This window comes from Microbacterium telephonicum, assembly GCF_003651225.1.
Classification (GTDB): Bacteria; Actinomycetota; Actinomycetes; order Actinomycetales; family Microbacteriaceae; genus Microbacterium; species Microbacterium telephonicum.
The window spans coordinates 341,558-397,728 of the sequence record NZ_RCDB01000001.1; the positions used below are offsets into that span (position 1 = coordinate 341,558).

Below are 56,171 nucleotides of genomic sequence, written 5' to 3' on the forward strand. Positions count from 1 at the left end.
TCGCGTACTCGGCGACGAAGGCCGACCAGGCCCACCAGGTGCGGCTGCTCGCGGTCGAGCTCGGTGAGCACGGCGTCCGCGTCAACGGCATCAACCCCGACGGCGTGGTGCGCGGCTCGGGCATCTTCGCCGCCGGCTGGGGTGCCAACCGCGCCGCGACCTACGGCGTCAAGGAAGAGGACCTCGGCCAGTACTACGCCAACCGCACGATCCTCAAGCGCGAGGTCGTGCCCGAGAACGTCGCCGACGCCGTGTACGTGCTCACCGGACCCGAGCTGAGCCGCACGACGGGTCTGCACATCCCGGTCGACTCCGGCGTCGCGGCGGCGTTCCTGCGATGAGCCACGGCAGTTCGCGAGGGGTCGCGACACGCCGAGGGCCGGCGGGGCGAGACCGCGTGTCGCGACCCCTCGCGGGATGCGGGAGCAGCCGGTGAGCGGCGGCACCGTCGCGGCCGTCGACCTCGGGGCGACGAGCGGGCGCGTCATCGTCGGACGCGTCGGCGCCGACGTGCTCGAGACGACGCCGGTGGCGCGGTTCGCGAACGACCCGGTGCGCGTCGGCGACGGTCTGCACTGGGACATCCTGTCGCTGTACCGCGCCGCCCTCGGCGGCTTGCGCGAGGCCGTCCTGGCCCACCCCGACATCGCGAGCATCGGCATCGACTCGTGGGCCGTCGACTACGCGCTGCTGCGCGGCGGGCGGATGCTGGGCGACCCGTTCCACTACCGCGACGAGCGCACGGCGCACGGCGTCGCCGCCGTGCACGCGCGGATGCGGCACGCGGAGCTGTTCGAGCGCAACGGGCTGCAGTTCCTCCCGTTCAACACGCTGTACCAGCTCGCCGCCGAAGACCGGGCACTGCTCGATGTCGCCGACACGGCGCTGCTCGTACCCGACCTCATCGCGTCGTGGCTCACCGGGCAGAACCGCGCCGAGCTGACCAACGCGTCCACAACGGGGCTGCTGCGGGTGCTCGACGGCACCTGGGACGACGCCCTCATCGCGGCGCTCGGCCTGCCGCGAGGGCTCTTCCCCGAGCTCATCGCCCCCGGCGACCGGCTCGGGGCGCTGCGCCCCGACGTCGCCGCCGCGCTCGGCGCCCGCAGCGACCTCGGCGTCACCGCCGTCGGCTCGCACGACACCGCCTCGGCCGTCGTCGCCGTGCCGATGCGCGCGGATGCCGCCGCCTACATATCGTGCGGCACGTGGGGGCTCGTGGGCGTCGAAGTCGACCGACTCGTGCTCACATCGGAGGCACTGCACGCGAACTTCACGAACGAGGGCGGCGTCGACGGGCGCGTGCGGCTGCTCCACAACGTCATGGGGCTGTGGGTGCTGAGCGAGGCCGTGCGCGGGTGGGAGCGCGGCGGCCACGCCGTCGACCTCCCGACGCTGCTCGATTCCGCCGCGGAGGTGCCGGCATCCGCGGTGCCCGTGTTCGACGTCAACGACCCCCGCTTCCTGCCGCCCGGCGACATGCCGGCCCGCATCGACGCCTGGTGCGCCGAGCACGACCTCGCCCCGCCCCGCACCCGCGCCGAGTACACGCGCTCGATCGTCGAGTCGCTCGCGCAGGCCTTCGCGGATGCCGTCCGTGAGGCGGCCCGCATCGGCCGCGTCGACGTGCGCACGATCCACATCGTCGGGGGAGGGGCGCTCAACGAGCTGCTCTGCCAGCGCACCGCCGACCGCGCCGGGATGCCGGTGCTCGCCGGCCCGGTCGAGGCGACGGCGCTCGGCAACGTGCTCGTCCAGGGCCGCGCCGCCGGGTTCGTGTCCGGCTCGCTCGAGGCGCTGCGCGACCTCGTCGCCCGCACCCATCCGCCGCGCCGGTACGAGCCGACGGCGGGCTGACCGGGCGCCCCGGGCACGGCTCGGGGCGTTTCGACTCGCTTCGCTCGCTCAACGACCGGGGGCGCTTGCTCGACGCCGGAGGGCGCCGGGGAAAAGCAAAACCCCCGCCATGTAGAAGCTAGGCGAGGGTTTCTGGGACCGTTGTAACGACGGTCCGTGTGGCTCCGACGGGCGTCGATCCCGTGACCTCACGATTTTCAGTCGTGCGCTCTACCAACTGAGCTACAGAGCCGCATGGCGCGAAGGCCATGCCCTAAACGAAGAGCCCTCTGAAAACAAAGGGCTCGTCGCTCGGAGCGACCCTGACGGGACTTGAACCCGCGACCTCCGCCGTGACAGGGCGGCACGCTAACCAACTGCGCTACAGGGCCATGCTTGTTTAGTTGTATCTGGTGCGAGTGACCCCAACGGGATTCGAACCCGTGCTACCGCCGTGAAAGGGCGGCGTCCTAGGCCGCTAAACGATGGGGCCGAGCGAACCCGGGGGCTCACGCTTACCGAGGGTCAAGCATACGTGGTTCTGCACCGAATGCGAAATCGAGGGCGCGCCGCCGGGCCGAACGCCCGCCGCGGGAGGAGGATGGCCGCCGGGCGGTGTCGGAATCGGCCCCTGGGAAAACGCTGATCATGTTGTTAGTGTGAAAGAAGTGAAGTCCGCGAACGGAAGGCCCCCCGCGTGCGCAAGGACCTGCTCACCCCGGTAGACGACTGCGGCTGCGCCCCCACACCAGCCGAGATGCAGGAGTTCTCCCGGGGCCGGCTGCTCTCCCGCCGAGGCGCGATCGCCCTCGGCGCGTTCGGCGTGGCCGCCGGCGGCTTCCTGATCGCGCAGCCCGCCTGGGCCGCCCTCCCCGGCTACCCGTCGTGGGACGACGTGCAGCGCGCCAAGAACAACGAGTCGGCCAAGAACGCCGAGATCGGCCGCATCCAGAACCTCATCCAGCAGATGCAGGCCGATGTCGCGGCCAAGCAGGCGCTCGCCGAGCAGCTCGCCGGCGAATACGCGCAGGCCCAGCTCGACTTCGAGGCCGCCGCCGAGCGCGCCGAGCAGCTGCAGCAGCAGGCCGACGCCGAATCGGCGAAGGCGGATGCCGCTTCGCAGAAGCTCGGCAAGCTCGCCGCGCAGCAGTACCGCAACGGCGGCGACGACGCGGCCCTCGACCTGTTCTTCTCCGGGTCGGCGGCCTCCGCCGACGACCTGCTGGCGCGACTGGGCACGATGGACCAGCTCGTCGTCGCCAACCGCAGCGTCTACACCGAGGCCGTCGCCGCCCGCGACAACGCGAAGAACCTCAGCAACCAGGCGCAGGTGGCGCGCGACGAGCGCGACCGGCTGCAGCGCGAGGCCGAGGCGAAGATGGTCAAGGCGCAGGATGCCGCGACCGCCGCCCAGGCCGCGCTCGACAACCAGACCGCGAACCTCGCGACCCTCCAGGCGCAGCTCGCCGCCCTCCAGGACACGACCGCCAAGACGGTCGCCGCCTATCAGGCGGGCGTCGAGGAGGAGCGTCGCCGCGAGGAGGAGCGCAAGCGCCGGGAACGCGAAGAGGCCGCGCGACGCGCCGCCGAGGCGGCGGCAGCGGCTGCGGCGGCCGCAGCGGCCGCCGGCAACGGTGGCGGAGGCAGCAGCAGCGGCGGCGACGCCGGGCAGGTGAAGCCCTCCGGCTGGGTGCGGCCCGGCTACGGCGGCATCTCGTCGTGGTTCGGCACGCGCGGCACGATCTGCGGCAACGGCTACTGCACCACCTCGGGTCACCGCGGCATCGACTTCGCCGGCGGATGCGGATCGCCCATCTTCGCGGCCAACTCCGGGCGCGTGATCTGGGCGGGCTACCTCGACTCGTGGGGAAACTACATCAAGATCGACCACGGCGGCGGGCTCGTCACCGCCTACGCCCACATCCGCAGCGGCGGCTACGCGGTCGGCTACGGCGCGAACGTCGGCGCCGGGCAGACGATCGCCTACGTCGGCTCGACGGGTGCGTCCACCGGCTGCCACCTGCACTTCGAGGTGTGGCAGAACGGCGTGCGCATCGACCCGGCGCCGTTCCTGCGCGCCCGCGGCATCTCGGTCTGAGCCGCGACCCCTGCAACGACGAAGGTCCGGATGCCGTGGCATCCGGACCTTCTCAGTCTCGGGGGAGCGACGCTCAGAGCGTGTTGGGCGCTTCGCCCTCACCCTGCGTGGCGGTCTCGCCGTCGTGCTCCTGGAAGCGCACGAACGCCTCGGACACCAGGCGCTCGGCCTCGGCGGCATCCGCCCACTCGTCGACCTTGACCCACTTGCCGGGCTCGAGGTCCTTGTAGTGCTCGAAGAAGTGGTTGATCTCGTTCTTGGTCCACTCGTCGACGTCGCCGACGTCCTGGATGTGGCCCCAGCGCGGGTCCTTGGCGAGCACCGCGACGACCTTGTCGTCGCCGCCGGCCTCGTCGGTCATCTTCAGCACGCCGACCGGGCGCACCTTGGCGAGGATGCCGGGGGCGAGGTCGTGGTCGAGCAGCACGAGCACGTCGAGCGGGTCGCCGTCCTCGCCGAGCGTGTTCTCGAAGAAGCCGTAGTTCGCGGGGTAGCCCATCGGCGTGTAGAGGATCCGGTCGAGGAACACGCGGCCGGTGCCGTGGTCGACCTCGTACTTGATCTTGCTGTTGCGCGGGATCTCGATGACGGCGTCGTACGCGCCCATGCTGGTGCTCCTTCTGAAAGCTGCGGGAATTCCGCCGACCAGCCTAGTCGCGGGCGGCCGTCCACAACTCCGGAGATTCCGCGCCATCACCCCGAGGTGCCCGCACCACGCCGCGGGGCGGCCCGCCCGGCCGCCCGGATCTCCGGAGTTGCGGACGCGGCGACGTCGGTACCGTGGGCGTATGCCGCACCGCCCGAGCCTGGACCCCGCCGTCGCCGAGATCCGCCGCGCCGTGCGCGCCGCGCTCGAGGACGTCGACGGCCCCGTGCTCGTCGGGCTCTCCGGGGGTGCCGACTCCCTCGCCCTCGCCGCCGCCGTCGCCTTCGAGGCGCCGAAGGCCGGGGTCCCGGCCACCGCGGTCGTCGTCGACCACGGCCTGCAGGAGGGGTCGGATGCCGTCGCCTCCCGAGCCGCCGAGGTGGCGCAGCGGCTGGGGCTCCTCGCCCGCGTCGTGCGCGTCGAGGTCGGCACCGAGGGAGGCCCGGAGGCCGCGGCCCGCGACGCCCGCCGCGCCGCGCTCAGCGCCGCCGCCCGTGAGGCCGGCGCCACCGCCGTGCTGCTGGCCCACACCCTCGACGACCAGGCCGAGACGGTGCTGGCGGGCCTCGCCCGCGGCTCTGGTGCGCTGAGCCTGGCGGGCATGGCGCCCGACCGCGAGGACGGCGGGCTCCGGTGGCTGCGTCCCCTGCTCGGGGTGCGCCGTGCCGCGACGCGCGCCGCCTGCACCGCGCAGGACCTGCCGCCGTGGGACGACCCGCACAACCTCGACCGCCGGTTCCTGCGGGTGCGCGTGCGGCAGGACGTCATGCCGCTGCTGGAGACCGAGATCGGCCCGGGCGTCGCCGAGGCGCTCGCCCGCACCGCCGAGCAGCTGCGGGAGGATGCCGAGGCTTTCGCCGAGATGATCGAGGAGACGATCGAAGACATCGTCGAGCACGCCGAGGCCGGCATCTCGGTGTCGGCGCCGGCGCTCGCCGCGAACCCCGCGGCCCTGCGCCACCGCATCATCCGACACGTGGTCGCGAGCGAGTTCGGTGTCTCACTGACCCGGCCGCAGACCCTCGAGGTCGCCCGCCTCGCCGTCGACTGGCGCGGTCAGGGGCCGATCGACCTGCCGGGATGCAGCGCCCGCCGCACCGGCACGCGCATCGTCTTCACCGCCGGCTGAGTTCTCCCGGCATCCACCCGGGACGCGCGCCGCGCTCCCGCCTAGACTCGTCCCATGCGCGCGGCCGACATCTCCGACCAGCTCACCAGCGTCCTCGTCACCGAGGAGCAGATCCACGACAAGCTCGCCGAGCTCGCCGCCCGGGTCGACAGCGACTACGAGGGCAAGGAACTCATCCTCATCGGCGTGCTCAAGGGTGCGGTCATGGTGATGGCCGACTTCGCCCGCCAGCTGCAGCGCGACATCACGATGGACTGGATGGCGGTCTCGTCGTACGGCGCCGGCACCAAGTCCAGCGGCGTCGTGCAGATCCGCAAGGACCTCGACACCGACCTGCACGGCAAGCACGTGCTCATCGTCGAGGACATCATCGACTCCGGTCTCACCCTCAGCTGGCTGCTCGAGAACTTCGCCTCCCGCGGTGCGGAGTCGATCGAGGTGCTCGCGCTGCTGCGCAAGCCGGAGGCCGCGAAGGTCGAGATCGACTGCCGCTACGTCGGCTTCGACATCCCGAACGACTTCGTCGTCGGATACGGACTCGACTACGCCGAGCGCTACCGCAACCTGCGCGACGTCGCCGTGCTCGCGCCCCACGTCTACAGCTGACGGCATCCGCGTACCGGGGCCGACCGGCGGCGGTACGCCTGCAACGAACGCACAGTCGGGGCACAGTCCGCGCGCGATAGCCTGTGCGGACCATGGATTTCAAGAAGCTCGCGCGCAACCCGTTCGTGTACGTGGTGCTCATCGGGGTGCTGCTGCTGCTCGGCATGACGCTGATCAACAGCCTGGGCGGCGCCAAGCAGGTCTCCACGCAGGAGGGTCTCGAGCTGCTGGGGGGCGACACCGTCACCGAGGTCGTCAACACCGACGGTGACCAGCGCGTCGACCTGACCCTGTCGAGCCCGTACGAGGGTGCCGACCAGGTGCAGTTCTACTACGTCGACGCCCGCTCGAGCGAGGTCGTCGACGCCATCAACGCCGCCGCTCCGTCCGACGGCTTCAACGACGTCGTCCCGCGACCGGGCTGGTTCGAGGGTCTGCTGTCGATCCTGTTCCCGCTGCTGCTGCTGGGTCTGCTCTTCTGGTTCTTCTTCTCCGCCGCGCAGGGCGGCAACAGCCGCGTGATGCAGTTCGGCAAGTCGCGGGCCAAACTCGTCACGAAGGAGACCCCCACGGTCACCTTCGCGGATGTCGCCGGCTCCGACGAGGCCATCGAGGAGATGCAGGAGATCAAGGACTTCCTCAAGGACCCGACGAAGTTCCAGGCCGTCGGCGCCCGCATCCCGAAGGGTGTGCTGCTGTACGGCCCTCCCGGAACCGGAAAGACGCTGCTGGCCCGCGCCGTCGCGGGTGAGGCGGGCGTGCCGTTCTACTCGATCTCCGGCTCGGACTTCGTGGAGATGTTCGTCGGCGTCGGCGCGAGCCGCGTGCGCGACCTGTTCAACCAGGCCAAGGAGAACGCCCCCGCGATCATCTTCATCGACGAGATCGACGCCGTCGGCCGTCACCGCGGCGCCGGTATGGGCGGCGGTCACGACGAGCGCGAGCAGACGCTCAACCAGATGCTCGTCGAGATGGACGGCTTCGACCCGAAGGAGTCGGTGATCGTCATCGCGGCGACCAACCGTCCCGACATCCTCGACCCGGCGCTGCTGCGCCCGGGCCGTTTCGACCGTCAGATCGGCGTCGACGCCCCCGACCTGAAGGGCCGCCAGCGCATCCTCGAAGTGCACGGCCGCGGCAAGCCGCTCTCGCCCTCGGTCGACCTGTCGGTCATCGCCCGCAAGACACCCGGGTTCACGGGTGCCGACCTCGCGAACGTCCTCAACGAGGCCGCCCTGCTCACCGCCCGCTCGAACGCGCAGCTCATCGACATGCGCGCGCTCGACGAGGCCATCGACCGCGTCATCGCCGGTCCGCAGCGTCGCACCCGTGTCATGAAGGACAAGGAGAAGCTCATCACCGCGTACCACGAGGGCGGTCACGCCCTCGCCGCCGCGGCGATGAACCACACCGACCCGGTGACGAAGATCACGATCCTCCCGCGCGGCAAAGCGCTCGGCTACACGATGGTGCTGCCGCTGGAGGACAAGTACTCCGTCACCCGCAACGAGCTGCAGGACCAGCTGGCCTACGCGATGGGCGGGCGCGTCGCCGAGGAGATCGTCTTCCACGACCCCACCACCGGCGCGAGCAACGACATCGAGAAGGCCACCGGCATCGCCCGCAAGATGGTCACCGAGTACGGCATGACGACGGATGTCGGTCCGGTCAAGCTCGGCTCGTCTTCGGGTGAGGTCTTCATGGGCCGCGACATGGGTCACGGCCGCGATTTCTCCGAGCGGGTCGCCGAGCGCGTCGACGTGCAGGTGCGCGCCCTCATCGAGCAGGCGCACGACGAGGCCTACCGGGTGCTCAACGACAACCGCGACGTGCTCGACCGCCTCGCGCTCGCCCTCCTCGAGAAGGAGACACTCGACCACCTCGAGCTCGCCGAGATCTTCAAGGACGTCCGCAGGCTCCCGCCGCGCCCGCAGTGGCTCTCCAGCGAGCAGCGCCCCGTCTCGACGCTGCCGCCGGTCGACGTGCCGGTGCGCGCCGAGGTCGGTGTCGCCGCGAGCACCGAGGCCGAGGACGCGCCCGCCGCGAAGACGGCTCCCGCCCGCCGTCCGTCGACCGGGCAGGCGCGGCCGGCGACCGCGTAGGCTCGGGACGTGGCCATCGATCGTGACCGCGTCGCCGCCGCCGTACGCGAGCTGCTCGAGGCGATCGGGGAGGATCCCGACCGTCCGGGGCTGAAGACCACGCCGACGCGGGTGGCCGACCTGTACGCCGAGTTCTTCGCCGGCGTCGGGCAGGATGCCGCCGCACCGCTCGCGCACACCATCTCGGTGACGCGGGGGCCTGCGCCCGAGACGCTGCCCTCCGGGGCGGTCATGCTGCGCGACATCCGCTTCCGGTCGGTGTGCGAGCACCACCTGCTGCCGTTCGCGGGACGCGCGCACATCGCGTATCTGCCGGGCGAGGAGGTCGTGGGCCTGGGCGCCCTGCCGCGCGTCGTCGACGTGCTCGCCGCACGCCCGCAGGTGCAGGAGCGACTCGGCGAGCAGATCGCCGACATGATCGCGGGCTCCCTCGACACCCGGGGCGTGCTCGTCGTGCTCGACGCCGCGCACCAGTGCGTCACGATGCGCGGCGGCCGTCAGCCCGACACCTCGACGGTGACCATCGCCGCCCGCGGCGCGCTCGCCGAGCCCGCCGGCCGCGCCGAGATCATCGCCCTCCTCACGAGCGCCCACGGCGGTGCCGCATGACCCTGATCATGGGGATCGTCAACGTCACCCCCGACTCGTTCAGCGACGGCGGGCGCTTCCTCGACGCGGATGCCGGGGCCGCGCACGGGCGGGCGCTGCGCGCGTCCGGCGCGCAGCTGCTCGACGTCGGCGGCGAGTCCACGCGTCCCGGCGCCGCGCGCGTCGACCCCGCCCTCGAGCGCGACCGCGTGCTGCCCGTGATCGCCGCGCTCGCCGGGGACGGCGCCGTGGTCAGCGTCGACACCATGAACGCGGACACCGCGGTCGCTGCCGTCGCCGCGGGAGCGCGCGTCGTCAACGACGTCTCCGGGGGCCTCGCCGACCCCGAGATGCTCGTCGCCGTCGCCCAGACCGACGCCGATGTCGTGCTGCAGCACTGGCGCGGGCACTCCGCCGACATGTACGCGCACGCGTCATACGGCGACCTGCGCGACGAGCTGGTCCGCGAGCTCGACGGGCGGATCGCCGCGGCCGTCGCCGCCGGCATCGCCCCGGAGCGCATCGTCGTGGACCCGGGCATCGGCTTCGGCAAGCGCGGCGCCCAGAACTGGCAGGCGCTGCGCGCGCTCGACGCCGTCGCCGCGCTCGGCCACCGGATGCTGGTCGGCACGAGCCGCAAGCGGTTCCTGGCCGAGACCCTCGCCACCGCGGACGCGGCCGTCGGTTCCGCACTGCCCTCCGGCGTCGCCGCCGCGGACGCGGCCGTCGTGTCCGAACAGCGCCGTGACCTCGCGACGGCCGTGACGAGTGTGCTGGCCGCGCAGGCCGGCGCCTGGGCCGTGCGCGTGCACGACGTCGCCGCGACGCGCGACGCGCTCCGCATTCTCGCGGCGTGGGACGGCGCGGACCGGCCCGCCCCGGAAGGAGCGACCACGCGATGACCGACCTCATCACGATCACCGGCATCCGCGCGGTCGGATATCACGGCGTCTACGACCACGAACGGCGCGACGGGCAGGAGTTCGTCGCCGACCTCGTGCTCGAGCTCGACCTCTCCCGCGCGGCCGACACCGACGACGTCGCCGACACCGTGCACTACGGCGAGGTCGCCGAGAGGGTGGCCGCGATCCTCAGTGGCGAGCCCGTGAACCTGCTCGAGCGCCTCGCCGCCCGCATCGCCGACGCGGTGCTGACCGAGTGCCCCCTCGTGCGGGCCGTGACCGTGACGGTGCACAAGCCGCAGGCGCCGATCCCGGTGCCGTTCGGCGACGTGAGCGTCGCCGTGCGCCGCGAACGGAGCCGCGCATGAACCGGCGGCTCGCGCAGGGGATCGACGAGGTCGCGCGCGCCCCCGAGCGCGAGAGCGCATCCGTCGTCGTCGCCCTCGGCGCGAATCTCGGCGACCGCGCCGAGGCGATCCGCGCCGCCCTCGCCGAGCTCGACCGGCTGCCGCTGACCCGCGTCACCGCGGCGGCGGAGCCGATCGAGACGGTCGCCGTCACCCTCGCCGGGCCGGATGCCGACGCGCCGGCGTACCTGAACACCGTCGCGCTGCTGCAGACGCGGCTCGCGCCGTCGGTGCTGCTGGACTACCTGCACGCCGTCGAGGCCCGCCACGGCCGGGTGCGCCGCGAGCGCTGGGGCGACCGCACGCTCGACCTCGACCTCATCGCGTACGGCGACGTGCGCTCCGACGATCCCGCGCTGCTGCTCCCGCATCCGCGTGCCGCGGAGCGCGTTTTCGTGCTCGACCCGTGGGTGCGGATCGACCCGGATGCGGTGCTGCCGGGCGTCGGACGCGTCGCCGACCTGCGCGCCGCCCTCGAGGACGCCCCCGGAGGGACCCCGTGAAGCGCACCGGTGCCGGCGTGATCGTCGGCTCGGCGATCGCCGGGCTGCTGATCGGCTTCGTCGTCGACCAGCTGCTCACCTCCAACGCCCGGCCCACCTTCACTCCCTCGCTCGCCCTGCCGGTGCTGCTGGTCATCCTCGCCGTCGGGATCGTGCTGCTCGCCCTGCCCATCCGCCGCGCCACCCGGGGCGGCTCCCGCCCCGTCGACCCGTTCCGGGCCGTGCGCGTGGTCATGCTCGCCAAGGCCGCCAGCATCGTCGGCGCCGTCGTCGCCGGGATCGGCGGCGGACTTCTGTCGTTCCTCCTCACCCGACCGGTCGCCCCCTCGTTAGGCTCGACGGGAGCGGTGATCGCCGCGCTCGTCGCCGGCGCGGTGCTGACCGCCGCGAGCCTCTACGCCGAGCACCTGTGCACCATTCGGAAGGACGACGATGACGACCAGCCCGGACCCGAAGAGCCCGGACTCGGCTACTCCCACGACTGAGCCGGCTGTGGCCGAGGAGGTCGCGGCCGCGGATGTCCCCGCTCGGGCCGCCACCGATGTCCCCGTATCCGCGGCGGAACCCGCACCCGCCGATCGGAGTCCGGCTCCCGACGCGGTGCTCGACGACGGCACATTCCCGCGCCTCGTCGAACCACGCAGCGAGAACCGGCTCGCGCTCGACGGCGCGTGGCACCAGGTGGCCCCGCAGTACGTCACCGTGCAGTTCATCTCCACCGGCGCGGTGCTGCTGATCGCGGTCGCCGCCGCCCTCGTCGCCGCGCTCGTCTGGCACCTGCTCTGGGTGTGGATCCCGGCGGGCATCCTCGCCGTGATCCTCGTCTGGACCCTCGCGATCCTGCCGCGGCAGGCCCGCTCCATCGGCTACCGCCTGCGCCGCGACGACCTCGTCTTCCGGCGCGGCATCCTGTGGCAGCGGGTCGTCGCCGTGCCGTACGGACGGATGCAGCTCGTCGACATCACGCACGGCCCCCTCGACCGCGGCTTCGGCATCGCCCAGCTCAAGCTCGTCACCGCGGCCGCCGCGACCGGTGTCACGATCCCGGGTCTGAAGCAGGCCGCCGCCGAGCAGCTGCGCGACACCCTCATCGACGTCGCGGAGTCGCGGCGCACCGGACTGTGACGGCCGGCCGATGAGTCTCCCGCCCCCGAACCCGGACGAGCGCGTGTCCGCGCCGGCGCCCGAGCCGGCCGCCGCCGATCCCGCCGCGCCGGCCCCCGTACCGCCCGCGCTCGTGCGCTCTCCGCTGAGCGACGGCGAATGGCACCGCCTGCATCCGCTCACCCCGCTGCTGCGCGGCGGGCTGTTCCTCATCGTCGTGATCGGCATCGTCGTCGCCAACTTCCGCGACCGGCTCATCGAGGGACTGTTCCCCTGGATGCTGCCGAGCGACTGGGACGAGTACGCGGCCGAGAGCGACCCCGTCGACTACGTGCTCTCGCACGACCTGCTGCTGATCGCGCTGCTCGCCGTGGCGGGCGTGCTCATCGTGCTGCTCGTGCTGTTCTGGCTGTCGTGGCGCGTGCACACGTTCCGCATCACGGGTGACGACGTCGAGGTGCGCAGCGGCGTGCTGTTCCGCACCCACCGTCGCGCGCCGCTGGACCGTGTGCAGGGCGTCAACCTCACCCGCCCGATGGTCGCGCGCCTGCTCGGCGCCGCGAAGCTCGAGGTCGTCGGCGCCGGACTCGACGCGAACGTCAAGCTCGAGTACCTCTCGACCGCCAACGCCGAGGCGGTGCGCGCCGACATCCTGCGCCTCGCCTCCGGTCGGCAGCTGGGCGAGGCGGCGGCTGCGCGTGCGGCGCCCGGATCGCGCACGCAGGCGGCCGTCGCCACCCTCGGCGCGGGTCTTCACGGGCTCATCGACGGGGCCGAGGCCCCCGTCGCCGAGCCGGACTCCGTCGTCCACATCCCCACCGGGCGCGTCATCGCCGCGCAGCTGCTGTCGGGGTCGACGCTCTGGCTGCTGTTGCTCGTCGGCTTCCTCGTCGCGGGGTCCATCTACGGAACGCCGTGGGTGCTGTTCTCGATCGTCCCGACGATCATCGGTTTCGGCACCTACTGGTTCCGGCAGATCACGAAGGCGCTGCGCTACGCGATCGCGCCGACGCCCGCCGGCATCCGCGTCACGTTCGGCCTGTTCACGACGATCACCGAGACGCTGCCACCGGGCCGCATCCACGCCGTCGAGGTGTCGCAACCGCTGCTGTGGCGCGGGCTCGGATGGTGGCGCATCCGCGTGAACCGTCTCTCCGGACGATCGGCGACGGATGCCGCGACCGAGCAGTTCTCCGACGTGCTCCCTGTCGGCACCCAGGCCGACGCCGAGCGCGTGCTGCGCCTCGTGCTGCCCGGACTCCCGGCCGCCGAGCTCGACGCCCTATTCCCGCAGGGCGTGCTCGGCCCCACCGGCTCGGACGGCTACGAGACGACTCCGCGGCGCGGGCGCTGGCTGCGTCCGCTGTCGTGGCGGCGCAACGGCTTCCGCGTGACATCCGACGCGCTGCTGCTGCGCTCGGGCGTGCTGCGCCGCGCCCTCGTCCTGCTGCCGCTGGCGAGGCTGCAGTCCGTGCGGATCAGCCAGGGACCGATCGACCGCGCGCTCGACGTCGCGAACCTCACCGGCCACACCGTGCTCGGGCAGGTGTCGGGCACGCTCGGCATCCTCGACCGCACCGCCGCGCAGCAGGCGTGGGCGCAGGTCGCCGCCGGGGCCGTCGCCGCCGCCGCGACCGACCGATCGCACCGTTGGGACGCGGCGGAGGAGCCGTCATGATCCGCAGTGGGCGCCTGGGCGTCGGCGTCATCGGCGCCGGGCGCGTCGGGCCGGTGATCGCGGCCGCGCTCGGCGGTGCGGGCCACGCCCTCACCGGCGTCACCGCCGGCAGCGACCCCGACCGCGTCGAGGCCGTGCTGCCGGGTGTGCCGGTGCTCGACGCCGACGAGGTCGTCCGTCGCAGCGAGCTCGTCATCCTCGCCGTCCCCCACGGAGAGCTGCCGGGGCTGGTGGCCGGGCTCGCCGACCTCGGTGCGTGGCAGGCCGGTCAGCTCGTGCTGCACACCGACCCCGCCCACGGCATCGGTGTGCTCGCCCCGGCCGCGCGACAGGGTGCCATCCCGCTCGCCGTGCACCCGGCGATCACGTTCACCGGCACCTCGATCGATCTGCGGCAGCTCGCCGGCGCGTACGCGGCCGTCACCGCCCCCGGCGCGGTGCTGCCCATCGCCCAGGCGCTCGCCGTCGAGCTCGGCTGCGAGCCGATCGTCGTCGCCGAGGACGACCGCGCCGCGTACGGGGAGGCGGTCGCGACGGCGACGGAGTTCTCCGCCTCGATCGTGCGGCAGGCCGCGCGGCTGCTCGAGGATGCCGGCGTTCCGGCGCCGGGCCGCTTCCTCGCGCCGCTCGTGCACTCGACCCTCGAGCGGGCCCTCGTCGAGGCGGGGCAGGGCGCGCCCGACGACGACGATCTGCCGTGACCGACGTCGAACTCGCCGCGCTGCCCGCCGGCAGCGTCGTGCTGCACGACGCCCGCCGCCGCATGCGCCGCACCGTTCACCTCGAGCCGTTCGAGCTCGGGGTCTACCCGGTCACCGAAGAGCTGCTCGCCGAACTGCTCGGCGTCGCCGCGTCGCATCCCCGGCGCCCCGCCGTCGACGTGTCGTGGCAGCGCGCGGTGCGGCTGTGCAACGCGCTGTCGGAGTGGGAGGGACTCGACCCCGCCTACCGCGTCGACGGCGAGGAGGTGACCTGGCACGTGGACGCCGACGGCTACCGGCTCCCGACCGAAGCGGAGTGGGAGTACGCGTGCCGCGCCGGGTCGACCGGCGCCCACTACGGCCCGCTCGCGGAGGTCGCCTGGACCGCGGCCGACGGCGTGCGCACGCCGCAGGACGTCGGCGGACGGCATCCGAACCTCTTCGGCCTCTTCGACACCCTCGGCAACGTCTGGGAGTGGTGCTGGGACCTGCTCGACCCGCTGCGGTACGGCGACTACCGCGTCTTCCGCGGCGGCGGCTTCGCCGACGACGCGTGGAGCGTGCGGGCCGGCACGCGCCGCGGCGGCGGTCCGCGCATGCACCACGACGACGTCGGGCTGCGGGTCGCGCGCGGCGGGTTCGACGCCCGCGACGCCGCCCAGGGTTGGTCGCTCGCCGCCGACCGCGCCCGCGCCCTCGACGACGCCCCGCTCCCACCCGGCTGGACCCCCCTGCGCTGAGCCGCGCGTCGGGTCGTTCCTGTCGCGAATGGTCGGCATCCGCGGCGGAAACCCGCCGTTCGTGACGGGAACGCCGGGGTCTGCGCCGCCCGGCGGGCGTGCAGGCGCGGCTCGGTAGAATCGGGGGTCGACCCCGAGGAGCCTCCCACCATGACCGACGCGCCCGTCACCGCGCCCGCCTCCGAGGCATCCGCCTCCGAGCTCGAGGACGTCTTCGAGCAGAAGGCCGTCCGGCTCGCCAAGCGCGAGCGCCTGCTCGCCGAGCGCGTCGACGCCGCCGGCGGCGCCTACCCCGTGCGCGTGCCCGTCACCGACACGATCCCCGCCCTGCGTGCGCGGTACGCCGACCTCGAAGCCGGCGCCGAGACCGGGGTGACGGCATCCGTCGCGGGTCGGATCGTGTTCAGCCGCAACACCGGCAAGCTCTGCTTCGCCGCGCTGCAGGCCGGCGACGGCAGCCGCATCCAGGCGATGGTGTCGCTCGCCGAGGTGGGCGAGGAGTCGCTGCAGGCGTGGAAGGAGCTCGTCGACCTCGGCGACCACGTCTCGGTGACCGGTCAGGTCATCTCCAGCCGCCGGGGCGAGCTGTCGATCATGGTCACCGACTGGGCGATCGCCGCGAAGGCGCTGCTGCCCCTGCCGAACCTGCACTCCGAGCTGAGCGAGGAGTCGCGGGTGCGCTCGCGCTTCCTCGACCTCATCGTGCGCGACACGGCGCGCGAGACGGTCGTGGCGCGCGCGAAGGTCAACGCCTCGCTGCGCGCGACGTTCGCGGCGCACGACTTCCTCGAGGTCGAGACGCCCATGCTGCAGGTGCAGCACGGCGGCGCCGCCGCCCGTCCGTTCGTGACGAACTCCAACGCGTTCGACACCGACCTCTACCTGCGCATCGCGCCCGAGCTGTTCCTCAAGCGCGCCGTCGTCGGCGGCATCGACCGGGTGTTCGAGATCAACCGCAACTTCCGCAACGAGGGCGCCGACTCCACGCACAGCCCCGAGTTCGCGATGCTCGAGGCCTACCAGGCCTACTCCGACTACCACGGCATCGCCGACCTCACCCAGGAACTCATCCAGCAGGCGGCGGTCGCCGTCGCCGGATCGACGACTGTGACATGGGCCGACGGCACCGTGTACGAGCTGGGCGGCGACTGGGATCGCATCTCGATGTACGACTCCCTCTCGGATGCGGCCGGCCGGGAGATCACGCCGGCCACCGGTCTGGAGGAGCTGAAGGCGCTCGCCGCCGAGGCCGGGGTCGAGGTGCCCGAGAAGATCGCGACGCACGGCAAGCTCGTCGAAGAGCTGTGGGAGCACTTCGTCAAGGGCGGCCTCGAGCGTCCGACGTTCGTCATGGACTTCCCGCTCGACACGTCGCCGCTCGTCCGCGAGCACCGCACGATCCCGGGGGTCGTGGAGAAGTGGGACCTGTATGTGCGCGGCTTCGAGCTGGCCACCGGCTACTCCGAGCTCGTCGATCCCGTCATCCAGCGCGAGCGCTTCGTCGAGCAGGCGGCCCTGGCCGCGCGCGGTGACGACGAGGCCATGCGCGTCGACGAGGAGTTCCTCCGCGCGCTCGAGCACGGCATGCCCCCGACGGGCGGCATGGGCATGGGCATCGACCGGCTCATGATGGCCATCACGGGCCTCGGCATCCGCGAGACGATCCTCTTCCCGCTGGTCAAGTAGTCTTCCTCCCCATGTGCGGCTTCGGGTGACCGCACCCGCGCTGGGGAGATCGGCCGTCCCACGCGGATGCCGGAGCCGCCACGGTCGGGGCATGACCACCATCGTGAAGGCCGCCGGCGCGGCCGACTTCCTCGCCCTCGTCCCGCATCTGCTCGGCTACACCGCGGTCCGCAGCGTCGTGCTCGTGCCGATGCAGGCGGGACGCAGCCTCGGCGCGATGCGCCTCGATCTGCCCGCGGACGACACCCCCACGGTGGACGCGTTCGCCTCGACGGCGCTGGGGCTGCTCTGCCGCATCCCCGGCGCCGACGCGTTCCTCGCCGTCGTCTACACCGACGCGTCGTTCGGGTCGGCGCCGCCCGGCCGCGAGGTCGCGTCCGCCCTCAGGCGGCAGGCGTCGTCGACCGGGCTGGCGCTGGTCGACACGCTCGTCGTCGCCGCCGACGGGTGGGGGTCGCTGGACGATGCCGCACTCCCGCCCGGCGGCCGGCCGCTCTCCGAGATCGTCACCCGACACACCGACGCCCTCCCCGAGACCGCGCGCGACTGCGCGGGCGACCAGGGCAGCGGCGCCGTCCTGCCGACGCATTCGGCGGCGGATCGCCGTCGGGTCGGCGCCGCGCTGCGGTCGCTGCGCACGTCGCTCGAGCTGCTGTGCGGCATCCCGGGCGGGCCGCGCGCCGAGCGCGTCGACCCCGCCGCGCTCGAGGCGGCGTGCGAGCTCGACGACCTGCCGCGCCTGTTCGAGCGCGCGCTCGCGTGGGACCCCGAAGACCTCGCGCCCATGGACGTCGCCCTGCTGGGCTGGTGCCTGTCACGCCCGTCGCTGCGGGACATCGCCCTGGTGCAGTGGGCCGGCGACATCGTCGACGGTGAGGACGCGATGACCGCGCAGCACCGGTGGGAGGAGGGCGAGGACTACCCGCCCGACCTCGCCGCCGTGATGTGGGGCGAGGGCGACCGGCCGGATGCGGCAAGGCTCGAGCGCGCGCTCGCCCTCGGCCGTCAGGTCGCCGCCCTCGTCTCCCGACGCCAACGGCCCGGTCCGCTGGCCGTGTGCGCCTGGCTGTCGTGGGCGCTGGGGCGCTCGACCCACGCCGAACGGTACGCGCAGCTCGGCCAGGAGATCGATCCCGAGCACGGGCTGTGCGACATCGTCCGCTCGTTCGTCGCCGCGGGGCATCTCCCCGACTGGGTCTTCCGGCGCCGGCCCGGCATCCCGGTGCGCACCTGAGCGATGTCACCGGTCGGCGGCCCTCCGCGGCCACGTACGATGGAGGCATGGACTCGTACTGGACCGCCGTCGTCTGGTCGCTCCTGCCCACCGTCGTCGTGCTCGGGCTGTTCGTCTACGTGCTGCGCTCGATCCTGCGCATGGACCGCAGCGAGCGCCGCGTCTACGCGAAGATCGAGGCCGAGGAGCGCGCCAAGCGCGGTCTGCCGCCGGTCTCGGGTGACGCTGCCGGGCGCTGACCCCCTCGCCCGCTACGCTGGGGCGGAACTGACGGGGGTAGGCGTGGACGCGACGGTGGAGGAGCCGGGCTGGCTGCTGGAGATCGTCGCGTGGTGGCCCGTCGCGGTGCTCGTCACCGACATCATCATCCGCATCCTCGCGATCATCTTCGTGCCGCGCAACCGCCGCCCCACGGCGGCGATGGCGTGGCTGCTGGCGATCTACTTCATCCCGTTCATCGGGGTGCTGCTGTTCCTGCTCATCGGCAACCCGCGCCTGCCGCGCAAGCGCCGCAAGAAGCAGAACCAGATCAACGACTACATCCGCACCACCAGCCACGGCCTCGACTTCGGCACCCTGCGCCCCAACGCGCCGGCCTGGTTCACCTCGATCGTGCGCCTGAACCGCAACCTCGGTGCCATGCCGATCGCCGGCGACAACGGTGCGACGCTGATCTCCGACTACGAGCAGAGCATCGCCGCGATGGCCGCCGAGATCCGCAAGGCCGAGCAGTACGTCCACGTCGAGTTCTACATCCTGCAGTCCGACAAGACGACCGACGACTTCTTCCGCGCCCTCGAGGAGGTCGCCGCACGCGGTGTCGTGGTGCGTGTGCTGCTGGACCACTGGGCCAACCGCGGCAAGCCGTTCTACCGCAAGACGAAGAAGCGACTGCAGGCGATGGGGGCGCAGTGGCATCTGATGCTTCCGGTGCAGCCTCTGCGCGGGAAGTACCAGCGCCCCGACCTGCGAAACCACCGCAAGCTCCTCGTCGTCGACGGTGTCGTCGCCTTCACCGGATCGCAGAACGTCACCGACTCCACCTACAACCTCAAGAAGAACATCAAGCGCGGCCTGCACTGGGTCGACATGATGGCGCGGCTCGACGGCCCGATCGTGGCCTCGGTCAACGCCGTCTTCCTCAGCGACTGGTACGCCGAGACCAACGAGGTCGTCGAGGGGATCGAACTGTTCGAGCTGGGCGCCGGCACCGGCGATCTCGACTGCCAGATCGTCCCGTCCGGGCCGGGGTTCGAGTTCCAGAACAACCTCAAGCTGTTCATGGCGCTGCTGTTCGCCGCGCAGCGCAAGATCAACATCGTCAGCCCCTACTTCGTCCCCGACGAAGCGCTGCTCACGGCGATCCAGACCGCGTGTCAGCGCGGCATCGAGGTCGAGCTGTTCGTCTCCGAAGAGGGCGATCAGGCGATGGTCTACCACGCGCAGCGCAGCTACTACGAGGCGCTGCTGCGCGCGGGTGTGCGCATCTGGCTGTACGAGAAGCCCTTCATCCTGCACTCGAAGTCGATGTCCATCGACGACGAGACCGCCGTGATCGGCTCGAGCAACATGGACATGCGCTCGTTCGGTCTCAACCTCGAGATCACGCTGCTCGTGCGCGGTGAGGAGTTCGTGCGGCAGCTGCGCGCCGTCGAAGACGAGTACCGCTCCCGGTCTCGCGAACTCACCCTCGACGAGTGGATGCGGCAGCCGCTGCGTTCCACCGTGCTCGACAACCTGGCGCGCCTCACCTCCGCCCTCCAGTAGCCAGGGGGTTTCCCGGCTGCGGGCGACGGCGGATGCGGGAGAATCGGCACATGACCGTGTCGCGCTTCGTCTCCCTCACCGTCCTCGCCGTCGCCGGCGCGCTCGCCTTCGCGGGATGCGCGGCCTCGACCCCGACGCCCGCCGCGACGGGCTCGGCCGGTGGGTCGGCATCCGCGCTGCCGAACCCCGGGACCGACCTCGAGATCGACGCGGCCTGGCTCGGCGGCACCGCGATCGCGCTCGTGACCACCGGTTCGTCCACGTGCGTGCCGACGGCGACCGACGTCGCCGTGCAGGCCGACGGCAGTCTCGCCGTCACGCTCGCCGACCCCGAGGCGGCCGCGTGCACGCGCGACCTGGTGCCGCGCGCGACATACGTGGCGCTGCCGGAGGGCGTCGACCCGACGCGTGAACTCGACATCGTCGTCACGTACAACGGCGCCGTCGACGACACCGACCTCGACGGCTTCACGGGTGCCGCGGCGGCCGAGTTCACGGCATCCGCCGGCTGGGTCGACGATGACCTGTTCGCGCTCGTGACCTACGGCTCGTCGTCGTGCGCGCCCGTCGTGGAGAAGGTCGACGTCGCCGGCGCCGGTGTGACCGTGACCTTCGCGACCCCCGCCGCCGACCAGGTCTGCACCATGGACATGGCCCCGCGCGTGACCCTCGTCACGGCGCCCGGCGCCGAGGATGACAACGCGACCGTGACCCTCACCGGCGGTGGCGCCGAGTTCTCGACGCCCGTGACGATCCCGATCGCCGACTGACGGGGGCTCGCAGCCCGCGCTCGCCAGTCAGCTCTGGTGGCTTTGCCGGCGGGCAGGTCGCCATACGTGACTGGTGAGCTGGGTGCTGACCCCGCGACGGCGCGCGCTCACCAGTCAGTTTCGGCGACGTGTCGGTGCGGAAGGTCGCCACAACCGACTGGTGAGGTCGGCGGCCGCGCCCCGCGCTCGCCAGGCACTTTTGGCGGCTTGCCGGTGTGGGAGGTCGCCACACGTGGCTGGTGAGGCGCGGCGCTGGGCGTACGTTCTCGCTCCACCGTCAACTTCGGTGACCTGACGGTGCGGTGAGCCGCCCCAATTGACGGGCGAGGCGCGGAACCGGTTCCGGTGCGCCCAGGAGGATGTTCCTCCCCAGGCCGGCACGTGGGGGCGACTGTCCACGGATGCGGGAGGCGCGACGCCGCGTGGTCCGTGATCTGGGCACGCTGTCGGGCATGACCGCCGCCGAGCTTCCCGCGTCCCTGGGTTCCGTGTTCACCGTCGCGGATGCGGCCGCCGCCGGTGTGGCGCGCTCGCGCCTTCGCGCCCGAGACCTCCGCACGCCGTATCGCGGGGTGCGGATCACGGGTGGGCATCCGCTCTTCGCCCCCGCCGGCGATCCCGACCACGAGGCGCGCCGCGCGGCGATGCTCGCACGCGCGGCCGCGCTGCGCGGGGTGATGACCGAGACGCAGTTCTTCACCCACGCCGCCGCCGCGGTCATCTGGGGCTTCCCGCTGCCGGCGTGGCTGCTCGCCGACGCCCGTCCTCTCGACGTCGGCGTGTTCGCGCCGCTGCGGCATCCGCGTCGTCTCGGGGTAGCGGGCCATCAGGTGCTGCCGGGCCACGCACATGTGACACGCCATCCCGTCAGCGGCGTGCAGGTGACGACCCCCGCATCGACATGGGTGATGCTCGGCGCACACCTCGGAGTTTGGGACCTGGTCGCCGCCGGGGATTTCGTCGTGCGAGAGCCGATGTTCGGCGGTGACGACGGCTCGCTCGCGACGATCGCGCAGCTCGAATGCCTGGCCGGCGCCGGTCGCCGCGTCGGCGTGAAACGGTTGCGCGAGGCGCTGCCCCTCATCCGCACACGCAGCGCCTCGGCCACCGAGACGCGTTGCCGACTGGTGCTGACCGGCGCAGGACTGCCCGAACCGCAGCTCAATCACGAGCTTCGCGACCCGTCCGGGATGCTGCTCGCCGTGCTCGACCTCGCGTATCCCGAGCGCCGCGTCGCCGTCGAGTACGAGGGCGCACACCACCTGCTCGACTCCGTGCAATGGAGCAAGGACATCACCCGCTACGAGATGCTCGCCGCGCTCGGGTGGACCGTCATCCGGGTCACGAGCGCGCAGCTGCACGGCGACGCCGCCGGAGTGGTCGCGCGGGTGCGCCGCGCCCTCGCCGCCCGCCCGGATGCTGCTTCGCCCGTCACTTTCGGCGACGTGCGCCGCCCGCGCGTCACCACGACTGACTGGTGAGCGGAGACGCGCCGCGGGCGCGCGCCTTCGCTCACCAGTCAGTTGTGGCGGCGACGAAGGGCCTGGGGTCGCCCGTTCTGACCGGTGAGCGTCGTGGGGCCAGGCCCGGTGCTTCGGCAGCCAGAATTGGTGGCCTGGAGCGCCCGAGCGTCGCCGCAACCGACTGGTGAGCGGCGAGGCGCCGCGGGGGAGGGCCTTCGGCAGGCAGTTCTGGTGATGGCGAGGGGCGTGAGGTCGCCGGAACTGACTGGTGAGCGAAGGCGGCGCGGAGGCCGCAGGCGGGCGGGTGGATGCGGGAGGTGTAAATAATTCTTGACATCGGGCGCCGGGCGGGCGTAGCGTCGTGTCAAAGATTTCTGACACGGGGTGGGTCATGGGGTACGCGGAACGCAACGTCTGGTCGGGTCTGGTGGCGAGCGCCGTGGGGGTCGCGGTGTACGTCGCGATCGTCGCGCCGCAGCTGTCCACCACGCCGGTCGACGACATCGCCTGGCAGTGGCCGCTGCTGTGGTCGCTCGTCGGGGCGATCGCCGGGGCCATCGTGCTCAGCGTCCTGTGGGGCATCGCGGCCGGGATGCGCGACCCGCACGAGCGCGCGCAGACCGACGTGCGCGACGTCGACATCGAGCGGATGGGGAGCCGCGTGGGCTACGCGTTCACGGCGATCGGCGGCGTCGGCGCCCTCGTGCTGTCGATGCTCGAAGCGCACTGGTTCTGGATCGGCAACGCGCTGTTCGTCGGCTTCTTCCTGTCGGCGTTCGTCGGCGGGGTCGCTCAGCTGATCGCCTACCGGCGGGGGCTGTGATGGTGCGGCCGCCGACGCGGGTCGTGAACCGGCTGCGCGAGCTGCGCGACGCGCACGGACTCACGCAGGCCGAGGTCGCGGGCCGGGTCGGGGTCACCCGGCAGACGCTCATCGCGATCGAGCAGGGCAAGTACTCGCCGACGCTCGAGCTCGCCTTCCAGCTCGCCCACGTGCTGGGCGTGCCGTTGGAGGAGGCGTTCCGCTACGACGCCCCCGCACCGGACGGAGCGGCGTCGTGATCCCCGCCACCATGCCGGTGTGGGCGCAGCACCGTTACGGCGGCCCCGAGGTCGTGGCGCTCGAGCAGGTGCCGGTGCCGAATCCCGGTCCCGGCGAGGTGCTCGTGGAGGTGGCGGCGTCGTCGCTCAACTCCGCCGACGCGCGACTGCTCCGCGGCGACCCCGCCCTCATCCGCCTCGCGTTCGGCCTGCGCGGGCCGTCGCCGGTGCGGGGGCGCGACGTCGCCGGCGTCGTCGTCGCGGTCGGCCCGGGCGCCGGCCCGGGAGCGGGCGCCGGCGCCGGCGCCTCCCCGCACGCCGTCGGCGATCGGGTCGCGGGTGAGCTGCCGGGCGGCGGACTCGGCGCCTACGTCGTCGGTGCGGCGTCCGCCCTGGCGGCGGTGCCGGCATCCGTGCCGCTCGAGGTCGCCGCGACCGTGCCGCTGGCGGGCGGCACCGCATGGCAGGCGCTGGATGCCGGACGCGTCGTGCACGGCTCGCGCGTGCTCGTGGTGGGCGCCGGCGGCGGGGTCGGCACGTTCACCGTCGCGCTCGCCGCGCACCGCGGCGCCCGGGTGCACGCGATCGGCGGTGCCCGCTCGCTCGAGGTGCTGCGGGGCCTCGGGGCCGAGGAGGTCGCCGACCATCGGTCCGTCGACCTGCGCACCTGGGCGCCGGACGCCTTCGACGCGGTCGTCGACGTGGTCGGCACGACGCCGCTGCGCACGCTCCGCCGGCTCGTGCGGCCGGGCGGCCTCGTCGTGGGCGTCGGGGGAGGGACCGACCGCGTGATCGGACCGCTCGGCCGCATGCTCGCCGGGGCGGTGCAGTCCGTCGGATCGACGCGGCGCTTCCGTCCTCTCGCTGCGCGCACGGATGCCGCTCTCACGGCGCGGCTGCTCGCGCTCGTCGCCGATGGGCTGACGCCGCCGCCGATCGAACGCACCTGGCCGTTCGACGAAGCCCGCGCGGCGCTCGCCCACATCGACGCCGGCCACACCGTCGGCAAGATCATCGTGACGGGCGCCGTCTGGTAGCTTCCCCCTCGGATGCCCGCGCCTGTGCAACGTTGTAGAGTGGGCGCTTCGAAGGGAAGAAGCATGGCTGCGACGCTGCACGACGTGGCCCGCCTGGCGGGCGTGTCGATCAAGACGGTGTCGAACGTCATCAACGACTACCCGCACATCCGGCCCGCGACCCGCGACAAGGTGCAGCAGGCCATCGCGGAGCTCGGCTACACCCCCAACCTCACGGCCCGGAACCTCCGTTCGGGCCGCACCGGCGTCATCGCCCTCGCCGTGCCCGACCTCGGCCTCGCCTACTTCGCCGAGCTCGCCGCGGGGGTCATCGCGGCCGCCGAGGCGGCGGGGCTCGCCGTCACGATCGAGCAGACCGGCGGCGACCGCGACCGCGAGCTCGAACTGCTGCGCAGCCCTCGCCGGCAGACCACCGACGGCCTCATCTTCAGCGCCCTCGGGATGGGCCAGGAGGATGCCGACGCCCTGCGCGTGCCGTACCCGCTGGTACTGCTCGGCGAGCGGATCTTCGACGGGCCGGTCGACCATGTCACGATGCGCAACGTCGAGGCGGCCCGGGCGGCCACCGAGTACCTGCTCGGCCTCGGGCGGCGGCGCATCGCGGTCGTCGGTGCCCACGAGGGCGAGGTGATCGGCTCGGCGGGGCTGCGCCTGACCGGCTACCGCGAGGCGCTGGCGGCGCACGACGTCGCCTACGACGAGGACATCATCGGATACACGACCCTGTGGCATCGCGCGAACGGCGCGCGTAGCATGCGCGACCTGCTCGAGCGCGGCGTCGAGTTCGATGCGGTGTTCGGCCTCAACGACACGCTCGCCCTCGGCGCGATGCGCGTGCTGCAGGAGGCCGGCATCCGCGTGCCCGACGATGTCGCCGTCGTCGGCTTCGACGCCCTCGACGAGGCGGAGTACTCCATCCCGTCGCTCACGACGGTCGACCCGGGCCGTGACTGGATCGCCCGCACCGCGGTCGACACGCTGCGCGCCCGCATCGCCGGCACAGCCCCCGAGGCGGTGGCGCTGCACCTCGCCGACTACCGCATCGCGGTGCGCGAGTCAGCCCCCGAGCCCGCCTCCGGCTCCGCCCCCGAATCGGCGGCGACGCCCGCCTGACCCGCATCCGCCGACCCCTCTTGACATCGCCGCCGTGCATGCGGCATCATCTCTACAACGTTTACTTTACAACGTTGTAGAACGGCTCGACGGAGAGCGATCTCCGTGGGGCACGCCAACTCCATCTGGCCTCACCACCCACGAGAGAAAGCACAGCCAATGAAGTCGAAGATCCTGGCAGGGGTCGGCATCGCCGCCGTCGCCGCCGCCGCTCTCACCGGATGCTCGTCGTCCTCGGGCGGCGGATCCGCCGCCGACACGTCCTGCACGAACACGATCGTCAAGAAAGACGCGACCCAGGTGAGCGTCTGGGCCTGGTACCCGGCGTTCGAAGACGTCGTCGACGAATTCAACAACACCCACGACGACGTGCAGATCTGCTGGACGAACGCCGGACAGGGCAACGACGAGTACACGAAGTTCTCCACCGCCATCGAGTCCGGCTCCGGCGCCCCCGACGTCATCATGCTCGAAGCCGAAGTGCTCTCGAGCTTCTCCATCCGCGACGCCCTCGTCGACCTGTCCGAGTACGGCGCCGCCGATGTGAAGGACGACTACACCGAGGGTGCGTGGAAGGACGTCTCGTCGGGCGACGCGGTCTACGCGATCCCGGTCGACGGCGGCCCCATGGGCATGCTCTACCGCAAGGACATCCTCGACCAGTACGGCATCGCCGCCCCCACGACGTGGGACGAGTTCGCCGCCGCCGCCCAGCAGCTGAAGGATGCCGGCGCCCCCGGCGTGCTCGCCAACTTCCCGCCGAACGGCCGCGCGTTCACGCAGGCGCTGTTCGCGCAGGCCGGCTCCGTGCCGTTCACCTACGACAGCGCGAACCCGACCGACATCGGCATCGACGTCGACGACTCCGGCTCCAAGGACGTGCTCTCCTACTGGGAGGACCTCGCGAGCAAGGGCCTCGTGAACGTCGACGAGGCCTTCACCGCCGACTACAACACCAAGCTCGTCGACGGCACCTACGCGATCTACGTCGCCGCCGCGTGGGGTCCCGGCTACCTGCAGGGCCTCGAGGGCTCGCAGGAGGGCGCCCAGTGGCAGGCCGCTCCCATCCCGCAGTGGGACACCGCGAACCCCGTCCAGGTCAACTGGGGCGGATCGACCTTCGCGGTGACCTCGCAGGCCAAGGACAAGGAAGCCGCGGCGACCGTGGCCAAGGAGGTCTTCGGCACCGAGGAGGCGTGGAAGATCGGCATCGAGAAGGCCGCGCTGTTCCCGCTGTGGAAGCCGATCCTCGAGTCGGACTACTTCCGCGACCTGGAGTACCCGTTCTTCGGCGGGCAGCAGATCAACAAGGACGTGTTCCTCGACGCCGCCGCCGGCTACAAGGGCTTCACGTTCAGCCCGTTCCAGAACTACGCCTACGACCAGCTGCAGCAGGAGGTCACCGCGGTCGTCGTCGACGGGAGCAAGGACTCCTCGAGCGCGCTCGACGACCTGCAGGCCACGCTCGAGAAGTACGCGACCGAGCAGGGCTTCACGCTCCAGTGATCCCGTGGCGGGCCGGCCGCGAAGCCGGCCCGCCACCCATTCCCTCCACCACCCACACCGAGGAGAACCATGACCTCGTCCGTCATCGCGACACCCGGAGCAGTAGGCACCCGGCGACGCGCGAGCGGCATCGTCCGCCGTCAGCGGGTGGGCTGGCTGTTCGTCACGCCGTTCCTCGTGATCTTCGCCGCCTTCCTGATCTTCCCCCTCATCTACGCGTTCGGGATGAGCCTGTTCAGTTCGACCCTCGCGACCGGCACCAAGTTCGTCGGCCTCGCCAACTATCTGAAGGCGTTCACCGACCCGCTCTTCCTCGGCGGGCTCGGCCGGGTCGCCCTCTACGCGATCGTCATGATCCCGGCGCAGCTGATCGTCGCCCTGGTCGCGGCGCTGCTGCTGGACAACCTCGCCACGTGGCTCTCCAAGGTGTCGCGACTGCTGATCTTCGCGCCCTACGCGATCCCGGTCGTCGTCGGCTCGCTCATGTGGAGCTTCCTCTACAGCCCGCGGTTCGGGCCGGCCGGCACGATCTTCGAGGTGTTCGGCATGGAAGCGCCGAACTTCCTGTCCTCGGACAACATCTTCTTCAGCCTCGTCAACGTCGTCACCTGGCAGTGGGCGGGCTACTACATGATCGTCATCTACGCGGCGCTGCGCTCGATCGACCCCGCCATCTACGAGGCGGCCCGCATCGATGGCGCGAACGGCTGGCAGATCGCCTCCCGCATCAAGGTGCCGATGATCTCGTCGTCGATGGTCATGGTGATCACCTTCGCCCTCATCGGCACGCTGCAGTTCTTCACGGAGCCGACCGTGCTGCGCTCGGTGGCATCCGGCGCCCTCCCCGCCGACTACACGCCGAACATGTACGCGTTCGCGCTCGCGTTCAGCTACAGCCAGTTCAACTACGCGTCGACGATCGCGTTCTCGCTCGCGATCGTCGTGTTCATCGGATCGTTCGGGTTCCTGTTCCTGACCCGCAAGCAGAACGGACTGAAGTGATGGCCCTCCCCACCGCAGAGGCGCTGCCGACGAGCGCCGTCGTGCAGCCGCGCACCGGCCGCACCCGTCTCACCCGCAACGAGCGCCGCGAGCGCACCCGCAATCGCCTCGCCGCCCAGGGCGGGCGCCGCATCGGGTCGCACGTGCTGCTGCTGATCATGGCGATCTACTTCGTCATCCCGATCTGGTGGCTGTTCGTCGCCGCGACGAAGTCGACCGGCAGCCTGTTCTCCAGCCCCGCGTTCTGGTTCGACGACCCCGCCGCGTTCTTCACGAACGTCGCCGGCCTGTTCGAGCACCAGAACGGCATCTACTGGACGTGGCTCGGCAACTCGTTCGTGTACTCGTTCGTTTCCGGCACCGGTGCCACGATCGTCGCGGTGCTCGCCGGCTACGGCTTCGCGAAGTACTCCTTCAAGGGGCGGGGGGTCGTGTTCGGCATGATCCTCGGCTCGGTGATGGTGCCGCTGACGGCCCTGGTGATCCCGCAGTTCATGCTTCTCAGCCAGTACGGCCTCATCAACACCGGCTGGGCCGTCATCCTCCCGTCGCTGCTGAACCCGTTCGGCGTCTACCTCATGCGTGTGTACACGCAGGACTCCGTGCCCGACGAGCTGCTCGAGGCTTCGCGCATCGACGGCGCGGGCGAGTGGCGCACGTTCACCACGATCGTGCTGCCGCTGCTGCGCCCCGCGATCGTGACCGTGCTGCTGCTGTCGATCGTCGGCACGTGGAACAACTTCTTCCTGCCGCTCGCGATGCTCACCAACCCCGAGACGCTGCCGGTCACGGTCGGCCTCAACCGGTGGCTGACCCTGTCCAACGCCGGTGCCGGCGGCGAGCAGGTGTGGAACCTCATCACCTCGGGCGCGTTCATCTCGGTGCTCCCGCTGCTGCTGTCGTTCCTGCTCCTGCAGCGTTACTGGCAGGGCGGTCTGACGCTCGGCAGCGTCAAGTAGGGGCCGGCGATGACACCCTCCGACGGCACCGCTGTGCCCGCCGCCGGTCGCACCGACTTCGCCGGCTACCTGTTCGCCCATTTCGTCGGCGAGGATGCGCCCGATGCCGAGCAGCTGTACCTCGCCGTGAGTGAGGGCGACTCCCTCACCGAGTGGAGCGTGCTCGCCGCCGGCGAGCCGGTGCTGCGCTCCGACGTCGGCACCGGGGCCTTGCGCGACCCGTTCGTGCTGCGGCTGGAAGGCGACGCCGGCTTCGTGCTGCTGGCCACCGACCTGCAGGTCTACGGCACGGGGCACTTCCGCGACGCGCAGGAGCGGGGCAGCACCGCCCTGCTCGTGTGGCACTCCGCCGACCTCGTCACCTGGACCGGCCCCGCCCGCATCGAGGTCGTCGACCCGGCCGTCGCCGGCAACGCGTGGGCGCCGGAGGCGCACTGGGTCGCCGAGCTCGGGCGCTACGCCGTCTACTGGGCGTCCAACCTCTACCCCGCGGATGCCGCCCCCCGCGATGTGCGCGATTCGTACAACCGCATGATGATCGCCACCACGGCGGACTTCGCGACCTTCACGCAGCCCGAGGTGTGGATCGACGTGCGCCGCGGTGCGGGCTACGGCACGATCGATTCGGCCGTCGTCAAGCGCGGGGAGTGGTACCACCGGTTCACGAAGGACGAGCGTCCCGACCTGATGCAGGTGTTCCACGAGCGCTCGCGCGACCTCCTGCTCCCCACGCACGCGTCGATCGGATCGGCGTGGGAACTCGTCGGCGAGCAGCTCGGATCCGAGCACCTGACCCACGCCGAAGGCCCGATCGTGGTCCCGTCGATCTCGGACGACCGGTGGTACCTGCTGCTGGACTGGCCGCCGTACGGCGGCGGCACCGGCTACGTGCTGTTCGAGACCGACGACCTCGACGCCGGCCGGTGGGAGCGGGTCGAACCCGCCCTCCCGCCGCGGTTCCGCCACGGCGCCGTCATCCCGATCACCGCCGACGAGGACCGGCGGCTGCGCGCCGCGTTCGCGCCGGCCGTCTCGCCGCACGCGCGCACCGCGGCGGCCCTCGTGCCCGAGTTCCGCTACGACGCAGCCCCGAACGACGCAGCACCTTCACCCGACATCACCGCATACGACACCGAACAGAGAGCATCGTCATGACGTCCGCACGCCTCACCATCGACCCCCACTTCACGATCGGACCGGTCCGGCGCAAACTCTTCGGCGGCTTCGTCGAGCATCTCGGACGGCACGTCTACGACGGCATCCACGAGCCCACCCATGAGACGGCGGATGCCGAAGGCTTCCGCACCGACGTCATCGACCTCGTCAAGGAGCTCGGCGTCGACACGATCCGCTACCCCGGCGGCAACTTCGTCTCGGGGTTCCGCTGGGAGGACTCGGTCGGGCCGGTCGCCGAGCGACCGCGCCGCCTCGACTTGGCGTGGCACTCGACCGAGACCAACCAGGTCGGCCTGCACGAGTTCTCGTCGTGGCTCGAGAAGGTCGGCAGCGACCTCATGATGGCCGTGAACCTCGGCACCCGCGGCACGCTCGAGGCGATCGACCTGCTCGAGTACTCCAACATCCGCGGCGGCACGGCGCTGTCGGAGCGCCGCATCGCCAACGGGCGCACCGAACCGTTCGACATCCGCATGTGGTGCCTGGGCAACGAGATGGACGGACCCTGGCAGCTCGGCCACCGCTCGGCCGACGATTACGGCAAGATCGCCTCGCAGGCCGCGAAGGGGATGCGTCAGCTCGATCCCGACATCCAGCTGGTCGTCTGCGGCTCCTCCAGCGCCCACATGCCGACGTTCGGCGAGTGGGAGCGCGTCGTGCTCACCCACACCTATGACGACGTCGACCTCATCTCGTGCCACGCCTACTACGAGGAGCGCGGCGGCGACCTGGGCAGCTTCCTCGCCTCGGCCGTCGACATGGACGCGTTCATCGAGACGGTCGTCGCCACCGCCGACCACGTCGGGGCGGTGCGCGGCTCGACCAAGCGCATCGACATCTCGTTCGACGAGTGGAACGTCTGGTACATCGAGCGCTTCCACGGCGTCGACAAGATCTCGGGGATCGACAATTGGCCGGTGGCCCCCCGCCTGCTCGAGGACGTCTACTCGGTCGCCGACGCGGTCGTCTTCGGCAACCTGATGATCTCGCTCATCAAGCACGCCGACCGGGTGGCATCCGCGTCGCTCGCGCAGCTCGTCAACGTCATCGCGCCGATCATGACCGAGCCCGGCGGCCCGGCGTGGCGCCAGACGACGTTCTTCCCGTTCTCGATCACCTCGCGCCTGGCACAGGGCACCGCCCTGCAGCTCAAGCTCGACGCGCCGACCTACACGACCGCCGCGTACGGCGAGGTGCCCCTCGTCGACGCCGTCGCGACGCACGACGCCGAGACCGGGCGCAGCGCGGTGTTCCTGGTGAACCGGTCGACGACCGAGCCGGTGACGCTCACGATCGACATCGCCGCGCTCGGCGACGTCGCGATCGCCGAGACGCACACCCTCAGCGACGACGACGTCTACGCGAAGAACACCCTCGACGACCGCGAGCGCGTCGCGCCGAAGCCGAACGCGTCGGCGGCGATCGCCGGCGGCGAGCTCACCGTGACGCTGCCGCCGGTGTCGTGGACGGCGATCGCGCTCGCGTGAGCGCACCGCGTCGGTGCCGCCCGTGCGGCGGGGGGCGCGTGATGGGATGAGGGCATGACCGACGTCGGGACGAACTGGGCCGGGAACATCCGCTACGCCGCCGCGCGCCTGAGCGAGCCGAGCACGCTCGACGAGCTCGCCGAGGTGATCGGCTCGGCTCCGCGGGTGCGGATGCTGGGCAGCCGGCACAGCTTCACCGACATCGCCGACACCGACGGCGTGCTCGTCTCCCTCGCAGCCCTCGCCGCCGAGGCGCCGACCGTCGCGGCCGACCGCCGCACCGTGCGGGTGGCGGCCGGCATCCGCTACGGCGATCTCGTGCCGTTCCTGGAGCGCGAGCGGCTCGCCCTCGCCAACCTGGCGTCGCTGCCGCACATCTCCGTCGTCGGCGCCGTGCAGACCGGCACGCACGGGTCGGGCGACCGCATCGGCAGCCTCGCGACGCAGGTCGTCGCGGTCGAGCTGATCACCGGGGCGGGGGAGCGGATGCGGTCCCGGCGCGGGGACGCCGACTTCGACGGCGTCGTCGTCGGGCTCGGGGCGCTGGGCGCCGTGACGCACCTCGACCTCGACGTCGAACCCGCTTACGAGGTGCGCCAGCACGTCTTCGACGGCGGCCGGTGGGACGCCGTGCTCGGCGACCTCGACGCCGTCACCGCCGCCGGCGACAGCGTCAGCATGTTCACGACGTGGGCGGATGCGGACGCCCTCGATCAGGTGTGGGTGAAGTCGCGCACCGGGCGCGAGGCGCCCGACCTCCACCGGATCGGAGCGCGGCCGGCAGGCGAGCGCCGGCATCCGATCCCCGGCGTCGATCCCGAGCCGTGCACCGGCCAGTTCGGCGTGCCCGGCCCCTGGTTCGACCGGCTGCCGCACTTCCGGCTCGCCTTCACGCCCTCGGTCGGCGTGGAGCTGCAGTCCGAGTACCTCGTCGCCCGCGGCGACGCGGTGCAGGCGATCGAGGCGCTCCGCCGGCTGGCGCCGCGCATCGCCCCGCTGCTGCACGTGTGCGAGGTGCGCACGATGGCCGCCGACGGCCTCTGGCTCTCGCCCGCGTCGGGGCGCGACACCGTCGGCCTGCACTTCACCTGGCGACCCGACGAGCCCGCCGTGCGCGCACTGCTGCCGGCGATCGAGGCAGCCCTGCCCGAGAGCGCGCGAGCGCACTGGGGCAAGATCTCGACGATGCCGGGGGACGAGGTGCGGGCCCGGTTCCCGGAGTGGTCGCGGTTCGCGGCACTGCGCCGTCGGCTCGACCCGGAGCGCCGCTTCGTCAACGCGCACCTGGAGCGCCTCGGCCTCTGACCTCGCGTCGAGCGACGGCGAATTCCCGCCCGGAATCCGCGGAATTGCTGGACGCCGTAGGGGAAAACGCGTGCCCGAGAAACAAGTTATCTTTCTGGTTCGCGCCCCCGCTGCCGGGTCAATATGTCAGAGGTGCCGCTGGGGAGCACCACCCAGGATCCGGGGGCCTCTAGGGGCGGGGTCCACACAGCAGGAGACACACCGGGGGGAGTGTCCCTCTCGCTCTGGGGCCCACGTCGGCCCCAGAGCTCTCCTGTTTCCGGGCTCGATCCGGCGGCCGCGACGCCGCCGCGACAGGTCGCCGATGCCGCGTCAGTCCGCGGCGGCCGTCCGCTTCGCCTCCGGTGCCGAGACGTCCGCCGGCACGTTCATGAAGGTGAACACGAGCGAGCGCACGACGAGGCCGAACAGCGACCACTCGCCCTCGGGCAGACCGTCGCTGCCGTCGAGGTCGTACGACGGATGCTGCATCCCCGACATCGCGTGGATCGCGAAGCCCTCGCCGACGGCGGCCATCGCCTCGGCGAAGTCCTCGACGGTGAGGCCGGGCTTCATCGTCAGACCGTACGCGGCCATGAGATCGGCGTAGAAGCGGGCGAACGAGCCCACCGACTCCTCGTGACGGAACCGCGCCGCCTCCTTCAGCTCCGGCCACGTGTCGGCGGTCGTGCGCAGCGCCAGCCCGATGAGGAACTGCTGCGCCTCCAGCGACGATCCCGGTGACTCCGCGGGCGAGACCGCCGAGCGGATGTGGGCGCCGGCGGCGGCGCTGATCACCTCGCCGCCCGATGCCCCCTGGGCGATGAGCGCGTCGACGGCGGCCCGCGCACTGTCGGCCGGATCGGTCAGCCGCGTGCGCAGCATCGTGACCGCCAGTTCGCGCTGATACTCGTCCTGATCGGCCCACAGCCGGTACGCGGCACCAGTGGTCAGTCCCGCCCGGCGCAGCACCTCCTGCAGTCGGATGTGCTGCACGCCCGCCGAGGCGCCGCGCTCGAGCAGCATCTGCATCCCGACCCGCAGCAGCAGTTCGCGTGTCTGTTCACCCGTACGTCTCCCCATGGCATATCCCCGATTCGCCGAGAGGGACCCCATTCCCCCTATGAGAAGAAATCTACTCACGAACACGGATGCGCGCGACCGGTCTGGCAAGATGGGACCCGGCGTGCCCGCGCCGCCTCGATGGGGACAGTCCCGAGGTGACGGGCCTGTGGACCGAGTCCGCCGCTGCGTGCGAGGAGAACGATGCGCATCCAACAGCACCGCCGCTATCTCATGTGCCGGCCCGAGCACTTCACGGTGAGCTACCGCATCAACCCGTGGATGGAGCCGACCCGGCCCACCGACACCGACCGTGCGCTGTCGCAGTGGCAGGCGCTGTACGACACCTACCTGGATCTCGGTCACGAGGTGGAGCTCATCGACCCGGTGCAGGGCCTGCCCGACATGGTCTACACCGCCAACGGCGGCTTCATCGTCGACGGGCGGGCGCTGGGTGTGAAGTTCCGCGTCGACGAGCGGCGCGGCGAGGAGCAGCCGTTCATGGACTGGTTCGACGCCCACGGTTTCGAGGTCGTGCGACCGGATGCGGTGCAAGAGGGCGAGGGCGACTTCCTGCTCGTGGGCGACACGATCCTCGGCGGCAGCGGATTCCGTTCGAGCACCGAGAGCCACCGCGAGATCGGCGAGGTCTTCGAGCGCGACGTCGTCACCCTCACTCTGGTCGATCCCCGCTTCTACCACCTCGACACCGCGATCGCGGTGCTCGATCCGGTCGAAGGGCCGGGCGGGGTGGAGCGCGCGAACATCGCCTACCTGCCGTCGGCGTTCGACGCCGCCTCCCGTCGCGTGCTCGAGGAGCGATACCCGGATGCCGTGCTCGTCAGCGACGACGACGGCGCCGTGTTCGGCCTCAACGCCGCCTCCGACGGCCTGAACGTCTTCCACTCGCCCCGCGCCACCGGCTTCGCCGCGCAGCTGCGCGAGCGCGGCTACAACGCCGTCGCCGTCGACCTGTCCGAGCTGCTGCTCGGCGGCGGCGGCATCAAGTGCTGCACGCTGGAACTCCGAGGACGCGCATGACCACCCCCGACACCACCACGCTCCGACTCATCGACGTCGAGGAAAGCCACGTCGCCCGCAACTACGCGCCGCTGCCGGTGGTCGTGGCGCGCGCGGAGGGCTCGTGGGTCACCGACGTCGAGGGCAAGCGCTACCTCGACCTGCTCTCGGCGTACTCGGCCGTCAACTTCGGCCACCGCCATCCGGCGCTGATCGCGGCGGCGACCGAGCAGCTGGGGCGCGTGACGCTCACGAGCCGCGCGTTCCACAACGACCAGCTCGGCGGATTCGCGACGGCGCTGGCCGACCTGTGCGGGAAAGACCTCGTGCTGCCGATGAACACCGGCGCCGAGGCCGTCGAGACCGGCATCAAGGTCGCCCGCGCGTGGGCGTACCGGGTGAAGGGCATCCCGGCCGACACGGCGGAGATCGTCGTCGCGCACGGCAACTTCCACGGCCGCACCACGACGATCGTCGGCTTCAGCGACGACCCGCAGGCGCGGGACGGGTTCGGGCCGTTCGCCCCCGGCTTCGTCGCGGTGCCGTTCGGCGACGCCGCCGCCGTCGAGGCGGCCGTCACGTCCGCGACGGCCGCGGTGCTGATCGAGCCGATCCAGGGCGAGGCGGGCGTCATCCTGCCCCCGGAGGGCTACCTGCGCGCGGTGCGCGAGATCTGCGACCGGCACGGCATCCTCATGATCGCCGACGAGATCCAGTCGGGACTCGGCCGTGTCGGCACGACGTTCGCGTGCGACCGGGAGCAGGTCGTGCCCGACATGTACCTGCTGGGCAAGGCCCTCGGCGGCGGCATCGTGCCGCTGTCGGCCGTCGTCGCCGACGCGGATGTGCTCGGCGTGATCCGCCCCGGCGAGCACGGCTCGACGTTCGGCGGCAACCCGCTCGCGGCCGCCATCGGCCGCCAGGTCGTCGACATGCTCGCCTCGGGCGAGTTCCAGACGCGCGCCGCCGCTCTCGGCGAGCACCTCGCCTCTCGACTGGAGTCCCTCGTCGGTCACGGCGTGACGGCGGTTCGCGTCGCGGGGCTGTGGGCCGGGGTCGACATCGACCCCGCCGTCGGCACCGGGCGCGAGGTCGCCGAGCGTCTGCTCGGCCGCGGTGTGCTCGTCAAGGACACCCACGGCCAGACCGTCCGCATCGCGCCGCCGCTCGTCGTGCGCGCGACCGAGCTGGACTGGGCCGTCGAGCAGCTCCGCGTCGTCCTCGCCGCCTGACGTCACCGGAGCCCGTCGGCGCGGCCGGGTCGCACCCGCATCCGCCGGCCCGCAGGCTCAGGACACCGTGACGTCGACGGTGTGCCAGCCGGTCGCCCCGTCCGGCGCGGGCGGCGCCTCCTGGTCGGTCTGCACTTCGCCGGTGCGGCTCGTCGCACGGCAGCGCAGCCGGTGGGATCCGGCATCCGCGGTCCACGGCAGCGACCACTGCACCCACGTGTCGTCCGAGATCGCGGGCGCGAGGGTCGCCGGCCGCCACGGGCCGTCGTCGATCTGCACCTCGACGCCGGCGACGCCGACGTGCTGCTGCCAGGCGACGCCCGCGATGACGGCCTGCCCCGCCGGGGCGCTGCGGCGCGGCACGTCGATGCGCGACTGCAGCTTGATCGGCCCGCGCTCCGACCACCCGCGATCGGTCCAGTACGCGCGGGCACGGTCGAAGCGCGTCACCTCGAGTTCGGTGACCCATTTGGTCGCCGACACGTAGCCGTACAGGCCCGGCACGACCAGGCGCGCGGGGAAGCCGTGCTCGACGGGCAGCGGTTCCCCGTTCATCCCGACCGCGAGGATCGCGTCGCGCTCGTCGGTGAGCGCCTGCAGCGGGGTGGATGCGGTGAACCCGTCGATCGAGCGCGACAGCACCATGTCGGCGTCCGCCGTCGGGCGCGCCCGTGCGAGCAGCTCGCGGATCGGGTACCCCAGCCACACCGCGTTGCCGATGAGGTCGCCGCCGACCTCGTTCGACACGCAGGCGAGCGTCGTCGTGCTCTCGGCCAGCGGCAGTGCCAGCACGTCCTCCCACGAGAGCACGACCTCCTCCTCGACCATGCCGTGGATGCGCAGGCTCCAGTCGGCGGGGTCGACTTGCGGCACGATGATCGCGGTGTCGATCCGGTAGAAGGCTCCGTTCGGGGTGATGAGGGGAGCGAGGCCGTCGAGGCCGAGGTCGGCGCCCGCCGGGACCGAAGCCGTCGCCGTCGGCCGCGGCAGCCGCACGGCGGAGCGCACCGCGTCGACCGTGCGGGCGGTCGTGCGCGCGACCTGCGAGCCGGCCGCCGCCAACGCGCCCACCGCGATCGAGACCGCCGTCCACGCGAGGAACCGGCGGCGGTCCTCGGCGGCGGCGGCACGTTCGGCCCCGTCCACGCCCGGTCGCAGCCGCATCGCGAGCTGCGTCAGCACGATCGCGGCGACGCCGCCGGCGATGATCGAGGGCACCGCGGCCAGCGGACCGGCATCCGCTCGGGTGACGGCGGCGAGCACGCCGGCGCCGCCGAGGGCGAGCAGCACGCCGCGCCCCCACGGCGCTCGGCGCGCCTCGAGCACCCCGGCGCCCGCCGCGACGGCGAGCAGCGCGATCGCGATGCCCGTGACGAGGGCGACCTTGTCGGCCGTGCCGAACAGGGCGATCGCGGTGTCCTTGGCCCACGGCGGAGCGACGTCGATGAGCGCCGACCCGATGACCGACACCGGTCCGGACGACGGGGCGAGCAGGGCGGCCGCGAGCTCGCCGAGACCCGCCCCCAGCGCCGTGGCGGCGACGCCCGCGAGCATCGCCCGCCCGGTGTCACGACCTCCGGCATCCGCCATCCGGCCAGCGTACGTCCGCCGCACCCCGCCCGGGGCCGACGCACGTCGCAGCGCTCCCGTTAAGGGCCCCCGGCGCGAAACACTCGCGCAACATGCCCCGGACTAGAGTCATGCCATGGGTGACCTCTTCGACGGCTACGGCTCCACTCTGGCGCCGCGCAAGACGGTCTCCGGAGTGCCCGCGTTCGACGAGATGTTCGCGACGGTGGCCGCCTCCGAGGGCCAGGCGCAGTCCCGCGACGCCTACCGGGAGCTCTATCAGGCGCTCGCCCAGATGACGCAGGAGGAGTTGCGCGGACGCACCGATTCGCTCGCCAGCTCCTACCTCGCCCAGGGCGTCACCTTCGACTTCGCGGGCGAGGAGCGCCCCTTCCCGCTGGATGCCGTGCCCCGCATCATCGAGTACGACGAGTGGGCGCACGTCGCGAAGGGCGTGAAGCAGCGCGTCAAGGCGCTCGAGGCGTTCCTCGACGACGCCTACGGGCACCAGCACTGCGTGCGCGACGGCGTGCTGCCGGCGGCTCTCATCGCCAGCTCGCAGTACTTCTATCGCCAGGCCGCCGGCATCCACTCCGCCAACGGCGTGCGCATCCAGGTCGCCGGGATCGACCTCATCCGCGACGAGAACGGCGAGATGCGCGTGCTCGAGGACAACGTGCGGGTGCCCTCGGGCGTCAGCTACGTCATCTCGAACCGTCGCGTCATGGCGCAGACCCTGCCGGAACTGTTCTCGTCGCTGCGGGTGCGCCCCGTCGGCGACTACCCGAACAAGCTGCTCGAGGCGCTGCGCAACTCCGCCCCGCCCGGTGTCGAAGACCCCAACGTCGTCGTGCTCACCCCCGGCGTCTACAACTCCGCCTACTTCGAGCACACCCTGCTCGCCCGTCTCATGGGCGTCGAGCTCGTCGAAGGCCGCGACCTGCAGTGCATGGGCGGCAAGGTCTTCATGCGCACCACCCGCGGACCCAAGCGCGTCGACGTCATCTACCGCCGCGTCGACGACGACTTCCTCGATCCGCTGCAGTTCCGCGCCGACTCGATGCTGGGAGCCCCCGGTCTCATGCTCGCCGCGCGCCTCGGCAACGTGACGATCGCGAACGCGGTGGGCAACGGCGTCGCCGACGACAAGCTGCTCTACACGTACGTGCCCGACCTCATCCGCTACTACCTGGCCGAGGACCCCATCCTCAAGAACGTCGACACGTGGCGGCTCGAGGAGCCGGAGGCGCTCGAAGAGGTGCTCGACCGGCTCCACGAGCTCGTCGTGAAGCCCGTCGACGGCTCGGGCGGCAAGGGCCTCGTCGTGGGCCCCGACGCCAGCCCCGCCGAGCTCGAGACGCTGCGCAAGAAGCTCATCACCGATCCGCGCGGGTGGATCGCGCAGCCCGTCGTCATGCTCTCGACGATCCCGACGCTCGTCGAGGACGGGATGCGTCCCCGCCACGCCGACCTGAGGCCGTTCGCCGTGAACAACGGCGACGACGTGTGGGTGCTGCCCGGCGGGCTCACCCGCGTCGCACTGCCCGAGGGTCAGCTCGTCGTCAACTCCAGCCAGGGCGGCGGCTCGAAGGACACCTGGATCGTCGGCGGTGCCGCGCCGGGCAGCGTCGAGTACGCACAGCACAATGTCGCCGCGCTCGTGGCGGAGCAGGCATCCGTCACACAGGCGATCCCGATCATCTACGACACGCAGGCCGAGCCCGCCCACTCGCCGCAGGACGCCGCGCCGGGCTCGTCGTCCCAGCAGGAGCAGCAGCAACAGGGGCGCGACATGACGACCGGAAGGAGCGGCTCATGCTGAGCCGCATTGCAGAGTCTCTGTTCTGGATCGGGCGGTACATCGAGCGCTCCGACGGCACCGCGCGCATTCTCGACGTGCACCTGCAGTTGCTGCTGGAAGACCCGTGGATCGACGAGGACATCGCCTGCCGGTCGCTCATGGCCGTCATGGGCGCCGCGCCCGCCGACGACCTCGACCGCGTGAGCCGCAACAACGTGCTCACCCGGCTCGCCGTCGACCGCACGAACCCGTCGAGCATCGCCTACGCGCTGCAGGCGGCACGCGAGAACGCGCGCCGTGCCCGTGAGATCGTCTCGACCGAACTGTGGGAGACGCTCAACACGACGTACTCGCGCATGCCGCGCCGGGTCAACGACGAGAAGGCGCACGAGTTCTTCCAGTGGGTGCGCGAGCGCGGGGCGCTCGCGGTCGGCATCGCCGATTCGACGACGAGCCGCGACGAGGCCTGGCAGTTCTTCACGCTGGGACGCACGATCGAGCGCACCGACATGACGGCCCGCATGCTCGCGACGCGCACGCTGACCGAGGCGTCGGGGCCGTCGTGGACGACGATCCTGCGCTCCTGCGGCGGATACGAGGCGTACCTGCGCACCTACCGCGGGATGCCGACGGCACGAAACGCCGCCGAGTTCCTGCTGCTGGACCGCCTCTTCCCGCGCTCCGTCATCCACTCGATCGCCCGGGCCGAGGAGTGCATGCGCGCGATCGACCCCGTCGCCGACCGCGTCGGCCACTCCAACTCCGTGCTGCGGGCGCTCGGCCGCATCCGCAACGACCTCGAGTACCGTCCGATCACCGAGATCCTCGACGAGCTGCCCGAGCACATGGAGCAGGTGCAGAAGGTCACCCGCGAGGCGTCGGAGGCCATCCGCGCCCGCTTCTTCCCGACGCACGCGGAGCCCAGCTGGATCGGAGAGACCTCATGACCCTTCGACAGGCTCAGGGGCCGCGGAGATTGCGCATCGAGCACGCGACCGGCTTCGCGTACGAGGGTGACGTCGGCGCCTCCTACAACGAGGCGCGGATGCTGCCGAGCTCGACCGACAGCCAGTTCGTGCTCAGCTCGCAGCTCGACATCGAGCCGTCCACGAGCGTCAACCAGTACGTCGACTACTTCGGCACGCGCGTCGCCGCCTTCGACGTGCTGGCCGGGCACTCCGCGCTGAACATCACGGCGCGCTCGCTCGTCGAGGTGCGCCCTCGTCCGCTCGAGCTCTCCGACATCGGCTGGGACGACCTCGCCCGCGAGACGCAGCGGGCGATCGCGACGGTGGAGATGCTCGGCCAGTCCGCGCGCACCGACCCGCATCCCGAGGTCGCCGACATCGCACGCACGATCGCCGCCCAGCACGACACCCCCGCGGCGGCCGCGCTCGCGATCGCGACGGCGCTCGGCGACGCGATGGAGTACGTCTTCGGGATCACCGGCGTGCACTCGACCGGCGCGGAGGCCTGGACCGAGCGCAAGGGCGTGTGCCAGGACATCGCCCACATCACGCTCGGCGCGCTGCGCCACGTCGGCATCCCCGCCCGCTACGTGTCGGGCTACCTGCATCCGCAACCCGACGCCGAGGTCTGCGTCGCCGCGATCGGCGAGTCGCACGCGTGGGTCGAGTGGTTCGCCGGCGCCTGGCAGGGCTTCGACCCCACCAACAACACCGAGATCGGCGACCGCCACGTGCTGGTCGGCCGCGGCCGCGACTACAACGACGTGCCGCCGCTGCGCGGCGTGTACGCCGGCCCGTTCAAGAGCCAGCTGCACGTGAAGGTGACGATCACCCGCGAGGCCTGACCTGCGCCGCGGCGTGTGGCTCCCGCGGGGCGCGCGCTCCCGCATCCGTCCCGTGAGGGAACAACGCGGCGCCGAGGATATGGGTGCCACCTGTTCTCTAGACGCCGACGTGTTCCCTCACGGGATGCGGCGCCTCAGTCGCGTGGGGGCCTGACCGGCGACGCGCTCACGAGGAGGGGTGCACCCCGAAGGCGAGAGCGAGCTTCTCGATCTTCTGGGCGCGACCCAGGCGTGGCAGGTCGGACCCGTCGCGGATGACGCGGCCGCGGCTCTCGAAGTCCTCGAGGAAATCGAGTGCCCAGGTGACCTCGCTCGGGGTCGGGCAGATGACCTCGTTGATCACCGGCGCCTGGTCGGAGGTGAGGCAGAGCTTTCCCGTCATGCCCATCGACACAGTGATGGCGGACTGCTCGCGCAGCGTCGGCATGCTGGAGCTCACCGTGGGGCCGTCGATGGGCCCGGGCAGCCCGCCCACACGGCTTGCGACGACGAGGCGGGCACGCGGGTACGCCATCGCCTCGGCATCCGCGCTCATGCCGGTGTCGCGGCGGAAGTCGCCCGAGCCGAACGCGAGACGGAACGCGCCCTGCGCGCGGGCGATGTGCGCCGCGTCCTCCAGTCCCAGCGCCGACTCGATGAGCGCGACGACGGGCACGCCGCCTCCGAGGCGGTCGGCGGTGCTGGTGACCTGCGCGGGCGTCTCGGTCTTGGCGAGCATGACCCCCTGCAGGGTCGGGATGCCGGCGAGGGCGGCGAGGTCGTCGCCCCAGAACGGGCTGGCCGCGTCGTTGACGCGCACCCACGCCTTGCCGCCGGCGCGCAGCCACGCCGCGACGTCGGCACGCGCGGCCGGTTTGTTCGACGGATCGACGGCATCCTCGATGTCGAGCACGACGGCATCCGCCCGGGAGCGCGCCATCTCGTCGAAGATGTCGGCGCGCGTGCCCGGCACGAGCAGCCACGACCGGGCGATCGACGGGTCGACGTCGAGCTTCGGGGTGCGGCGGGTCGGGCGCATCGCGCGGGCGAACTCGTCGTCCAGGTCGTCGATGGCGCGGCTGTCGCCGCCGTAGGGGTCGCCGGTCATGCTCTCACTTCTTCCTCGAACGTTCGCGGCATCCAGTCCACCACACCGAGCCGGATGCGGGTGGCAGGTTACGGGGTCGGCAGGTTACGCGGCCGCGGATGCCCGGGTCTGCTTTCTTCGGAGATCTGCGGATCTTCGGAACGTGGGTGCCTCCCGCATCCGAAGAACTGCAGGTCTCCGAGGATGCGCGGCCGCGGATGCGGGACTCGAGGATGCCGGGGCGGCGGGCTCAGCCGGCCTTGCGGCGCGGAACCTCCGTCGCTTCCGGGAGGCTGATGGGCGTGGTCGCGGCGATCTCGTCGCTGAACTCCTCGGGCGGCACGACCGAGATGGGGGTCGTCTCGTCGATCGCCAGCGCGAACCGGCGCGTCTCGTGGCGGTGCAGCCGCCCCGAGCGCAGCAGCCAGACGAAGCCGATGAGGAACGCCGCCAGCGCCGCGACGCCGCCGACGACGATCGCGATGCGGGGGCCGTACTGCGCGGCCACCCAGCCGACGATCGGCGCGCCGATCGGGGTGCCGCCCATGAGGATCGCCATGTACAGCGCCAGCACACGGCCGCGCAGGGCGGGATCGGTCGTCGTCTGCACGTAGCCGTTGGCCGTCGTCATGGTCGTGACGACCGCGAAGCCGGTGAACATGAGCGTGACGGCATACGTCCAGTAGGTCGGCATGACCGACGAGACGAGCGCGGCGACGGCGAACAGGCCGGTGCCGACGATGACCATGCGGATGCGGGCGCGGTCGCGGCGGGCGGCCAGCAGGGCGCCCGCGAGCGAGCCGATCGCGAGGATCGAGCTGAGCAGACCGTAGCCGTCGGCCTCCTGCCCGAACTCGATCGCCATCGTCGAGGCGAAGATCGGGAAGTTCATGCCGAACGCGCCGAGCAGGAACACCATCGCGAAGGCGACCATGAGGTCGGGGCGCTTGCCGACGTAGCGGAAGCCGTCGGCGAGGCGGGCGGCGCCGGGCGCCTTCACGCGCGGGATGAGCTCGTGCGTGCGGATGAGCAGCAGGGCCACGATCATCGCGAGGAACGTCGCCGCGTTGACGAAGAACACCCATCCGGTGCCGACGGCCACGATCATGATCCCGGCCAGCGCCGGACCGATCATGCGGGCGGCGTTGAACGACGCGGCGTTGAGGGCGACGGCGTTGGAGGCGTGCTCGCGGGAGACGAGGTCGGAGACGAACGCCTGGCGCGCGGGGTTGTCGAAGGCCGCGATGATGCCGAGCACGAGCGCGAAGGCGTACATCATGCCGAGGGTCATCACCCCCGCCAGCAGGAGATAGCCGATGATCGCGCCCACGACCATCAGCAGCGACTGAGTCAGCACGAGGAGCTTGCGCCGGTCGAACCGGTCGGCGACCCATCCGGTGACGCCCACCAGCAGCAGCGGCGGTGCGAACTGCAGCGCCATCGTGATGCCCATCGCGCCGGCGTCGTTGTCGGTGAGGCTCGTGAGCACGACCCAGCTGAGCGCGGTGGACTGCATCCACTGGCCGGCGTTGGAGACGAGCGCGCCGATGAACCAGACCCGGTAGTTGAAGGCCGCGAAGGAGCGGAACATCGTGCTGCTCATCGCGCGGCCACCTCCTGCATCACGGCGGCGGCGGCCGTGAGCGCGTCGCGCTGCGCGTCGGTGAGGTCGCCGAGGGCCTGTTCGAGCCACAGGTCGCGTCGGCGGGTGGTCTCCTCGACGACGACGAGGCCGGCATCCGTCAGATGGATGTTGACCTTGCGGCGGTCGTCCCGGTCGGGCGTGCGGGAGAGGTAGCCGGCCTCTTCGAGTCCGTTGACGGTGCGGTTCATCGACGGGGCCGAGACGCGCTCGCGGTCGGCGAGCTCGCCGAGGGTGTGCGGGCCGTGCACCTTGAGTGCGGCGAGCACCGCGAACTGCCCGTCGCTCATCGAGTCGACCGCGCGCTGCGAGCGCAGGCGCCGCGCGAGCCGGAAGGTCGCCATGCGCACCTCGGTCGCAAGCGGCGCGTGCGGGTGGTCGTCGGGCGTGGCGGCGGGGGCGGTCGGGGGTGCGGCGGTCGTCTCGGCAGGGCTCATGTCAACTCGTTAGCATAGCTCATTAGCTTTGCTAAAGAAAATCGCGGATGCCTGGATTCTCCGGCCGTGGAGGGCGAAGGCCCGGAGCGTGCCGCCCTAGACTTCGGGCATGCCCGAGTTCACCGACGCGCACGGGGTGCGCATCGTCTACGACGTGTATCCGGCCTCGGGCGCGGTGCGCGGTGTCGTGCAGCTGCTGCACGGCGTCGGCGAACACGCCGGCCGCTACACGGCGCTGGCCGAGGCGCTCGTCGCCGCCGGCTTCACCGTCTACGCCGACGACCACCGCGGCCACGGCCGCACCGGCATGGCCCAGCACGCCGGCGACGCCGATCGGCTCGGCCGGCTCGGGGTGGGGGGACACCGTGCCGCCGTCGCCGCCGTGCGGCAGCTCACGGACATCATCCACGACGCCCACCCCGGCCTCCCGCTCGTGCTGCTCGGCCACTCGTGGGGGTCGTTCCTCGCGCAGATCCTCTTCGACGCGCAGCCGCGCGACTACAGCGCCGTCGTGCTCTCCGGCTCGTCGCTGCGGTGGCCGGGGTCACTGAACTCCGGCGACCTCAACAAGCCCTGGCGGGGACCGGACGCCACCGGTGTCGAGTGGCTGGCGACCGACCCTGCCGTGGGGCAGGCGTTCCTCGACGACCCCCTCACGACGGTGAAGACCCTGCCGCAGCTGTTCGGCATCCGCGACACCCTGCGCCTGCTCGGCCGCCCCCGCCGAAACCTGGGAATCGACGTGCCGATGCTGCTGATGGTCGGCCGCGACGACACCGTCGGCGGCCCGCGCGCCGTGCACCGGCTCGCCGAGGCGTACCGGTCCCGCTCCGGCCTCACCGACGTGACGACCCTCGTCTACCCCGACGCACGGCACGAGATCTTCAACGAGACCATCCAGCAGCAGGTGCGCGCCGACCTGCTCGCCTGGCTCGACGCACGCTTCCCGGTGCGGGCATGAGCCGGCCGCAGCGCCGGCGCAAGCGCCGGTCGCGTCGGCCCGCCGGGTCCCGGCCTCTGGGGGAGCCGGTCGCGGGGACCGGGGCGTCGGGGTCGGGGGCGCCCGAGCCGCTCACCCCGGAGTGGGCCGGGATCGCGCGGGGCGGCATCCGCTGGATCGTGCTCGGGTGCGCGCTCGTCGCGGTGCTCGCGATGTCGCTGCTCGACCCCAACCGCTTCCTGCTGATCGAACCCGGATTCTGGGTCATCCTGCTGCTGGGCGCCGGCGGCGCCGCCGTCGCGTCGGCGCTGCGGCTCAGCGCGTTCCCCGCCGAGGCGCTCGTGCATCCGGGCGGCGCGGCGCGGTGGAAGGCCGCCCTCGGCGTGATCCTCACCCGCGTGCTGGGTGACGTGCTGTGGGCCGTCATCGCCCTCGCCGTCGGGATGGTGCTGCGCGCCACCGTCGCCGGATTCGCGAGCGGCTGGGCTTCCGAGGCCATCCGCAGCATCCTCGTCACCCCCGCGATGGCGTTCATGGCCTTCGCCGGCGTGTGGATCGCGGCCGCCCTCGTCGTGCTCGCCGTCACCGTCACGCTCCGCTGGCGGCGGATGCGGGCCGCGGGCGAGGCCGTGCCGGCGGCGGCGTGGTGGGCGGTGGGCGTCACCGCCGGCGCCGCCCTGTTCCTGATCGGCCTGCTCGGCGTGGGGCTGTCGGACACCTCGTCGGTGTCGATGGACGGCGGCGAGGCGTTCCTGCGCTTCCTGTTCGGCGCCGTGCCGCTGCCCGCCTGGTGGCAGGTCGCGTTGCTGTGGCTCGCACGGCTCGGCGCCGCGGTGCTCGGCTTCTGCCTCATCGGCCTCGTCGTGACCCGCATCCGGGGCCGCGCGCGGCCGTAGGCTGGACGGATGCACGGGGAGTACAAGGTTCCGGGCGGCAAGCTCGTCGTCGTCGATCTCGAAGTCGACGAGGGTCTCATCACCGACTTCCACCTCGCGGGGGACTTCTTCCTCGAGCCCGACGACGCCCTCCAGGGCATCGACGCGGCCGTCACCGGCCTGCCTGTCGAGACCGATGTCGCCGGCATCGCCGCGGCCGTGCGCGCCGCCCTGCCCGAGGGGGCTCAGCTGCTGGGGTTCACCCCGGAGTCGGTCGGCACCGCCGTGCGGCGCGCCCTCGTCACCGCCCCGGGCTGGCGGGATTTCGAGTGGGAGGTCGTGCACGAGAAGGCGGTCTCGCCGCGGATGAACCTCGCCCTCGACGAGGTGCTCACCAGCCGCGTCGGCGACGGGCGTCGCAAGCCCACCCTCCGCATCTGGGAGTGGGACGAATCGGCCGTCGTGATCGGCTCGTTCCAATCGCTGCGCAACGAGGTCGACCCCGAGGGTGCGCAGCGTCACGGGTTCGACGTCGTCCGCCGTATCTCCGGCGGCGGCGCGATGCTGATGGCCGCCGGGTCGATCGTGACCTACTCGCTGTACGTTCCGGCATCCCTCGTGGCGGGGATGACCTTCGCCGACTCGTACGCCTTCCTCGACGACTGGGTGCTGCAGGCGCTGCGCTCGCTCGGCATCGAGGCGACCTACCAGCCGCTGAACGACATCGCCTCGCCGAGCGGCAAGATCGGCGGCGCCGCGCAGAAGCGGCTCGCCAACGGCGGCGTGCTGCACCACGCGACCCTCTCGTACGACATGGACGGCCAGGTCATGACCGAGGTGCTGCGCATCGGCCGCGAGAAGCTCAGCGACAAGGGCACGACGTCGGCCGCCAAGCGCGTCGATCCGCTGCGCAGTCAGACGGGCCTGCCGCGCGCGGCGATCATCGACCGGTTCGTCGAGACGTTCTCGAAGCTGTACGGCGCGGAGCCGGGGCGCATCACCGACGAGGAGTACGCCGAGGCCGAGGCGCTCGTCGCGTCGAAGTTCTCGACCGACGCGTGGCTGCGCCGCGTGCCGTGACCGATCTCGTGACCGATCCGGGGCCGGTGGCCGACGCGTCGCCGGGCCGCGGGCGCGTCGAGGTCCGCCACGGCGACAACCTCGCCGCCGCGGCCGGCCTGGAATCGGGGGCGTTCACCCTCGTCTACCTCGATCCGCCGTTCAACACCGGCCGCGTGCAGTCCCGTGCCGTCGAGCGGGCGTTCACAACTCCGGAGATCGCGAACCGTGAGGCGTCCGGCCCGGGGGCACAGGCCCGGAACTCCGGGGATGCTGCGTCCGAGGCGGGCGGCGCGCACGCGGATCTCCGGAGTTACGAACGCGCGCCGGTGAAGAACGGGTTCCGCGGCACGAGCTACGCGCGGCTGCGCGGCGATCTGCGGGTCTACGACGACCGGTTCGACGACTACTGGGACTTCCTCGAGCCGCGGCTGCGCGAAGCGTGGCGCCTGCTCGCCGACGACGGCACGCTGTACCTGCACCTCGACTACCGCGAGGCCCACTACGCCAAGGTGCTGCTGGACGCGCTCGTCGGACGCGACAAGTTCCTCAACGAGCTGATCTGGGCCTACGACTACGGCGCCAAGAGTCGGCGTCGCTGGCCCACCAAGCACGACACGATCCTCGTCTACGTCAAGGATCCGACGCGCTACTGGTTCGACTCCGACGCCGTCGACCGGGAGCCCTACATGGCCCCGGGACTCGTCACCCCCGAGAAGGCGGCGCGCGGCAAGCTCCCCACCGACGTCTGGTGGCACACCATCGTGCCCACGAGCGGACGCGAGAAAACCGGCTACCCGACGCAGAAGCCCGAGGGGATCCTCCGACGCATCGTGCAAGCCTCCAGCCGCCCGGGCGACCGCGTGCTCGACCTGTTCGCCGGCAGCGGCACGACCGGTGCCGTCGCCGCCGCGCTCGGTCGCGACGCGGTGCTCGTCGACGCGAGCGACGAGGCCGTCGGCGTCATGAGGCGCCGCATCCCGGATGCCGTCGTGACGCGCGTCTGACCCGGGTCGCGGGCGGGCGGTCACCAGGCACCTCTGGCGACCATCGGGGCCGCCGGCCCGCCGTATGTGACTGCTGACACGTCGTACGGGTGCTCAGGACGATGCGGCTCCGGAACCCGCGGCGTGGGTCCCGCCGCCGGACCCGTCGCCCGCGGCCGCGCGCAGCAGGGCGAACAGGGTCTCGAGGGTTCCCGCCATGTCGATCGACGGGTCGAGCAGCCACTGCAGTTGCAGGCCGTCGGTGGCCGCCTGCACGATCCGCGCGATCGCCTCCGGGTCGCCGGCCGGCGCGTCCCCGCGCGCGCTCAGCGCCGCGATGGAGGCCGACATCTCGGCGCGGAGGCCGGCCGACCGCTCCAGGAAGTAGTCGTGGGCCGGATGCCGCGGGTCGGCGGCGTCGACGGCGAGGCGGGAGAACAGCTCGACGAGCCCCGGCACCTCGGCGTTGTGGCGCACGACGCGGAGGAATCCGCCGACGAGGTCGTCGGCATCCGGTCTCGACGCGATCTGGTCGAGCTCGTCGCGTTTGCGGAGGATTTCGGTGAACAGCTCCTCCTTCGAGTCGAAGTAGTGGAGCAGCCCCGCCTGGCTGAGGCCCACGGCATCCGCGATCACCTTCACCGACGCCCCGCGCACGCCCTGGCGCGCGACGACCTCGAGCGCGCGCGTGAGGATCTCCTCGCGTTTGGCGATGCCCTTCGCGTACGACCCTCGGTGCGCCATCACGCCAGTAAACCGGAGATTCTCTTGAGATCGAAAACCGAGCGACATAAGGTTTATGACGACGGCGCCGTCATGCGAAAGGACGACCATGGCCCACATCTCCGCATCCGACCTCACCCTCGAGGAGAGGGCGTCGCTCACGAGCGGCGCGAGCTTCTGGTACACCAAGCCCGTCGACCGGGTCGGCCTGCCCGCGATCATGGTCACCGACGGCCCGCACGGTCTGCGCAAGCAGCGCGAAGGCGGCGACCACCTCGGCATGGGCGACTCGGTGCCGGCGACGTGCTTCCCGCCCGCGGTCGGCCTCGGCGCGTCGTGGGACGTCGACCTCGTCGAGCGCGTCGGCGTCGCTCTCGGCGTCGAGACAGCCATCGAGAACGTCGCGGTGCTGCTCGGCCCCGGCATCAACATCAAGCGCTCGCCGCTGTGCGGCCGCAACTTCGAGTACCTCTCCGAAGACCCGATCGTCTCGGGCGTGCTGGGCGCGGCTCTCGTGCGCGGCATCCAGTCGCAGGGCGTCGGCGCCTCGCTCAAGCACTTCGCCGCCAACAACCAGGAGCACGACCGGATGCGGGCGAGCTCCGACGTCGACCCGCGGCCGCTGCGCGAGATCTACCTGCGCGGCTTCGAGCGCGTCGTCACCGACGCCCAGCCGTGGACGGTGATGTGCGCGTACAACAAGATCAACGGCGTGTACGCGTCGGAGGACCCGTGGCTGCTGACGACCGTGCTGCGCGAAGAGTGGGGCTTCGAGGGCCTCGTCGTCTCGGACTGGGGCGCCGTCAACGACCGTGTCGTGGGCCTGCCCGCCGGGCTCGACCTCGAGATGCCGTCGTCGGGCGGGGTGACCGACCGTCAGCTGGTGGATGCCGTGACCGCCGGCACGCTCGACGAGGCGTCGCTGGACCTCGCGGCGCAGCGCGTCATCGACCTCGTCGAGAAGGCGCAGGCCGGCGCCGGGCGTGTCAGCGGACCGCTCGACGTCGACGCGCACCACGCGCTCGCGCGCGAGGCCGCGGGGCGGGCGATGGTGCTGCTGCGCAATGAGTCGATCGGAGGTGAGGGCTGCCTGCTGCCGCTGCGCCGCGACGCGAAGCTCACCGTCGTCGGGGCGTTCGCCGAGAAGCCGCGCTACCAGGGCGCCGGCTCGTCGATGATCAACCCCACGCGCCTCGACGACGCGCTCACCGCCATCCGCGGCGCGGCGGGCGGCGAGGTGGCGTACGCGCCCGGGTTCTCGGTCGCGCCCGACGTGCCCGACGCCGAGCAGGCGGCGCTGCGCGCCGAGGCCGTCGCCGCGGCGGCCGGCGCCGATGTGGTGGTCGCCTTCCTCGGCTTGCCGGCACGCATCGAGTCGGAAGGCTACGACCGCACCGACATCGACCTGCCCGCCGAGCAGCTCGCCCTGCTGGACTCGCTGCTCGAGGTCACACCGAAGGTCGTCGTCGTGCTCTCGGGCGGCGGCGTCGTCGCGCTGCCGTTCCGCGACCGCGTGCCGGCGATCCTCGAGGGCTGGCTGCTCGGGCAGGCGGGTGGGTCGGCGACGGCCGATGTGCTCTTCGGCGACGTGAACCCGTCGGGCAAGCTCACCGAGACGATCCCGGTGCGCCTGTCGGACACGCCCGCCTACCTCGACTTCCCGGGCGAGTTCGGGCACGTCCGCTACGGCGAAGGCCTGTTCGTCGGATACCGCTGGTACGACGCGCGCGACCTCGAGGTGGCCTACCCCTTCGGGCACGGACTGTCGTACACGACGTTCGCCTACGGCGCGGTCGCGGTGTCCGGGGGCGCCGACGGCGATGTGGTCGTGACGGTGCCGGTCACCAACACGGGCGCCGTCGCCGGCCGCGAGGTCGTGCAGGTCTACACGTCGCTGGCGGGCTCCGCGGTGCAGCGTCCCGCGCGGGAGCTCAAGGCGTTCGCGTCGGTCGCGCTCGAGCCGGGGGAGACCCGGGAGGTGTCGCTCACGGTGCGTCGCGCCGACCTCGCCTACTGGGACGTCCGCGTCGACCGCTGGGTCGTCGAGGGCGGCGACTACACCGTCGAGGTGGCGGCATCCAGTCGCGACGTCCGCGGCATCGCGACGGCGACCGTCGCCGCCGACGAGGTGTCGGTGCCGCTCACGCGCGAGTCGACGCTCGGCGAGGTGCTCGCCCACCCGGTCGCCGGTCCCGTGCTGAAGGAGTCCATCGCGCAGATGATGGCGGGCATGGACGGCGTCGCCGACATCCTGCCGGAGGGCGTCGATCCGCTGGCGATGATGACCTCGTTCCCGTTCGGCCGCATCTCGATGATCGCCGGCGACGCCGCGACCCCCGAGATGATCGACGGCCTGCTCGCCCTCGCCAACGCTCCGCGCCCCTGACCCGGGCCGGGGCGCTCGTCGGGTCGCGGAGTGCCAGGCGGCGGCGGCGCGGGGGCGGTCGTCGGTCGTCGTCGCGGGTCGTCGTCGCGCGTCGCTGCATCCGCGAGACCTCGACTGCCGGACGAGACCTCGGGTTGCCCCCGCTGTCTCGTCCGGCAGATGAGGTCTCGCGATGGCGGTCTCGCTGGTGGTCCCTCACGGGTGAGGGCCGAGCGCGCGCCGCGCGCGGTGGGCGCGGACGCGGGCGGCGACGGCGTCGTGGATCAGCAGCGCGAGGCGCAGCGGTCCGGTCTCGAGCGGTAGGAAGTCCCGGGTGGGAAGCAGCCGGGCGTGCAGTGCGGGGTCGAGCTCGCGCAGATACTGCCGGGCACGGCGGGCATGGCCGGTGTCTGAGGCGAGGCGGATGCTGCGCGCGCCGACGAGCCAGGGCAGCGACAGTGCGAGGTTCTCGCGCGTCGTCGTCGCGCGCGTCTCGCGCACGATGCGGTCGGTGCGGATGCCGAGACGCTGCGCATACCGCGCCATCGTCACCGCCTCGGGCACGTCGCCGTGCACGGCGCCGCCCGTGAACACGAACAGCGCGTCCGGCGGAGCACTGCGCCGTGCGATGCGGGTGCGCCAGCGCTGCACGATGCCGGGCGAGCCGTCGCGGCGCCCCGGATAACCCAGCACCACCACGACGTCCGCCCCGTCCGGCGGCCCCGGCTCGGCCGCATCCGGGTAGCCCGCACGGGAGATGCGCCACGCCCGCCACTCGCTCCCGGCGAGCACCGCGGCGCCCACCAGCGCGGCGCCGACGATCGCGCCCCGCGCGCCGGCGGTGCCGCGGCCGCGCCGGTCGGGACTCACGCCCGCAGGAACGCCAGCAGCGCCTCGTTGACCTCGTCGCCGTGCGTCCAGAGCAGCCCGTGGGGAGCGCCCTCGAGCTCGACGTAGGTGGCCTCCGGCAGCAGCTCGCGGAAGCGGCGCGCCGTCTTGTCGATCGGCAGGATGTTGTCGGCCGTGCCGTGCAGGATGAGTGCCGGCACCGTGATCTCGGGGATGTCGGCGCGGAAATCGGTCGGCCAGGTGAGCGGGGCCGCGACGATAGCCGCGTTGCCGGCGCGGTTCGCGGTCTGCACGCTCGCCTCGAGCGCCTCCTGCGACAGGCGCGAGCCGAGCAGCTGGTCGGTGTTGTAGAAGTCGTGGAAGAACCCGGTGAGGAAGGCGTGGCGGTCGGCGCGGACCGCATCCGAGGTGCCGTCGAAGAACGCCTGGTCGCCGGCGCCGTCGGGGTTGTCGTCGGTGATCAGCAGGAACGGCTCGAGCGAACCGAGGAACGCGACCCGCGAGATGCGCCCTGCGCCGTAGCGCGACAGGTAGCGCGCGATCTCGCCGGTGCCCATCGAGAAGCCGACGAGGGCGGCGTCTTCGAGGTCGAGCTCTTCGATGAGGGCGTGCAGGTCGGCGGCGTACGTGTCGTAGTCGTGACCGGAGGCGGTCTTCGTGGAGTTGCCGAAGCCGCGCCGGTCGTACGCGATGACGCGGTAGCCGCCGTCGAGCAGGGCGGCCTGCTGCTTGCCCCACGACTCGCCGTCGAGCGGGAAGCCGTGGATGAGCACGACAGGGTCGCCGGTGCCCTGGTCGGTGTAGAACAGCTCCACATCGACGGAGTTCTCGGTGGCCACGGTGATGTACGACACGTTCTCTCCTCCCGGGGCGGGATGGTCCGCACCCCGCCTCCGACGCTACGGCCAGCGGATGCCGCACACCAGGCCTTGACGGGCGCGGGCGATGTGGAGCGCACGGGTTTCGATACGCGCGCGTTGCGCGCTACAACCACCGGTGGGTACCTCCCGGTCGTTGAGCGAGGAGCGCAGCGACGAGTCGAAACGCCCCGGGCCCGGCGGTGATGGAAGGTGCGAGGGTTTCGATACGCCGGCTGCGCCGGCTACTCAACCACCGGGGGTACGGACCCCCGGGGTCACGCGTCGCGGCGGGCGCCCTCCGAGGGGGTGACGGTGAAGATGTGCGGGGCGGTGAACCCGGCATCCGCGAATGCCTGCTCGACGGCGGCCGTGACCGCCGGCACCAGGTCGTGGTCGACGAGCGCGATCGCGGCGCCACCGAAACCGCCACCGGTCATGCGTGCGCCGACGGCACCTGCGGCGCGGGCCGTGTCGACGGCGAGATCGAGCTCGGGCACCGAGATCTCGAAGTCGTCGCGCATCGAGACGTGCGACGCGTCGAGCAGGTGCCCGATCGCGCGGGGACCCTCGGCGCGCAGCGACGCGACGGCGTCGAGCACGCGCTGGTCCTCGGTGACGACGTGCTTGACGCGGCGGAACGTGACGTCGTCCATGAGCTCGTGCGCACGGGCGAGGTCGTCGACCGTGAGGTCGCGCAGTGCGGGCACGCCCATGATCTCGGCACCCCGTTCGCATGCGGCGCGGCGCTCGCCGTAGCCGCCGGTGGAGTGCGCGTGGGTGACCTTCGTGTCCATGACGAGCAGCTCCAGACCCGCGGCGGCGAAGCCGAGGTCGACGACCTGGGCCTCGAGCGACCGGCAGTCGAGGAAGGTGCCGGCATCCGCCCGGCCCAGCATCGAGGCCATCTGGTCCATGATGCCGGTCGGTGCGCCGACGGCCTCGTTCTCGGCGCGGCGGCCGATCTTGGCGAGGGCGACGCGGTCCAGTCCGAGCGCCCACACCTCGTCGAGTGCGGAGGCGGTCGCCCCCTCGATCGCCGCCGACGACGAAAGGCCGGCGCCGACGGGCACGTCGGAGCGGAAGGCGAGGTCGACTCCGGGGACGGCGGACGGGTCGGTGCCGGTGGCCTCCAGCAGCGCCCACGCGACGCCGAGCGGGTACCGCGCCCACTCGACGATCTCGTCACGCCGCGCGGGGAACACATCCGCGAGGTCGGCGAGGGCGACCTCGACCGACTCGTCGCTGAAAGACGACGACACGCGGATGCGGCCGTCGGCGCGCGTGGTGAGCTCGACACTCGTGCGGAACTCGATCGCGAACGGGAACACGAACCCGTCGTTGTAGTCGGTGTGCTCGCCGATGAGGTTGACGCGACCGGGCGCGGACCAGGTGCCGGCGGTGGGGGTGGCGGGGGCGCTCACAGGGTGACTCCTTCGATGGCGGCGCGCAGCTTCTCCGCTGCGTTCTCGGGCGGGACGTCGCCGATCCAAGCGCCCATGGCGGCCTCGGATCCGGCGAGGAACTTGAGCTTGTCGGCGGCGCGGCGCGGGCTCGTCAGCTGCAGGTGCAGGCGGGCGGTGTCGCGGGCGACGTGCACCGGGGCCTGATGCCACGCGGCGATATACGGCGTCTCACTGTCGTAGAGCGCGTCGACACCGCGCAGCAGCCGCAGGTAGAGGGGAGCGAGTTCGTCGCGTTCGGCATCCGTGAGGCCGGCGAAGTCGGGCACGTGGCGGTGCGGCATCATGTGGATCTCGATCGGCCAGCGCGCCGCGAACGGCACGAAGGCCGTCCAGTGCTCGCCGCGCAGCAGCACGCGGGGTCCGGCCTGTTCGAACTCGAGGATGCGCTGGAACAGGTCGGGCGCGGTGCGGTCGATCGCGTCGAGCAGGCGCTGGGTGCGCGGCGTGATGTACGGGTACGAGTAGATCTGCCCGTGCGGGTGGTGCAGGGTGACGCCGATGGCCTCGCCGCGGTTCTCGAACGGGAACACCTGCTGCACGCCGGGCAGGGCCGACAGGGCGGCGGTGCGGTCTGCCCACGCCTCGATCACGGTGCGGGCGCGGGTGACGCTCTGGGTACCGAACGAGCCGGCGCGCTCCGGCGAGAAGCACACGACCTCGCAGCGGCCCACGCTCGTGCGGGTGCGGCCGAGGCCGAGGGCGGCGAGGTCGTCGAGTCCGTGCGGGGCGTCGGCGCCTTCGGGGGCGTCACCTGTCGCGGCGGCGAGGGCGGGCCCGAACGAGGGCGACTTGTTCTCGAAGACGGCGACGTCGTAGACCGACGGGATCTCGGACGGGTTCGTGGGGCTCTGCGGGGCGAGCGGGTCGAGCTCGGGCGGCGGCAGGAACGCGCGGTTCTGGCGCGCCGCCGCGACCGAGACCCAGTCCCCGGTCAGCACGTCCTGGCGCATCGAGGCCGTCGCGGGCCGCGGGCCGAGGTCGCGCGTGTCGACGCTGCGCTCGGCGGAGAGCGTCGTGTCGGGGTCGTCGAAGTAGATCAGTTCGCGGCCGTCGGCCAGGCGCGTGGCGCGCTTGACGACACCGGCGCCGAGGGGTTCGGGTCGCAACTCCTGCATGTTCACGTCAACATGGTACGTGCGGGTCGTGTTATCGTCAACATCACGCGGATCACCGGAGTTGTGACCGGCGGATGCGGAACATCGGACGCGGGAGAGGGGCGCCATGCAGCGACGGGTGTCGATGGCGGATGTCGCCGCCGCGGCGGGTGTGTCGGGGCAGACCGTGTCGCGCGTCGTCAACGACAGCCCCCGCGTCGACCCGGCCACGCGCGGCAGAGTCGAACGTGCGATGGCCGACCTCGGCTACCGTCCCCACCGCGCCGCGCGGGCACTGCGCACCGGGCGCACCGAGACGATCGGCCTCATCGTGTCGACGCTCGCGAGCGTCGGCAACTCGCGCATGCTGCAGGCGATCGCCGACGCAGCCTCCGACCGCGGCTACGCCCTCACCGTCGTCACGGCCGCCGGCGCGGATGCCGTCGCCCAGGGCTTCGCGCGCCTGCACGACCAGGGGGTCGACGGCGCGATCGTGCTGAACGAGGCGACGGCCGCTGCCCGCGGCGTCGACGTACCGGAGGGGCTCGCGCTCGTCGTCGTCGACTCAGCGCCCGACGATCGCTACGTCGTCGTGCAGACCGACCACGCCGCCGGCGCCGCAACGGCGACGGCGCACCTGCTCGCCCTCGGCCGAGGACCGGTCTGGCACCTCGCGGGCCCGGCCGGCTCGTACGCCGCCGACGAGCGCGAGCGCGGCTGGCGGGCGGCGCTGGCGGATGCCGGAACCTC

The 56,171-nt window shown here is 72.1% G+C and carries 53 protein-coding genes and 3 tRNA genes (2 of these 56 running past the window's edge); 42 read left to right on the forward strand and 14 right to left on the reverse strand.

What is annotated here, in order from left to right; all coding sequences use genetic code 11:
• Together C7474_RS01660 and C7474_RS01665 are read left to right on the forward strand one after the other, a co-directional pair.
• Nucleotides 1-341, forward strand: partial view of a bifunctional aldolase/short-chain dehydrogenase gene (locus C7474_RS01660; RefSeq protein WP_121057059.1) — the 3' portion only. It extends 1,696 nt beyond the left edge of the window; 341 of the gene's 2,037 nt are visible here — the last part of the coding sequence; its start codon lies off the left edge, out of view; its stop codon occupies nucleotides 339-341.
• A gap of 76 nt (nucleotides 342-417) precedes the next feature.
• Nucleotides 418-1,857 (forward strand): rhamnulokinase, encoded by a 1,440-nt coding sequence (locus C7474_RS01665; RefSeq protein ID WP_121057061.1) that lies wholly within the window; start codon nucleotides 418-420, stop codon nucleotides 1,855-1,857.
• A 159-nt stretch (nucleotides 1,858-2,016) separates the two neighbouring features.
• Here C7474_RS01665 and C7474_RS01670 read toward each other — a convergent pair.
• The 3 genes from C7474_RS01670 to C7474_RS01680 form a co-directional block, all read right to left on the reverse strand.
• Nucleotides 2,017-2,089 (reverse strand) — tRNA-Phe (locus C7474_RS01670).
• A 65-nt stretch (nucleotides 2,090-2,154) separates the two neighbouring features.
• A tRNA-Asp gene (locus C7474_RS01675) sits at nucleotides 2,155-2,228 on the reverse strand.
• Between the two features lie 28 nt (nucleotides 2,229-2,256).
• A tRNA-Glu gene (locus C7474_RS01680) sits at nucleotides 2,257-2,329 on the reverse strand.
• A 204-nt stretch (nucleotides 2,330-2,533) separates the two neighbouring features.
• On the opposite strand from C7474_RS01680, the gene C7474_RS01685 reads away from it, so the two are divergent.
• Nucleotides 2,534-3,934 (forward strand): M23 family metallopeptidase, encoded by a 1,401-nt coding sequence (locus C7474_RS01685; protein ID WP_422385773.1) that lies wholly within the window; start codon nucleotides 2,534-2,536, stop codon nucleotides 3,932-3,934.
• 73 nt (nucleotides 3,935-4,007) lie between these two features.
• Here C7474_RS01685 and ppa read toward each other — a convergent pair whose 3' ends face one another.
• Entirely contained in the window at nucleotides 4,008-4,541 is a 534-nt protein-coding gene (gene ppa / locus C7474_RS01690) for an inorganic diphosphatase (RefSeq protein ID WP_121057065.1), read from the reverse strand.
• A 181-nt stretch (nucleotides 4,542-4,722) separates the two neighbouring features.
• On the opposite strand from ppa, the gene tilS reads away from it, so the two are divergent.
• From tilS to C7474_RS01830, 28 genes are all read left to right on the forward strand, one after another.
• Nucleotides 4,723-5,709, forward strand: coding sequence for a tRNA lysidine(34) synthetase TilS (tilS, locus tag C7474_RS01695; protein WP_121057067.1), 987 nt, complete (start codon nucleotides 4,723-4,725; stop codon nucleotides 5,707-5,709).
• Between the two features lie 54 nt (nucleotides 5,710-5,763).
• Nucleotides 5,764-6,315, forward strand: a complete 552-nt coding sequence (gene hpt / locus C7474_RS01700) for a hypoxanthine phosphoribosyltransferase (protein WP_121057069.1) — start codon at nucleotides 5,764-5,766, stop codon at nucleotides 6,313-6,315.
• 92 nt (nucleotides 6,316-6,407) lie between these two features.
• A complete protein-coding gene (gene ftsH / locus C7474_RS01705; protein ID WP_121057071.1) occupies nucleotides 6,408-8,417 on the forward strand; it encodes an ATP-dependent zinc metalloprotease FtsH in 2,010 nt (669 codons plus the stop codon).
• Nucleotides 8,418-8,426: 9 nt separating this feature from the next.
• Nucleotides 8,427-9,026, forward strand: a complete 600-nt coding sequence (gene folE, locus C7474_RS01710; protein WP_121057073.1) for a GTP cyclohydrolase I — start codon at nucleotides 8,427-8,429, stop codon at nucleotides 9,024-9,026.
• Nucleotides 9,023-9,907, forward strand: a complete 885-nt coding sequence (gene folP, locus C7474_RS01715) for a dihydropteroate synthase (RefSeq protein ID WP_121057075.1) — start codon at nucleotides 9,023-9,025, stop codon at nucleotides 9,905-9,907. The genes folE and folP overlap by 4 nt, the downstream gene beginning before the upstream one ends.
• A complete protein-coding gene (folB, locus tag C7474_RS01720; protein ID WP_121057078.1) occupies nucleotides 9,904-10,275 on the forward strand; it encodes a dihydroneopterin aldolase in 372 nt (123 codons plus the stop codon). Before folP ends, folB begins: the two co-directional genes overlap by 4 nt.
• Nucleotides 10,272-10,817, forward strand: a complete 546-nt coding sequence (gene folK, locus C7474_RS01725; protein WP_121057079.1) for a 2-amino-4-hydroxy-6-hydroxymethyldihydropteridine diphosphokinase — start codon at nucleotides 10,272-10,274, stop codon at nucleotides 10,815-10,817. Before folB ends, folK begins: the two co-directional genes overlap by 4 nt.
• Entirely contained in the window at nucleotides 10,814-11,302 is a 489-nt protein-coding gene (locus C7474_RS01730; RefSeq protein WP_121057081.1) for a DUF3180 domain-containing protein, read from the forward strand. The genes folK and C7474_RS01730 overlap by 4 nt, the downstream gene beginning before the upstream one ends.
• Nucleotides 11,250-11,942: a PH domain-containing protein gene (locus C7474_RS01735; RefSeq protein ID WP_121057082.1), complete on the forward strand. Its 693-nt coding sequence runs from the start codon at nucleotides 11,250-11,252 to the stop codon at nucleotides 11,940-11,942. Before C7474_RS01730 ends, C7474_RS01735 begins: the two co-directional genes overlap by 53 nt.
• Before the next feature lie 10 nt (nucleotides 11,943-11,952).
• Nucleotides 11,953-13,599, forward strand: a complete 1,647-nt coding sequence (locus tag C7474_RS01740) for a PH domain-containing protein (protein WP_121057084.1) — start codon at nucleotides 11,953-11,955, stop codon at nucleotides 13,597-13,599.
• Nucleotides 13,596-14,300, forward strand: coding sequence for a Rossmann-like and DUF2520 domain-containing protein (locus C7474_RS01745; RefSeq protein WP_121057086.1), 705 nt, complete (start codon nucleotides 13,596-13,598; stop codon nucleotides 14,298-14,300). Before C7474_RS01740 ends, C7474_RS01745 begins: the two co-directional genes overlap by 4 nt.
• Complete coding sequence (locus C7474_RS01750; protein WP_121057088.1) at nucleotides 14,297-15,040, forward strand: formylglycine-generating enzyme family protein; 744 nt, start codon at nucleotides 14,297-14,299, stop codon at nucleotides 15,038-15,040. The genes C7474_RS01745 and C7474_RS01750 overlap by 4 nt, the downstream gene beginning before the upstream one ends.
• 150 nt (nucleotides 15,041-15,190) lie before the next feature.
• Nucleotides 15,191-16,726, forward strand: a complete 1,536-nt coding sequence (gene lysS / locus C7474_RS01755; RefSeq protein WP_121057090.1) for a lysine--tRNA ligase — start codon at nucleotides 15,191-15,193, stop codon at nucleotides 16,724-16,726.
• 91 nt (nucleotides 16,727-16,817) lie between these two features.
• Nucleotides 16,818-17,960: a DUF4192 family protein gene (locus tag C7474_RS01760; protein ID WP_121057092.1), complete on the forward strand. Its 1,143-nt coding sequence runs from the start codon at nucleotides 16,818-16,820 to the stop codon at nucleotides 17,958-17,960.
• Between the two features lie 47 nt (nucleotides 17,961-18,007).
• On the forward strand, nucleotides 18,008-18,199 hold the full coding sequence (locus C7474_RS01765) for a hypothetical protein (RefSeq protein ID WP_199692342.1): 192 nt from the start codon (nucleotides 18,008-18,010) through the stop codon (nucleotides 18,197-18,199).
• 73 nt (nucleotides 18,200-18,272) lie between these two features.
• Nucleotides 18,273-19,727 (forward strand): cardiolipin synthase, encoded by a 1,455-nt coding sequence (cls, locus tag C7474_RS01770; RefSeq protein ID WP_121057848.1) that lies wholly within the window; start codon nucleotides 18,273-18,275, stop codon nucleotides 19,725-19,727.
• Between the two features lie 50 nt (nucleotides 19,728-19,777).
• Entirely contained in the window at nucleotides 19,778-20,497 is a 720-nt protein-coding gene (locus tag C7474_RS01775) for a hypothetical protein (protein ID WP_121057094.1), read from the forward strand.
• A gap of 422 nt (nucleotides 20,498-20,919) precedes the next feature.
• The gene (locus tag C7474_RS01780) at nucleotides 20,920-21,978 is read left to right on the forward strand and encodes a DUF559 domain-containing protein (RefSeq protein WP_241965051.1); all 1,059 of its coding nucleotides are present in this window, start codon (nucleotides 20,920-20,922) and stop codon (nucleotides 21,976-21,978) included.
• A 373-nt stretch (nucleotides 21,979-22,351) separates the two neighbouring features.
• Nucleotides 22,352-22,783 carry a hypothetical protein gene (locus C7474_RS01785; protein ID WP_121057096.1) on the forward strand — a complete coding sequence of 144 codons (432 nt, stop codon included), beginning with the start codon at nucleotides 22,352-22,354 and terminating at the stop codon, nucleotides 22,781-22,783.
• Entirely contained in the window at nucleotides 22,783-23,022 is a 240-nt protein-coding gene (locus C7474_RS01790) for a helix-turn-helix transcriptional regulator (RefSeq protein ID WP_121057098.1), read from the forward strand. Before C7474_RS01785 ends, C7474_RS01790 begins: the two co-directional genes overlap by 1 nt.
• Nucleotides 23,019-24,038 carry a zinc-binding dehydrogenase gene (locus C7474_RS01795; protein ID WP_241965052.1) on the forward strand — a complete coding sequence of 340 codons (1,020 nt, stop codon included), beginning with the start codon at nucleotides 23,019-23,021 and terminating at the stop codon, nucleotides 24,036-24,038. Before C7474_RS01790 ends, C7474_RS01795 begins: the two co-directional genes overlap by 4 nt.
• A 63-nt stretch (nucleotides 24,039-24,101) precedes the next feature.
• Nucleotides 24,102-25,151 carry a LacI family DNA-binding transcriptional regulator gene (locus C7474_RS01800; protein ID WP_121057100.1) on the forward strand — a complete coding sequence of 350 codons (1,050 nt, stop codon included), beginning with the start codon at nucleotides 24,102-24,104 and terminating at the stop codon, nucleotides 25,149-25,151.
• A gap of 159 nt (nucleotides 25,152-25,310) precedes the next feature.
• Nucleotides 25,311-26,657 carry an ABC transporter substrate-binding protein gene (locus tag C7474_RS01805; protein ID WP_121057102.1) on the forward strand — a complete coding sequence of 449 codons (1,347 nt, stop codon included), beginning with the start codon at nucleotides 25,311-25,313 and terminating at the stop codon, nucleotides 26,655-26,657.
• A gap of 69 nt (nucleotides 26,658-26,726) precedes the next feature.
• Nucleotides 26,727-27,659, forward strand: a complete 933-nt coding sequence (locus C7474_RS01810; RefSeq protein ID WP_121057104.1) for a carbohydrate ABC transporter permease — start codon at nucleotides 26,727-26,729, stop codon at nucleotides 27,657-27,659.
• Entirely contained in the window at nucleotides 27,659-28,618 is a 960-nt protein-coding gene (locus C7474_RS01815) for a carbohydrate ABC transporter permease (protein ID WP_121057106.1), read from the forward strand. Before C7474_RS01810 ends, C7474_RS01815 begins: the two co-directional genes overlap by 1 nt.
• A 9-nt stretch (nucleotides 28,619-28,627) precedes the next feature.
• A complete protein-coding gene (locus C7474_RS01820) occupies nucleotides 28,628-29,773 on the forward strand; it encodes a glycoside hydrolase family 43 protein (protein WP_121057108.1) in 1,146 nt (381 codons plus the stop codon).
• Nucleotides 29,770-31,281 carry an arabinosylfuranosidase ArfA gene (gene arfA, locus C7474_RS01825; protein WP_121057110.1) on the forward strand — a complete coding sequence of 504 codons (1,512 nt, stop codon included), beginning with the start codon at nucleotides 29,770-29,772 and terminating at the stop codon, nucleotides 31,279-31,281. The genes C7474_RS01820 and arfA overlap by 4 nt, the downstream gene beginning before the upstream one ends.
• 54 nt (nucleotides 31,282-31,335) lie before the next feature.
• A complete protein-coding gene (locus C7474_RS01830) occupies nucleotides 31,336-32,586 on the forward strand; it encodes an FAD-binding protein (protein ID WP_121057112.1) in 1,251 nt (416 codons plus the stop codon).
• A 312-nt stretch (nucleotides 32,587-32,898) separates the two neighbouring features.
• On the opposite strand, the gene C7474_RS01835 is transcribed toward C7474_RS01830, so the two are convergent.
• Complete coding sequence (locus tag C7474_RS01835; protein ID WP_121057114.1) at nucleotides 32,899-33,648, reverse strand: hypothetical protein; 750 nt, start codon at nucleotides 33,646-33,648, stop codon at nucleotides 32,899-32,901.
• 183 nt (nucleotides 33,649-33,831) lie between these two features.
• Between C7474_RS01835 and ddaH the strand changes: the two genes are divergently transcribed.
• The gene (gene ddaH / locus C7474_RS01840) at nucleotides 33,832-34,668 is read left to right on the forward strand and encodes a dimethylargininase (RefSeq protein WP_121057116.1); all 837 of its coding nucleotides are present in this window, start codon (nucleotides 33,832-33,834) and stop codon (nucleotides 34,666-34,668) included.
• Nucleotides 34,665-35,879 (forward strand): ornithine--oxo-acid transaminase, encoded by a 1,215-nt coding sequence (rocD, locus tag C7474_RS01845; RefSeq protein WP_121057118.1) that lies wholly within the window; start codon nucleotides 34,665-34,667, stop codon nucleotides 35,877-35,879. The genes ddaH and rocD overlap by 4 nt, the downstream gene beginning before the upstream one ends.
• 57 nt (nucleotides 35,880-35,936) lie before the next feature.
• Here the strand turns inward: rocD and C7474_RS01850 are convergent, their stop codons facing one another.
• Entirely contained in the window at nucleotides 35,937-37,469 is a 1,533-nt protein-coding gene (locus C7474_RS01850) for a molybdopterin-dependent oxidoreductase (RefSeq protein WP_121057120.1), read from the reverse strand.
• Nucleotides 37,470-37,584: 115 nt separating this feature from the next.
• Here C7474_RS01850 and C7474_RS01855 point away from each other — a divergent pair, with 115 nt between their 5' ends.
• Genes C7474_RS01855 through C7474_RS01865 form a run of 3 tightly spaced genes read left to right on the forward strand, consistent with a single transcriptional unit; the run spans nucleotide 37,585 to nucleotide 41,062 of the window.
• The gene (locus tag C7474_RS01855; protein WP_121057122.1) at nucleotides 37,585-39,270 is read left to right on the forward strand and encodes a circularly permuted type 2 ATP-grasp protein; all 1,686 of its coding nucleotides are present in this window, start codon (nucleotides 37,585-37,587) and stop codon (nucleotides 39,268-39,270) included.
• Nucleotides 39,264-40,196 carry an alpha-E domain-containing protein gene (locus C7474_RS01860; protein WP_121057124.1) on the forward strand — a complete coding sequence of 311 codons (933 nt, stop codon included), beginning with the start codon at nucleotides 39,264-39,266 and terminating at the stop codon, nucleotides 40,194-40,196. Before C7474_RS01855 ends, C7474_RS01860 begins: the two co-directional genes overlap by 7 nt.
• The gene (locus tag C7474_RS01865; protein WP_121057126.1) at nucleotides 40,193-41,062 is read left to right on the forward strand and encodes a transglutaminase family protein; all 870 of its coding nucleotides are present in this window, start codon (nucleotides 40,193-40,195) and stop codon (nucleotides 41,060-41,062) included. Before C7474_RS01860 ends, C7474_RS01865 begins: the two co-directional genes overlap by 4 nt.
• A gap of 166 nt (nucleotides 41,063-41,228) precedes the next feature.
• Here the strand turns inward: C7474_RS01865 and C7474_RS01870 are convergent, their stop codons facing one another.
• The 3 genes from C7474_RS01870 to C7474_RS01880 all read right to left on the reverse strand — a co-directional run bounded on the left by C7474_RS01870 (nucleotide 41,229) and on the right by C7474_RS01880 (nucleotide 44,207).
• Nucleotides 41,229-42,080: an HpcH/HpaI aldolase/citrate lyase family protein gene (locus C7474_RS01870; protein WP_121057851.1), complete on the reverse strand. Its 852-nt coding sequence runs from the start codon at nucleotides 42,078-42,080 to the stop codon at nucleotides 41,229-41,231.
• Between the two features lie 298 nt (nucleotides 42,081-42,378).
• Nucleotides 42,379-43,731, reverse strand: a complete 1,353-nt coding sequence (locus tag C7474_RS01875; RefSeq protein ID WP_121057128.1) for an MFS transporter — start codon at nucleotides 43,729-43,731, stop codon at nucleotides 42,379-42,381.
• Nucleotides 43,728-44,207, reverse strand: coding sequence for a MarR family winged helix-turn-helix transcriptional regulator (locus C7474_RS01880; RefSeq protein WP_121057130.1), 480 nt, complete (start codon nucleotides 44,205-44,207; stop codon nucleotides 43,728-43,730). Before C7474_RS01880 ends, C7474_RS01875 begins: the two co-directional genes overlap by 4 nt.
• A 109-nt stretch (nucleotides 44,208-44,316) precedes the next feature.
• Between C7474_RS01880 and C7474_RS01885 the strand changes: the two genes are divergently transcribed.
• From C7474_RS01885 to C7474_RS01900, 4 genes are read left to right on the forward strand one after another with little or no spacing between them, the layout of a single operon-like run.
• On the forward strand, nucleotides 44,317-45,168 hold the full coding sequence (locus C7474_RS01885) for an alpha/beta hydrolase (RefSeq protein ID WP_121057132.1): 852 nt from the start codon (nucleotides 44,317-44,319) through the stop codon (nucleotides 45,166-45,168).
• Entirely contained in the window at nucleotides 45,165-46,043 is an 879-nt protein-coding gene (locus C7474_RS14960) for a hypothetical protein (protein WP_158597284.1), read from the forward strand. The genes C7474_RS01885 and C7474_RS14960 overlap by 4 nt, the downstream gene beginning before the upstream one ends.
• Nucleotides 46,044-46,052: 9 nt before the next feature.
• Nucleotides 46,053-47,102, forward strand: coding sequence for a lipoate-protein ligase LplAB (locus tag C7474_RS01895; RefSeq protein WP_121057134.1), 1,050 nt, complete (start codon nucleotides 46,053-46,055; stop codon nucleotides 47,100-47,102).
• A complete protein-coding gene (locus tag C7474_RS01900; protein WP_241965053.1) occupies nucleotides 47,099-48,088 on the forward strand; it encodes a DNA-methyltransferase in 990 nt (329 codons plus the stop codon). Before C7474_RS01895 ends, C7474_RS01900 begins: the two co-directional genes overlap by 4 nt.
• Nucleotides 48,089-48,181: 93 nt before the next feature.
• Here C7474_RS01900 and C7474_RS01905 read toward each other — a convergent pair whose 3' ends face one another.
• Nucleotides 48,182-48,811, reverse strand: a complete 630-nt coding sequence (locus tag C7474_RS01905) for a TetR/AcrR family transcriptional regulator (protein WP_121057136.1) — start codon at nucleotides 48,809-48,811, stop codon at nucleotides 48,182-48,184.
• Between the two features lie 88 nt (nucleotides 48,812-48,899).
• Between C7474_RS01905 and C7474_RS01910 the strand changes: the two genes are divergently transcribed.
• Nucleotides 48,900-51,176 (forward strand): glycoside hydrolase family 3 C-terminal domain-containing protein, encoded by a 2,277-nt coding sequence (locus C7474_RS01910; RefSeq protein WP_121057138.1) that lies wholly within the window; start codon nucleotides 48,900-48,902, stop codon nucleotides 51,174-51,176.
• A 195-nt stretch (nucleotides 51,177-51,371) separates the two neighbouring features.
• On the opposite strand, the gene C7474_RS01915 is transcribed toward C7474_RS01910, so the two are convergent.
• From C7474_RS01915 to galT, 4 genes are all read right to left on the reverse strand, one after another.
• Entirely contained in the window at nucleotides 51,372-52,025 is a 654-nt protein-coding gene (locus C7474_RS01915; RefSeq protein WP_241965054.1) for a YdcF family protein, read from the reverse strand.
• On the reverse strand, nucleotides 52,022-52,858 hold the full coding sequence (locus tag C7474_RS01920) for an alpha/beta fold hydrolase (protein ID WP_121057140.1): 837 nt from the start codon (nucleotides 52,856-52,858) through the stop codon (nucleotides 52,022-52,024). The genes C7474_RS01915 and C7474_RS01920 overlap by 4 nt, the downstream gene beginning before the upstream one ends.
• 281 nt (nucleotides 52,859-53,139) lie before the next feature.
• Nucleotides 53,140-54,285, reverse strand: coding sequence for a galactokinase (gene galK, locus C7474_RS01925; protein ID WP_121057142.1), 1,146 nt, complete (start codon nucleotides 54,283-54,285; stop codon nucleotides 53,140-53,142).
• Nucleotides 54,282-55,442: a galactose-1-phosphate uridylyltransferase gene (galT, locus tag C7474_RS01930; protein ID WP_121057854.1), complete on the reverse strand. Its 1,161-nt coding sequence runs from the start codon at nucleotides 55,440-55,442 to the stop codon at nucleotides 54,282-54,284. Before galT ends, galK begins: the two co-directional genes overlap by 4 nt.
• 124 nt (nucleotides 55,443-55,566) lie before the next feature.
• Here galT and C7474_RS01935 point away from each other — a divergent pair, with 124 nt between their 5' ends.
• On the forward strand, nucleotides 55,567-56,171 hold the 5' portion of the coding sequence (locus C7474_RS01935; RefSeq protein WP_121057855.1) for a LacI family DNA-binding transcriptional regulator. 346 nt of this gene lie beyond the right edge of the window; only the first 605 of its 951 coding nucleotides appear in the window; its start codon is at nucleotides 55,567-55,569; its stop codon lies off the right edge, out of view.

Excerpts from the sequence above, each read along its gene's own strand:
- C7474_RS01665 (WP_121057061.1), top strand. The coding sequence starts at position 418 with ATGCGGGAGCAGCCGGTGAGCGGCGGCACCGTCGCGGCCGTCGACCTC.
- ppa (WP_121057065.1), bottom strand. The coding sequence starts at position 4,541 with ATGGGCGCGTACGACGCCGTCATCGAGATCCCGCGCAACAGCAAGATC.
- tilS (WP_121057067.1), top strand. The coding sequence starts at position 4,723 with ATGCCGCACCGCCCGAGCCTGGACCCCGCCGTCGCCGAGATCCGCCGC.
- hpt (WP_121057069.1), top strand. The coding sequence starts at position 5,764 with ATGCGCGCGGCCGACATCTCCGACCAGCTCACCAGCGTCCTCGTCACC.
- ftsH (WP_121057071.1), top strand. The coding sequence starts at position 6,408 with ATGGATTTCAAGAAGCTCGCGCGCAACCCGTTCGTGTACGTGGTGCTC.
- folP (WP_121057075.1), top strand. The coding sequence starts at position 9,023 with ATGACCCTGATCATGGGGATCGTCAACGTCACCCCCGACTCGTTCAGC.
- folB (WP_121057078.1), top strand. The coding sequence starts at position 9,904 with ATGACCGACCTCATCACGATCACCGGCATCCGCGCGGTCGGATATCAC.
- folK (WP_121057079.1), top strand. The coding sequence starts at position 10,272 with ATGAACCGGCGGCTCGCGCAGGGGATCGACGAGGTCGCGCGCGCCCCC.
- C7474_RS01735 (WP_121057082.1), top strand. The coding sequence starts at position 11,250 with ATGACGACCAGCCCGGACCCGAAGAGCCCGGACTCGGCTACTCCCACG.
- C7474_RS01740 (WP_121057084.1), top strand. The coding sequence starts at position 11,953 with ATGAGTCTCCCGCCCCCGAACCCGGACGAGCGCGTGTCCGCGCCGGCG.
- C7474_RS01745 (WP_121057086.1), top strand. The coding sequence starts at position 13,596 with ATGATCCGCAGTGGGCGCCTGGGCGTCGGCGTCATCGGCGCCGGGCGC.
- lysS (WP_121057090.1), top strand. The coding sequence starts at position 15,191 with ATGACCGACGCGCCCGTCACCGCGCCCGCCTCCGAGGCATCCGCCTCC.
- C7474_RS01760 (WP_121057092.1), top strand. The coding sequence starts at position 16,818 with ATGACCACCATCGTGAAGGCCGCCGGCGCGGCCGACTTCCTCGCCCTC.
- C7474_RS01765 (WP_199692342.1), top strand. The coding sequence starts at position 18,008 with ATGGACTCGTACTGGACCGCCGTCGTCTGGTCGCTCCTGCCCACCGTC.
- C7474_RS01775 (WP_121057094.1), top strand. The coding sequence starts at position 19,778 with ATGACCGTGTCGCGCTTCGTCTCCCTCACCGTCCTCGCCGTCGCCGGC.
- C7474_RS01785 (WP_121057096.1), top strand. The coding sequence starts at position 22,352 with ATGGGGTACGCGGAACGCAACGTCTGGTCGGGTCTGGTGGCGAGCGCC.
- C7474_RS01790 (WP_121057098.1), top strand. The coding sequence starts at position 22,783 with ATGGTGCGGCCGCCGACGCGGGTCGTGAACCGGCTGCGCGAGCTGCGC.
- C7474_RS01800 (WP_121057100.1), top strand. The coding sequence starts at position 24,102 with ATGGCTGCGACGCTGCACGACGTGGCCCGCCTGGCGGGCGTGTCGATC.
- C7474_RS01805 (WP_121057102.1), top strand. The coding sequence starts at position 25,311 with ATGAAGTCGAAGATCCTGGCAGGGGTCGGCATCGCCGCCGTCGCCGCC.
- C7474_RS01810 (WP_121057104.1), top strand. The coding sequence starts at position 26,727 with ATGACCTCGTCCGTCATCGCGACACCCGGAGCAGTAGGCACCCGGCGA.
- C7474_RS01815 (WP_121057106.1), top strand. The coding sequence starts at position 27,659 with ATGGCCCTCCCCACCGCAGAGGCGCTGCCGACGAGCGCCGTCGTGCAG.
- C7474_RS01820 (WP_121057108.1), top strand. The coding sequence starts at position 28,628 with ATGACACCCTCCGACGGCACCGCTGTGCCCGCCGCCGGTCGCACCGAC.
- arfA (WP_121057110.1), top strand. The coding sequence starts at position 29,770 with ATGACGTCCGCACGCCTCACCATCGACCCCCACTTCACGATCGGACCG.
- C7474_RS01830 (WP_121057112.1), top strand. The coding sequence starts at position 31,336 with ATGACCGACGTCGGGACGAACTGGGCCGGGAACATCCGCTACGCCGCC.
- C7474_RS01835 (WP_121057114.1), bottom strand. The coding sequence starts at position 33,648 with ATGGGGAGACGTACGGGTGAACAGACACGCGAACTGCTGCTGCGGGTC.
- ddaH (WP_121057116.1), top strand. The coding sequence starts at position 33,832 with ATGCGCATCCAACAGCACCGCCGCTATCTCATGTGCCGGCCCGAGCAC.
- rocD (WP_121057118.1), top strand. The coding sequence starts at position 34,665 with ATGACCACCCCCGACACCACCACGCTCCGACTCATCGACGTCGAGGAA.
- C7474_RS01850 (WP_121057120.1), bottom strand. The coding sequence starts at position 37,469 with ATGGCGGATGCCGGAGGTCGTGACACCGGGCGGGCGATGCTCGCGGGC.
- C7474_RS01855 (WP_121057122.1), top strand. The coding sequence starts at position 37,585 with ATGGGTGACCTCTTCGACGGCTACGGCTCCACTCTGGCGCCGCGCAAG.
- C7474_RS01860 (WP_121057124.1), top strand. The coding sequence starts at position 39,264 with ATGCTGAGCCGCATTGCAGAGTCTCTGTTCTGGATCGGGCGGTACATC.
- C7474_RS01865 (WP_121057126.1), top strand. The coding sequence starts at position 40,193 with ATGACCCTTCGACAGGCTCAGGGGCCGCGGAGATTGCGCATCGAGCAC.
- C7474_RS01870 (WP_121057851.1), bottom strand. The coding sequence starts at position 42,080 with ATGCGCCCGACCCGCCGCACCCCGAAGCTCGACGTCGACCCGTCGATC.
- C7474_RS01875 (WP_121057128.1), bottom strand. The coding sequence starts at position 43,731 with ATGAGCAGCACGATGTTCCGCTCCTTCGCGGCCTTCAACTACCGGGTC.
- C7474_RS01880 (WP_121057130.1), bottom strand. The coding sequence starts at position 44,207 with ATGAGCCCTGCCGAGACGACCGCCGCACCCCCGACCGCCCCCGCCGCC.
- C7474_RS01885 (WP_121057132.1), top strand. The coding sequence starts at position 44,317 with ATGCCCGAGTTCACCGACGCGCACGGGGTGCGCATCGTCTACGACGTG.
- C7474_RS14960 (WP_158597284.1), top strand. The coding sequence starts at position 45,165 with ATGAGCCGGCCGCAGCGCCGGCGCAAGCGCCGGTCGCGTCGGCCCGCC.
- C7474_RS01895 (WP_121057134.1), top strand. The coding sequence starts at position 46,053 with ATGCACGGGGAGTACAAGGTTCCGGGCGGCAAGCTCGTCGTCGTCGAT.
- C7474_RS01905 (WP_121057136.1), bottom strand. The coding sequence starts at position 48,811 with ATGGCGCACCGAGGGTCGTACGCGAAGGGCATCGCCAAACGCGAGGAG.
- C7474_RS01910 (WP_121057138.1), top strand. The coding sequence starts at position 48,900 with ATGGCCCACATCTCCGCATCCGACCTCACCCTCGAGGAGAGGGCGTCG.
- galT (WP_121057854.1), bottom strand. The coding sequence starts at position 55,442 with ATGCAGGAGTTGCGACCCGAACCCCTCGGCGCCGGTGTCGTCAAGCGC.